Genomic DNA, 57,228 nt, shown 5'->3' on the forward strand with positions numbered 1-57,228 from the left:
AGGCCGTGCAGGCCGCCGGCACCAAGGACACCAAGACCGTGATGGCCAAGATGCGCGAGCTGCCGGTGAAGGATGCCTTCACCGACAACGGCATCCTGCGCGAGGACGGCCGCATGGTGCACAGCATGTTCCTGTTCCAGGTGAAGAAGCCCGAGGAATCCAAGGGCCCGTGGGACTATTACAAGCTGCTCGCCGAAGTGCCGGCCGACCAGGCCTTCCGGCCGCTGAAGGACGGCGGCTGTCCGCTGGTGAAGTAACGCTGACGATGACGGACCTGCATCGCCGCGCGCGGTGCAGGTTCTCTAGCGCCGTCGCAGGTCGGACGGGCTGTGGCCGAACTTCCTGCGGAACACCGTGCTGAAATAGGACGAACTGCTGAAGCCCAGCTGATAGGCGACTTCGGTGATCGACAGCGAGCGCAGCTCGGGACGGGTCAGCACATCGTAGCAACGCTGCAGCCGGCGATCCAAGATCCATTCGGACACCGAGACATCGGTCAGCCGGAAGAGATAATGCAGATGCCTGAGCGAGACGCCATTGCTCTTCGCAATCTTCTCCAGCGACAGATCCGCATCGGTGAGGTGCGCCTCGATCCAGGCCTTGACCGAGCGCAGGCGGGCCTGCTGCGCGCTCGCATCCTCGGAGAATTCGTCCCGCTCGCCCATGTCGAGCGCGAGCGCCAGCACGTCCATCAGCTCGCCGCCCAATCGCGTGCGCGCGGTCTCGTCGAGCGGCGCGCCCTCCGCGGCGAGCGTCGCACAGAACTCGGCGGCGATCCGGCCAAGTCCGCGGCTCGTCGCCATCGTCGTGACGACCGGCAGCCGCCCCTCGCTGAAGCGCGCCGAGAATTCCGCGCGCGGAATCTCGAGATAGAGCGATCGCACCTTGCCGACGCATTCGAGATCATAGGCCTCGGAGGCCGAGAAGATCGCGCTCACGCCGGGATTCGACAGCAGGGTCTGGCCGGCCTGGAGCACGTTGACCCGGCCCTGCTGAACGAATTCGACGTAGTAGCAATCCTTGTCGAGCTTCGCGATGTGCCGCTCGCGGCGCGAGATGCGCTGCTCCGACAGCAGGACGTCGGTCATCGTCACCGCGCCGAACCGTGCCTCGCGAATGAAGCCGTGATAGTCGGACCGCTCCTCGGCGTTCACGTCGACATGGACGTAGACGTCGCAGATCGCGCCTTGCCACGCGGCGTAGCGTTTGGACGGCTCCAGATCGTCTGTCGAAAACACCAGGTTCATCGTCCGCCCATCCGTTGCGCCGCCATGATGAACGTCGTTTGTGCATCGCACAAGCTGGCCACGCATCGAGATTCTAGAGGGCCGCCGCCTACACGCAAGACCGTTTGCGCGGAGAAGCAAAAGCTTTGCGCTCCGGAGCAAGCCGCGCTCCGGCATGTGGCCTATGAAGAACAAAAAGCAGTCCACAAAATAGGCGGGAAACGTTCGCTTGCGTCAGGTCCAGTCAACTGCTGCACAGCTTGCCGTGCCGCCCGAATGGCGATGCCCGTGAGCAGGGCCTTGTCATCGCAAATCACAACGCGGTTCACGCAGCCGGTCAAAACCATCGCCGATATCGAGGCGTTGGAGCAGCGGCCTTACGATTCGCTGGTCCCTTCCCGCAATCTGCTCGATCTCTTCCAAGCCACGGCGCACCTGCATCCCGATCGGCCTGCACTGACGGTGCTGACCAAAGGCTCGCGCGAGCCGGGCGACGCGACGCTGACGCACCGGCAATTGCTTGCGGAGATCATCCGCGCGGCCAATCTGTTCCGGTCGCACGGGATCGGCGAGAACGGCGGGACCGCCGCGTTCCTCTGTCCGATCCTGCCGCCACTATTCCCCGCATTGCTCGGCGCCCAGGTCGCGGGCGTCGCCAGCTCGATCAACTATCTCCTGAACGAAGACGCAATCGCCGACCTGCTCGAGGCGCAGAACGCGATGGTGCTGGTGATCCCGGCCGAAGCGGCCGATCGCGCGATCTGGGCCAAGGCGGCCAACGTCGCGAAACGCGTCACGTCGCTGAAGGCCATTTTTGTGATGGGCGCGACCGGTCCGCTGCCTGGAGGATTTCTAAACTTCAATGAGACGGCCGCGAGCGCGCGCGGCACACTGGACTTCGCACCTTCGACCGATCGCAATGCGATCTGCGCCCTCTTCCACACCGGCGGGACCACCGGACGACCTAAGCTGGTTCGGCTGACACATGGCAACCAGATCCATGCGGCCTGGAGCTTTGCTCAGGTCCACGGACTGGATGAGCTGGATGCCGCCGTGAACGGTTTTCCGCTGTTTCACGTCGGCGGCACCATAACGCTCGGCCTGTCGATTCTCGCTGCCGGCGGTCACGTGATCATTCCCTCGCCGTACAGCCTCAGAAGTCCCGAAGCGATTCGCGACTATTGGCACACGGTGGAGCGGTTTCGCGCGACCATCGTGAGCGGAGTGCCGACTTCGATTGCCGCTCTTGCCGAGGTGCCCATCGGGTCCTCCGATGTCAGCACCGTTCGCATGGCGCTCACCGGCGGGGCCGTGGCTCCCAAGGCTGTCAGCGACAGGTTTCAGGCGCGGACCGGGATTACCTTGTTCGAGACCTACGGGATGACAGAAACCGCGGCCGCGATCGCTTTCAATCCCGGCCGTGGCACTCCCGTGCAAGGCAGCGTCGGCTTCAGGGCGCCGTTCGCAAAGACCAAAATCGTCGCGCTGGCCGATGCCGATTTGCGAGAGGAGTGCCCGCCGCTCTCCAGTGGCCTCGTCCTCGTCAGCGGACCGCAAGTGTTTCCCGGATACGTCGATCCCCAGCACAATAAGGGCGTGCTCACCGACGACCACTGGATCGTCACCGGCGACGTGGGCTATCTCACCCCGGATCAACGCCTCGTGCTGACGGGGCGCGAGAAGGACCTCATCGTACGAAGCGGTCACAACATCGACCCTGCCGCAATCGAGGACGTCGCGAACGCCTTCCCCGGTGTCCAGATGAGCTCGGCCGTCGGCATGCCCGACGCCTACGCGGGAGAGGTTCCAGTTCTCTTCGTGGTGCCCTCCCCCGGACAGACAATCGATCTGGCGCAATTGCGCGAGCATCTCGAACACAACGTCAATGAGCCGCCTGCGAGGCCAAAGCGCGTCGTCCTGCTCGAAGCTCTTCCGGTTACCGCCGTCGGGAAGATCTTCAAGCCCACGCTTCGCGATCTCGCCGTCCGGGAAAAGGTCAGGACCGAGATCGATCGCATCTTCGGCCCCGACACCGCGGCAGATATCCTCGTCGAGAAAGACGAGAAGCTCAACACAGTCGTCAGCATCTCGGTTCATTCCGGTGATCTGGATCGAACAAAGATGCTCGTCGAAAGCCTTGCAACGCTTCCACAAACCTATCGCATCGAGAACCGATCGTCCTGACGGTCGCGCAACAGCCGGGTCGAAGAAAGGCAAGACGGGGATGAAGCGCTTTCGTTTCAATCAGCAAGAGATCGTCTTCGCAGTCTTCGCGCTGCTGTTCCTTGTGTTTTCGATCTTCCTGCGCGGCTTTCTGACGCCGGACAACATGCTGACGCTGCTCCAGAACGTGGCAGTGCTCGGCATCCTCGGCCTTGCCATGGCAATCGTCGTGATCGGACGCGGCATCGACATCTCGCTGATCGCAGCCCTTGCGGTGCCGCCGGGACTGGTGCTCCAGATGGTCCAGAACGGTCATTCGCTACCGGCCTCGCTGCTGACCGCCGTCCTGCTCACGATTGCCTTTGGCCTCGTCAACGGCTGGCTGATCGCCTATGCCGAAGTCCCTTCGCTGTTTGCAACGCTGGCAACGGGCCTGTTGCTGGCCGGGCTCGGGCAGACCGCGCTGTTCCAGCTCGACGTCGTGCAATGGAGCCCGGGCATGGACGGCTTCGAGCGGCTCGGACAGGGCACTATTCTCGGCATTCCGACGTCGATCTGGATGTTCGCAATCGCCTGCATCGTGGTCGCGTTCCTGCTGCGCCAGACGCGCTGGGGCGCCTATATCTATGCGATCGGCGACAACCCCTACGCCGCGCGTGTCACCGGCATTCCCTCACGCCCGATCATCGTCCTGCAATATGTGATCACGGCCCTGATCGGCTGCTTTGCCGGCCTCGTGATGGCGGCATCCGTCAACTCGATGCCGACCCGCATCTTCAACTCGACGCTCATCTATGACGTCATCCTGGTCGTCGTGCTTGGCGGCATCGGGCTATCAGGCGGCCGTGGCGGTGTGCTCAACGTCGTCATCGGCACGCTCGTTATCGGAACGATGCTCAACGGCATGACCATCATGGACATCTCCTACGCCGGGCAGAATCTCATCAAGGGCGTGGTGCTGCTGCTCGCCGTCATCACGGATTCCTTCCTGAATCCGCGCAACGAGGAAACGGCACAACAGGGCGACATCTAAGCGATCCAACAATAACGACAACCACAACCAAGGAGGAAGCAATGAAGCATTTCGGCACCCCGACAAGGGCAATTGTTGCCGCACTGGGTCTTGCGGCAATGACCGCGCCGGCCCTCGCCCAGCAGGGTCTGGACGAGCCGTTCCAGAAGCCTTTCAAGGAAGCACTGGCCGGCAAGACCGTGGCCTATGTGCCGGTCGCCATGAATTTCGACCTCACCGAGGGCTGGTATGCCGGACTAAAGAAGGAGCTCGAGCCGTTCGGCGTCAAGTTCGTGATCCGCGACGCCAACTGGAACACCAATGCCGGCGCGCAGGCCGTCACCTCGCTGATCTCGGAGAAGCCGGCGGTGATGGTGGTTCATAATCCTGATGTGCAGACCTACGCCAAGCTGCTGCAGCGCGCCGAGAACGAAGGCATCTACGTCATCCAGATCAACATGGGCTCCGCCTATCGAAGCTCAGCCTTCGTCGGCGCCAATTGGGTCGAGATCGGCGAACGCCAGACCGAAGGCGTGGTCAAGGCCTGCGAGGGCAAGTCCAACAAGATCGCGATCATCCAGGGTGCGCTGTCAGCCGCCGCGAGCGCCTATACGCTGAAGGGCGTCGAGAACGTGCTCGCCAAGCATCCTGAAATCAAGGTGGTGTCGAGCCAGGCCGCCGATTGGGATGCTGCCAAGGCCAAGGCGATCACCCAGACGGTGCTGAAGCAGAATCCCGATCTCTGCGGCATCGTCGGCTTCTGGGACGGCATGGACATCGGCACGGCAGCGGCCGTCAAGGAGGCCGGCCTCACCGGCAAGGTGTTCGTGGCAACTTCCGGCGGCGGCGAGCGCAAGGGCGCCTGCGAACTGGTGAAGTCGGGCGCGTTCGATCTCAACATGAGCTACGACGTGCCGACCCAGGCCGCGCAGATGGCCGGCACCATCAAGTGGCTGCTGTCGTCGGGTGTCAAGCCCGGCTCCGTCAAGGGATCGGAATACACCACGCTGATTCCGATCACCAAGGAGAACGCCGATAGCCAGATGGCCTGCTGGAATCTCAGCGACCTCAAGAAATAACTGTCGCGACGCAAGACCCTGGCGTCCCGGACGATCTCACGTCCGGGACGTGGTCTCGAAACTTGCAAGGTCCCGGAATTCCGATGCGCGACACTCTGACAAGCCTGCGTTACCGCTACTGGCCCGATCATCTCCTCGGTGAAATCCTGTCCAAGCGATGGACCGAGACAGCTATCCCGGTCATCCTCCTCCTGATCGTCGGCCTCGCGCTCAGCCGGTCCATCGACAATTTTCTGTCGCCAGCGAGCCTTGCCGACACCGCGCGCCAGGCTGGAGAGATCGGCTTCATCGCGCTCGGGCTGGCGCTGGTCGTCATCGTCGGCGGCATCGACCTCTCCGTCGGTTCGATCTTCGCACTGACCGATTTCTGCGCCCTCTATCTTCTCGACGTGCTGGGCTGGCCGGTCCCGGCGGTGGTGGCGGCCACCCTGCTTTGCGGTGCACTGCTCGGCGCCGTCAACGGCATCCTGATCGGATATTTGCGACTGCGGGCCTTCATCACCACGCTGATCACCCTGATCATCTACCGCTCGGCCTACGATCTCCTGATCCAGCGCTACTCCAACGCGATCGCGTCGGCCTTCCCCGACATCCCGTCCTGGGATTTCATCGGCAGCGGCAGCATCTTCGGCATCCCGACCGTGGCGCTCGTCTATATCGTCATCGCCATCTTCGGCCATATCTTCATGACCCGGCTGCGCCCGGGCTGGCACATCACCGCGATCGGCGGCTCGCGTCGTTCAGCTTACAATTCCGGCATTCCCGTCCGCCGCACCATCGCGCTCTGCTACGTCGCAAGCGGTGTGCTGACCAGTATCGGCGCGCTGTTCTTCGCGTCCCGGCTCGGCACCGTCGGTGGCGACATCGGCGTTGGCCTGGAGGTGATCGTGCTGACGGCGACAGTGCTCGGCGGCATCACGCTCGGCGGCGGCAAGGGCTCGGTCGCCAAATCGGCGGTCGGGGTGCTGATCGTGCTCCTGATCACCAATGGCCTGACCACCATGAACGCGCGCGGTGGCGTCAACCGGATGGCGCTTGCCGGCATCCTGCTGGTCGCCGCGATGGTCGATATCCGCTGGCAGAAGAACCGAACCCGCATCATCAGCAAGGTCTACGTGGCCCCCACCTATCACGCGCTGCCGCCACCGCCGCCGACCGAGATCGGGCAAGGCGGCCCGTTCGAGCAGAACGACAAGCTGCGCAACGTCGAGTCGATTGGCCTCGGCCGCATCGAGGCACCGGAGGACGTCATCCTCGATCGCCACGACAATCTCTATGCAGGTTCGCGCCACGGCGACATCATGCGCTTCCTCGCGCCCGACTATCAGAAGATGGAGGTGTTCGCCCATATCGGCGGCCAACCACTCGGCATGGCCTTCGACCGCGAGGACAATCTCTACGTCTGCATCGGCGGCATGGGGCTCTACCGGATCAAGCCTGACGGCACGGTGGAAAAGGCGACCGACGAGACCAATCGCAGCATGCGCTCGGTCAACGATGACAGCCGCCTGCGGCTCGCCGACGATCTCGACATCACCGACGACGGGCTGATCTTCTTCTCCGAGGCAACCGTGCGTTACGAGATGGACGAGTGGCCGATCGACGGCCTCGAGGCGCGCGGCAATGGCCGCATCATCTCCTACGACACCAAGACCGGCGTGACACGCACCGAACTGCGCGGGCTCAAATTCCCCAACGGCATCTGCGTCGCCAGCGACGGCCAATCGATTCTATTCGCCGAAACCTTCGGCTGCTCGATCAAGCGCTACTACTTCGCAGGCCCTAAGAAGGGAAAGGTCGAGGTGGTCATGGACAATCTGCCGGGCTACCCCGATAACATCAACCTCGCCTCCGACGGCAATTACTGGCTGGCGCTGGTCGGCATGCGCAGCCCCGCGCTCGACCTCGCCTGGAAGATGCCCGGCTTCCGCCGCCGCATGGGCAAGCGCGTGCCTGTCGACGAATGGCTGTTCCCCAACATCAACACCGGCTGCGTGGTCAAGTTCAACGAGCAGGGCAAGATCGTCGAATCCTTCTGGGACCTGCGCGGCGAAAACCATCCGATGATCACCTCGATGCGCGAGCATCGCGGCTATCTCTATCTCGGCGGCATCCTCAACAACCGGATCGGCCGCTACAAGCTCGACAATGCCGATCCGAACTTCGTCCAGTACGACAAGCGATGGGGGAAGCAATCGTGATCGCCGCCGTCAGGGAGTTCGCCAACCGCTTTCTCGGGCGCGGCGACGCCACCATCACCGTACCGTCCTTTGACGGCGCATTGAAGCCCAACCAGAAGCTGGAATCGGCGGAGACCTTGCTGACATGCGTGGCGCCGCAGGATCTCGCCACCGATGGCCGCAACCTCTTCATCGCCGACGGCCAGCGGCTGATGTCTCTGAATGACGGCACGGCATCGGAGGTCCGCAACTTCGAGCGGCCGATCTCGGCACTGTGTGCCCTCCCCGGCGGCGGTCTTGCGGTCGCGCTCGGGGGGCGCGAGGTGTGTCTCTACGCAAATCCCTCGGCCGAGCAGCCAAGCGTGACGTTTGCGGATGGCGCGTTCAACGCCGTCAACGCGCTCGCGTTAGCGGACGACGGCACGCTGATCGCGACGGACGGCTCGGCGACATGCGGCGTCGATGACTGGGCACGCGATTTGATGGAGCTCAATCGGAGCGGCCGGGTGTTCAAGCTGGATCCCGGCGGCAGGAGCGTGACGCCCCTCGCGCAAGGGCTGGGCCACGCCTTCGGCGCCTGCGCGCATGGCAATGGCGTGCTGGTCAGCGAGAGCTGGCGCCACCGGCTCGTCCTTGTTGCGCCGGGCGCACCGCCGCGGACCGTGCTCGCTCACTTGCCCGTCTACCCCTCGCGGCTGTCGAAGGCCGCGGGCGGCGGCTACTGGCTCACCGCCTTCACGGCGCGCACCCAGCTCATCGAGTTCGTGCTGCGCGAGCCAGCCTACCGCAAGCGAATGATGGCCGAGATCGATCCGGCTTACTGGGTTGCGCCGCGCCTGCGCTCGGGCTTCTCGTTCAAGGAGCCGATGCAGGGTGCACACATCAAGACCATGGGCGTGATCAAGCCGTGGGCGCCGCCGCGCTCCTATGGCCTCGTCATCCGGCTCGATGCAGATGGCCAGCCGCTCTATTCGCTGCACAGCCGCGTCGACGGGATCAATCACGGCGTCGTCGCGGCGATCGAGATGGGCGGCGATCTCGTCCTGATCGCCAAGGGACCGGGCCGCGTGCTGCGACTGCCGCTGTCCGGTCTTGCCGAGGAGTTCCGCTCATGAGCGACATCGCACTCTCGCTGCGCAAGGCCACAAAACTTTACGCCGGCGTGCCCGCCATCGACGGGGTCGACTTCGACCTCCGCCGCGGCGAGATCCACGCGCTGGTCGGCGAGAACGGCGCCGGCAAATCGACACTGACCAAGGTGATGGCCGGCGTGGTGACACTGACGTCAGGGACCATGACGATCGACGGCGCCGACGTCGCACCACGGACACCGCTGGAGGCGCGCAATCTCGGCATCGCCATGGTGTTCCAGGAAAACAGCCTGGTGCCGACCATGACTGTCGCGCAGAATCTGTTTCTCGGGCAGGAGAAATTCTATAACCGCCTGCGCGGCATCTACATCGCCGCGCAGCAGTTCCTGCAATCGCTCAATTTCGACGTCACGCCGACCGCCACCGTCGGCGGCCTCGGCGCCGCCAAGAAGCAGATGGTGGAGATCGCGCGCGCGGTTTTGCACCGCGCCAAGGTCATCATCTTCGACGAACCGACGGCGTCGCTTACGCCTGAGGAAAAGAAATACTTCTTCGACCTCGTTCGCGATCTCAAGAAGCGCGGCGTCTCGATCGTCTTCATCTCGCACGCCCTGGAAGAAGCTTTGCTGCTCGCCGACCGCATCACGGTTCTGCGCGACGGCAAGCACGTCGTCACCGACGATGCCGCCAACTTCGACCGCGCGGCGATCGTGCAGGCCATGGTCGGGCGCGACCTCTCCAACACGCTCTACGGTGCGCGAAAGAGCAGCGTGCGGCCGCCCGGCGCGCGCGTGCTCACCGTGCAGAATCTGAAGATGGCGCCGATGGTGAAGAATAATTCCCTGTCGGTATTCGCGGGGCAGATCACCGGCGTATTCGGCCTGGTCGGCGCGGGCCGGACCGAAACGTTCAAGATCGTCTCCGGCGTGCTGAAGCGCGACTTCTTCCATGGCGGCGAGATCCTGCTGCACGACAAGCCGGTGCGCTACCGGGTGCCGGCGCCGGCGGTGCAGGCCGGCATCGCCTATGTGACTGAAGACCGCAAGGTCGAAGGCTTCTTCGAGACGTCCTCGATCGCACGCAACATCTATCTCGGCCTTCTGTCGAAATTTCCCAAGGGCCGCATGATGCTGTCGCGGCGAGAGAACGAGGCGATCGGCAGGACCTGGATCGAACGGCTCAAGGTTCGCGCGATCGGCAACGACGGCAAGGTGGTCGAGCTTTCCGGCGGCAATCAGCAGAAGGTCGTGATCGCCAAATCGCTGGTTCAGGAGCCCGACCTGATCATCTTCGACGAACCCACGCGCGGCGTCGACGTCGGCGCCATCGTCGAGATCCACGAGTTGATCAATCAGCTCGCCGACGAGGGCAAGGCGGTCGTGGTCATCTCATCCTACCTGCCCGAGATCATGGCGCTCTCCGACCGCATCCTGGTCTCTCGCCAGGGCAAGGTCGTGGAGGAATTCTCCGCATTGGAGGCGACCGAGGAGAGGATCATGTACGCCGCGATCCACTGAGCATGACGGTCTACGGCTTGTGCGCTTTCTGGCGCAGCGCCTCGATGAGGCGCAGCTTTAGTTCATCTGCGGCTTTCTGGCTGACGTCCTGGCCGATCTGCGCGCTCGCCTGCGCCAGCGCATCGGACTTTTCAATAAACTTCCGGCCAGCAGGTTGGGCATAGAACGCCTCGATCTGGTGCAGCTCGTCGACGGTGAAGTTTTGGGCATAGAGCGCGGCGATCTGGTCGATTATCGAGGCAAAGAACGGCGCGTAGATGTCGGAGCCCGGCGCCGTCATTGCGTCATAATCGCGCTCGATCTCAGGCCGGTCCTGTGCGACCACGGGTCTCAGCTTGAGCAGGAGCTGCGGGAGCGCCGCGCGATACTGATCAGCGATCTTCAGCGTAGCGACGAGTTTTCGCGCGGCATCCATCGCCTCGGGCGACGGCCCTTGCGCCGACGCGTTGCAGACGAGGAGCAGGAGGGCGCCGGCAATCGTCAACAAAAATCTCGACATGCATCTCTCCCGAAAAATCGTCCCGGCGACGCGATGTGCTCTCAGCGGCGAGCCGGAGCCGCGCCGATGATCGTTACCGGCGCGCCTTCGCCGGCGGCCTCCCGCTCGTCGTCGACATCCGTCACCTTGACGAAGAGGCTGGGCACCCGCTCGGCGCGGTCGAGCAGCCACGCCGCCCCGAACATGATGACGAAGCCGGCGAACGAGACGGCGAGTTGCTCCCAGACGCCCCTGGTGAATTGCATCAGGATCCAATGCGCCGAGAACGACAGGAACACGCTGAGGCAAAAGATCGGCAGCGAATGCTGGCCGCAGAGGATGACCGGGTGCACCCATTTCGAATGCAACGCCTTCCAGTGGCGCGGGATAAAATAGATCACCCAGACCGCCAGCGCCAGAAAGTGCGTGAAGCGCAGCATGTCGAGATCGGTCTTGTCGATCGGGTAGATCGCCTTGATCATCCATTTCGGGATCAGCGCCTCGAGCGCAGGGATGTGCCAGGTCATCACGATCAGCAGCGCGAAGGCGAGCCAGGCCGCGGCCAGCGTCATCGCCGCCTTCGACCACACCCATGTTGCGATCTTGTCGATCTGGCCGACGCCACACCAGGCGGCGAACACGAACATCAGCTGCCAGCAGAACGGATTGAAGTACCAGGTCGTGCCCGGCGGATAGGAGGCGATGTTCCAGTCGAACCGGCGCGCCAACACATACAACACCACGGAGGCAGCCAGCGTCAGGTTCGGCCGGCGCACCAGGCCCCACACGATGAAGGGCGCGGCGAGCACCAGCGTGATGTAGAGCGGCAGCACGTCGAGGTTGACCGGCTTGTAGCGCAGCGAGAGCGCCTGACCTATCAGGATGTCCGGATGGTCGAGAAAATTGTGAACGTTGAACTCGTCCGCATACATCGGGTTGTCGAACCTCCTGACCGTGCGCGCGATCTGCGCAGTGAACAGCAGGAACAGCATGATGTGGGCAACGTACATCTCGCCCGCGCGCCGCCACAGCCGCTTCAGCGCGGCGAGAAACCAGCCGCCGGCGACGATCGGCCCGTAGATCCAGCCGACCAGATAGCCGGAGATGAAGACGAAGAACTCGGCGGCGTCGCTGAAGCCGTAATTGCGCAAGGTCAGCCAGGCCACGACGTCGTGCGGGATGTGATCGAGGAAGATCATCCACAACCCGATGCCGCGGAAGAGATCGAGCCGCAAATCGCGCTCGACCGGCGCCAACAAAGCTGACTGGTCCCGTGTGATCATGGCCCCGCCTCGTCCGGATGGGCGTCGCGCCGTCGCGGCGCCGATAGATCGGATGCTAAAAAATGTAAATCAAAAGTCACCTGGCCCTGCGGCTAGTGCCGACGGTAGCCGACCTTGGCGTCCGTGCAAGGGGCTTCGTCATCGGGCGCGCAGACCGCGTCCGGCAAATCATGAGACCTTGAACGGCGCCGGCGGGAGGTGGTGGTCCTCCCTGCAAAATGTCGAAAACAACCCCATGCACAGTAGAGACGGCCTCTTAAGTCCTTGCTTTGCCTGCGAAACTCAAACGACCCGTCGGGCAAAAAATCAGCCCGGCGGTACGATCGCACGCCAGGGAGGGAGCAGGGTCAGGTCAGCTCGCCGCCCCGGGCGAGCATCTCGGTCAGCATCGCCTCGGCCTTGTGCTGGAGCGGCAGCGCGCCGCTCTCGGAGGCGATCGCGATGGCCGCGCGCAGGGCGACTATGATCGCGGCCTTGTTCGCCGCATCCGTCGGCGGCGTCACCACGGCCTCGCCGAACAGGGCCTCGGCCTCGAGGCCGGAAAACCCCTGCTGGCGAGCGGTGTTGCGCGCCTCGCGCAGCATGTTCTGCGCGGCCTGGACGTCGCCGAGGCGGAAGGTTGCGAGCGCAAGGTAGATCGAGCTGCGCAGCACCGCCGAGGTATAGCCGACCGCCTTCGCCTCCTCGCGCGCCTCGGCCAGCATGCCGCGCGCCCGGTCGAACAGCCCCTGCTCCAGATAGGCGATGCCGAGGTGACAGGCGAGCACCGGAACGAACAGCCGGATGCCGTGCTTCTGCGCCAGCACGAAACCGTCTTCGAGAATGGCAGCGGCCGCGGCCGGCTCGTTGCGGCCGAGCATCAACCACCCGCCGCTATAGGCGGCAGCGACGCGGTCGTAGGGGCGGTTGGTCTCTTCCGCGATCGCCGAAGCTTGTTGCTGGAACTGCTCGGCGGCGTCGAGTTCGCCCATGACGGTGTGGGTGAAGCTCTTCATCATGCAGCAGAGGAGGAGTGTGTATTTTGGGGGAGTGGCAAACGGCGCGCTCGCTTCGGGTCCCATGAGATTAGCGCGGCCTTGCGCCAATGTCTGCTCCGCTTCGCGATATCGACCGGCGAGAAAATAGGCCTGTCCCAGATTGTATTGTGCAAGGTTGCGCCAACCCGGGTTGCCTGACTTCTCGGCGAGGCCAACGACCTCCTGGCCGAGCGCAACCGCTTCAGTTGGCGTTCCGTAGAAATTCTGTCCACCCGCCATGACGGTCATGGCGGCGACCTTTCTTCCGATGTCGTCAATTCCACTAGCCCGGCGCTCGGCCTCCTTTCCGAGATCGATCCACTCGGCAACCTGACCGGACCAGATGAATGCCATTCGCGCCTCCATCCGGAGGTCAATTGCATCTGCCTCCCGCGAGAGAGTCATCGGCATCTTGTCGAGCGAACTCATCGCGATCCCGAAATAGTCGACCGCATCGGCATACGCCGAGCGCACAAGACATTTCTGCGCGGCACCTCTCCCGTACCCGAACGCTTTCAGCCAATCCTTCGCGCGCATTGCGTGGTAGCAAAGCGTGTCAGGACCGTCGCTCCATGTCTCGTCGCTTTCGAAGGCCGCAAGTATTCGCCCATGTATATTTTCGCGCACCTTTTCGACCATCGACTCGTAGGTCACTTGGCGGACCATCTCGTGCTGGAACTCGATCGATTCCTCAAGTTCACTATCGATCCTGACGAGGATCTCGGCTCGGTCGAGCGCTCCGAGGCAATCCTGGAGGATGTCTTCGGGCAGCGCGGCGACGTTCCGCAGCATCATCACGCTTGAGCGCGGCCCCAGCGCCGCCGCTATTTGGAGAACCGAGCGCTCCTGCCTTGAGACACGATCGAGCCGCGCCGCAATCACCCCCTGAATGCTGGTAGGGATGCCGAGCTCGTCAATAGGTCGAACGAGCGCAAGGTCACCCCACTGACCGCGAAGCGTGCCACTATCTTTCAGTCCACGGCAGACTTCCTCGAGAAATAGAGGAACGTTGGCAGTATGAGAGATGATCCGGTTCTTCAAATCGGTGTTCATCGCCGACGGTCCGAGCATATCGGCCAACATGGCCAATCCCGAATCGTCATCCAGGGGGCGCATTGCAATCACTTCCGCATGGCAGCGTGCGATCCACTCGGGCATGCCGTTCGGCCTGCTCGTGAGAAAAACTATCAGGTTGGGACTCTGTAACGACGCGATTGCAGCAACAACCGCATCGCTGGCTCGGTCGATCCAGTGCAGGTCCTCGATGAGAAGAACCGTACGCTGTTGAAAGGCCAGGCTTTGCACGATGGCGCAACTTGCATCGGAAATGGCACGCGCGCGCGCGTAAGGCTCCAGCTCACTCCAGCGATGATCCGCGACCGGAATATCCAATATGGAATCGATCGCGAGCTGATGGATTGCCGGCAACTCCTTTCGGATGTCGACCAGACTATCCGAATCTCTGGCGGCAACTTCGAAGATCGAAAGTATGGTGCGCTTGAGCGCGCTGAACGGCACGCCCTGAAGGTTCGGACTACACTCGGCGTCAATCAGCCGCCAGCCATCGGCCTTGAGCTCCTGGGCGAACTCATGCGCGAGCCGCGATTTTCCGATGCCTGCATCGCCGATCAGCAGGACCGTCTGCCGGCTTGCACTGGACCTCTCCGCGGCACGTGCCAAAAGGGCCCGCTCAGTCGTGCGATCGACAAACCGCGAAACGCTCCGCGCTCGTCGCACCCGCCAGCTTGAAAGGTCGCTCGCTCCGACGACACGGTAGACCGGCAGCGGCTCGTTGAAACCGCGCAGCACCTTGCGACCCAAGGCTTCGAATCGGACATGTCCATCCGCGAGTTTCTGGCAGGCCTCCGACACGTAGATCCGATTGGCCTCGGCCGCGGCCTCCAGCCTCGCGGCAAGATGCTGAGCGGCTCCTCCGATCTCGTAGACCTTGGAAAATTCGCTGGCGACCATATAGGCGACGACGTGCCCCGAATGGAGGCCGACCCGAACCTGAAGTCCGGGATCGCCAAGACTGCCGACCCGCCGGACAAGCTCGATGGCCGCATGGCAGGCCAGCGGAGCATGGTTGTCGTCGGCGATCGGGGCACCAAAGACAGCGGCCAAGCCGTCCCCCAACTCCTTGCTGACGATACCGCCAAACTGGCGTACCGCGCCCCTCATGGCCGCCAGCGCTGGCTCCAGGCGTGAGACGGCCTCCTCCGGCTCCAATTCGGCAACAAGCCCTGTGGAGTCGATGACGTCGGCTCGGAGAATTGTCACAAACCGCCGCTCGCTGTCGGGATCAGCACGCCGACGTACCGCCGCCCCACACTTGGAGCACCAGCTATCGTCCGAATCAATCGCCGACTGGCACGCGAAGCAATGCATTCCTGCGCCTTCAAGGATCGCGGCGTCGCTGTCGTCCAGCGCCCGCGAGCAACTCGTGGTAAGAATACCTATCAAGAACCGCTTAGCAATCGGACTTGCCCATCGCCGTTAGCGGAGCACGGTGCGGTTGGCGATCTGGACGAAACACAGTCCTGAGTGGTAGCCTATGCAAATCCCAGCAAAGATGGGGCATATATTCGGTGAAGCCGGGTTGGCAAAACTAACCGGCGTCGCGGAGCTGTATGTATTTTCACAAAGCCAAGGACATATTGAGGGAAAAGACGATGGGGTCGAGAACTTACACCGGGGCTTCTTTCAAAGATTTGATGAACGACAATTATTTCCCGCAGGAAAACATGCAGAGGAGCGTGGACATCCTCAAGGCGTCGCCGGACATCCACGTGCCGACCCTGGAGTACGGCCAGTACCATCTGATCCTGACGCCGGCGGACAAATGGCCGGACGGGAGCGCGGCGTACTGGCACAAGGAGAAGGGACGGGCTCGCGTCGACCTCACCACGCAGTTGAATACGGTCCCGCTGTCCAAGGACGAGCCCGGCGTGATCCCGCTGACGCGATGCGCGCTGCTCGATGCCTGCGTGCGGAAGTGCTTCAATTCCGAGCCGCCGATCCCGATGAAGACCAATATCATCACTCACGCGGCGAGCGACGCCTATGCCGACCGGCACGAGATCCGGCTGGAGTGGGAGTACGACAACGGTGAGGACCAGGCGCCGACGCTGCTCCACCTGACGATGGTCTGTCCGTACCGCCCCTGATTCCGAGCGGGAGCGGCAGCGCGGAGGCTTCCGCACCAATCGAAGATGGTCCGTCGTCGCCACAGCATGCGTTGCACGACGGACCAATCATGCCCCGCCCTCTCCGCTCGAAGGCCGCGTTGCACTGTCTCGCGGCCGCGCCCTGTCATGGACCTGTCGCACGAAAATGATCCGCTTCAGCCGTGCGCGTGCGAGTCGCCTGCTTGAAGCAGTCGCCGCGTTCGTTTGACAGGAGCGCCCGATGCCCGTTGGACTGCTGGAGGTCGAAGGCACCATCGATGTCAGCCAGTTCTGGCCGGAGGGCCGGTCGGACGCCGACACCACCAAGGTCGTGGTGAATGTCGCCCCAGACGCGATCCGCTTCCGCAAGAACGACTCGGTGCCGTTCCAGCCGACCCACGTCTTCGAGGGCGCCAAGGTCAAGGGCCGGACCGCGACGGCGCCGATCAAGAACGGCAAGCTCACCATTCGCCTTCAGGGCATCGACGCGCCGGAGCTGCATTATCAGCCCTCGCCGCTCTCGGCCGCCGAGAAGAAGGGCCTGAGCGACGCCAAGCGGCAGGCCTATCACGAGGTCACACACCCCTACCGGCAGTATCTCGGCGCGACGACGAGCAAGGCGCTGCATGACTTCCTCAGCAGCGCCGGCGGGCCGACGCTCGCCTGTCGGGTGTTCACCCATGTCGATGCGCCGAACGAGGTGTTCGACACCTATGGCCGGCTGGTCGGCGACATCGAGATCACGGTCGCCGGCAAGAAAATCGACATCAATCACTGGCTGGTCGAGCAGGGCTTTGCCTATCCGACCTTCTACTCTTCGATGAACGACGACGAGATCAAGGCCTTCCTCGCGCTCGCGAAGCCCGCACGCGCGCAGAAGCTGCCGGTCTGGAAGCATCTCGCCAAGACGATTCCCGCTTTCGACTTCGACCTGCGCGAACCCAGGAAGAACGAGACTGACGTGCTCGCGACCGACAAGGGCCCGGTGATCCTGCCAAAGCTCTATCGCCGCTACACCAACTGGTCGGCGCGCAAGAAGGCGAAGGTGACGAGCCAGACCTTCCAGAAATTTCTGGGCGAAGGCTCCGGCGGCAAGCCCGACACCTGCTACGAGATCGACGACTTCCTGACCAACGGCGTGCACTCGGCCACGCCGCGCAATTTCGCCGACTTCGTCGAAGGCGGCAAGACGATCAAGTTTCAGCCGGAGGGGCTGGTGTTCGGCGAGGCGCCGTCGAGTCTCGTGGGGGCGGACGGCAAGCCGATCACGACGTTCTGAGGACGCGCGCGGCCGACCGGGATCAACGGCGTTTTGTCGCAGATTGTTGCCGGCCGTGAGCTCGCACGTTCATGCGCCGCTATTCTCCTGTCGTTGCAGGCATTTCCGGCGGCCGAGCCTGGCCGATCAAAGACTGCTCGCGCTAACGGTTAGAATTCGCTACTACACAACCATAGATTTTTCGTCTATTTTCCTGGTCGCGGCGATTGCGGAGCGTCCTCGGCAGAAGTCCGAGTGACCCAAGAGGCCGGCTCTCAAAGCGAGCCGGTGGATGAGAGGAAGATCAATCCGGCGGAGCCGCCTGCCCGTTCTCTCGGCGGGCCGGCGCCGCAGTCAAGCGACAAGGAGAACGGCATGCTGGTTCGACAGAACGTGTGGGAACTTGGCGGCGACTGGGCGGATCCGATTCTCTGGTACGCGCGCGCGGTTGGCGCATTGAGGCCGAAGCCGCTCAACGATCGAACCAGCTGGCGCTTCTGGGCCGGCATGCACGGCTATCATCAGGGCCTGTGGGAGTTCTACGGCTACAAGGCGCCTGCCGAGCAAGTTCCTGCCCAGGCCGACTTCGACGAGTTCTGGCAGCAATGTCAGCACGGCAGCTGGTATTTTCTGCCGTGGCACCGCGGCTATCTGATCGGATTTGAGAAGCTCATTCGTTCGACCGTCGTGACGCTCGGCGGGCCGCCTGACTGGACCTTGCCCTACTGGAACTACTTCAAACCCGGTCAGGATGGCTTGCCGCCGGCATTCGGCAGCCCGGACTGGCCAGACGGCACAGGCAACAATCCCCTCTTCATTGAACAGCGGTGGGGACCCGGCGATCCGTCGCAGCCCGGCAAGGTCTTCGTCCCGCTCGATGCCGTGAACCTGGATGCGATGGACGTTCACGAGTTCACCGGTGTGGCAAGTGGCGGCGACCGCGGCTTCGGTGGCATCGACACCGGCTTCGAGCACGGCGGCACCAAGCATGGCGACATCGAAAGTCAACCGCACGACCAGGTTCACGGCCTTGTCGGCGGCGAGAAGATGTTCCCGGAGGCGAGCACGAGGCCATTGCCGGGACTGATGTCGTCACCGGTGACGGCCGGTCTGGATCCCATCTTCTGGCTGCACCACGCGAATATCGATCGGCTGTGGCAAAGCTGGAGGCAGAGCGATTCCCAGAACACGGATCCGGAAGAAGCCAGTTGGAAGAAGGGACCTGCCAGCCTCGGCCAGCACAAATTTGTCGTTCCTCTCCCCGACGGCTCGCCGTGGGAGTACACGCCGGAACAGATGTCGGACTTTGCCGGGGTGGGCTATACTTACAGCGATTTCTCGCCGGCAGGCGCGCCATTGGCGGCCGTCGCCGGCAGGACAGCGACATCATCCGGAGCGGTCGCGATGGCGAGATCGACTGGAGCAACAGTTGAGGTGCTTGGCGCCAATGCCCAATCGCTTCCCGTCGCAGGGAAAGGCGCCGAGACCTCCGTGCAACTCGATGCGCGTACGCATACGAAAGTTGCCGCCAGGCTGGCTGCGGGCCCCGCGCCCGGGGCGCGCGCGGAGCAGGTCTTTCTCAATCTGGAGAATGTGCGCGGATATTCCGACGCCACCGTGCTCCAGGTGTATCTGCAGTTTGCGGGGAAGGACGGCGCGCCGTCCTTCGAGCGGCAGGTCGGGAGCATCGGGCTCTTCGGCATCACCAAGGCGACGGAGAGCGATACCGGGCACGCGGGAGACGGCTTGTCGTACGCGCTGAACATCACCAAGCCCTATTCGGAGTTCGCCGGTTCGGGCACTGCCGATCTCGCAAAGGTCGGCGTTCGTCTCCAGGCCGTCGCGCCGGTGCAGCAGTCGGCCGACGTGAGTGTCGGCCGCATCAGCATCGTCCGACAGGGCGATTGACGGCCGCTCATGACGCCCGCGGCCTACGAGCGTCTGCAAATCCGTATTCCGCTCACCGTCGCGGCAGCCGCCGCGTGGGCGGCCGTCGTGGCGTTGTCGGACCAGCGCAGGCTCGTCGCCTTCTGCAACAGCGATGTCTGGCCGGCACTGTCGCTCGATCAGCTCGCCCTTGCCATGACGTTCTATTCGCCGACAACACTCGCCGGCGAATGGATGCTGATGGTCGCGGCGATGATGACGCCGATGCTCGCGGGCGCTCTTGGGCACGTGCGTGCGCGAAGCCTGCCGCGTCGACGCATGCGGTCGATGGCGCTCTTCATGATCGGATACTGGTCCATCTGGGCTGCCTGTGGCGTTCCCATCGTACTGGCCGTGCTGGCGCTGCAACTGATGCAACCATCATCGATCGTCACGATCGCATTGGCGGGATCGCTCGTCCTGGTCTGGCAATTCTCCCCCAGGAAACAGATTTGCCTGAACCACTGCCACGACCAGCCGCCGCTGGCGGCGTATGGGATCAGGGCCGATCTGGCTGCTCTCGGATATGGCGTCACCCAGGGTATCTGGTGTTGCGGAGCCTGCTGGGCGCTGATGCTCGTTCCGTTGGTGACGCAAGGCGGGCATTTGGCGGCGATGGCCGCGACCAGTGCATTCCTGATTGCCGAGCGCCTGGACAAACCGCGGCGCCCGGCCTGGGAGGTGCGATGGCCATCGACCTCCGCCAGGCTGCTATGGTTCAGGCTTGGCCTTTGGCGACGCTCGGAGAGCGCCGGAGTGAAGGCAACCTGATCGGTGCCGACGGCACGCGCGACGACGCGATTCCCGCAGGCGACCGGGCAAACTTTGCCGGCGACACCGCCGCACCGGCAATTTTTTCAAGCTGCCGATGAGCGCGAGCCCGGAAACATCGGGAAATCCAACGAATTGATTTGGCACGCACGTTGCTTGCCCTTCGCGATCGTCTCGAGAGGCCGAACATGCAAGTCACGCCAGGAGTATCAATCTTCGGCTACCAGCCTGCAAAAGCCGGCTCAACGACCGGTGCATCGAAGCCGTCGGTGACCGACAATGGTGGGCCCTCGCAAGCAAGCGAAGATGGCGCATCGGGCGACAGCAGCGTCGTGCAGGAGTTCCTGAAATACGCGAAGATGAATCCCTTCGACCGTATGCGGGCTGCCATTCTGAAGAGCATGAATCTCAGCGAGGCCGACCTCGCCAACATGACCCCGGACCAGAAAGCGGCGGTGGAGCAGAAGATCCGGGACGCCATCGAAAAGGAGCTGGAGAAGAAGGGCCAGCAGCCCGGCAGCCTGGTCGACCAGTCCGCGTAACGACCGCGCATCACCAGTGGAATGTCGCGCCTTTTCCAATCTCGCAATCGAATGCCGTATCCTTGAGAACGGCGTCATTGACGGCGTCCAGGATCATCGTGCGCGCTTCGATCCTGCCGTTTGGGTGCACCCTGAACGACAGGAATTCCCTGACCGCCTTGTCCGGTCTCACCGTGAAATGGGTCGTTGCGAAAGCGATCGTCCCGTCAGGCTGGATCATGTATCCGTCAAACCGCATGCTCGCCTTGACCGGAGGGCCCGCCGCGCCCGTGCCGTGAACTTGACAGGCTGAAAGGTCGACGAGCATGCGAAATTCCTTGCCGTCGACGATCGCCTTGTTCAGCGCTGCATAGTCGGCATTTCCGGGTTCGTCCGCGATCGCGGGGTGCGTCCAGAAGCTCGCTACGATCGACAGAGCGGCGGCGCAGTTGCGCAGATCATTCGACAAATGTGGCTCCCAGGGATTGAGGCTCTAGCCGGCTCCCGACTCGAACTTCACCGCCTCATGATTGGTGATGACCTCTCGAACGACCAGGGCATGCAGCTTCCGGGTAAAATCCGGATCGAGCCCGCTCTGTGCGGCGAGGATGCGAAGCCGCTTCAATTGCGCCGCTTCGCGTCTGGGATCCCGGGATTCCAGTCCATGCCTGGACTTGAGCTCTCCGATCGCATCCGTGCAGCGAAAGCGTTCTGCGAGCAGGTGCACCATCGCCGCATCCAGATTGTCGATGCTGCGGCGCAGCCTGGCCAGATCGCCGGCAAACTCCTGGTCATCATCCGTCATCGATCGGCACCTCCAGACAGCGCCGCGGCGGACAACCCGCCCTTCTGCAGAATGAAGCCGGCGATCTCGTCGACACCTTGGCCACTCTTCAGATTGGAGAAGATGAACGGTCGCGCGCCTCGCATCCGCCGCGCGTCCGCTTCCATGATCTCCAGATTCGCGCCCACCATGGGAGCCAGATCGATCTTGTTGATCACCAGCAGATCGGATCGCATGATCCCCGGCCCTCCCTTGCGCGGGATCTTCTCTCCGGCGGCGACGTCGATGACGTAGACGGTCAGGTCCGCAAGCTCCGGGCTGAAGGTGGCGGCGAGATTGTCGCCGCCCGACTCGACGAAGCAAAGCTCCGCGTCCGGAAACTTCAGGTTCATGTCGTGGATTGCCGCCAGGTTCATCGAGGCGTCCTCCCGTATGGCCGTATGCGGACAGCCACCCGTTTCCACCCCCATGATGCGCTCCGCCGCCAAGGCCTGCGCGCGGGTCAGGATGAGCTGATCCTCCTTGGTGTAGATGTCGTTGGTGATGACGTAGATCTCGTAGAAATCGCGCAGGTGCTTGCACAGCGCCTCGACCAGCGCCGTCTTTCCGGAACCGACCGGACCGCCGATGCCGACGCGCAGCGGCCCGTTGGTTGCCGAAACGCCGGGTGTGCGGAGAGACCTGCTCTCGCGTTCAATCGTCTTCATGACCGGAACAACCTCGTGTACTGGAGCTCGTGTGCGATGGACGCGAGCTCAACCATCAGGCCCGCCGAACCGAGATCGTCGACCGTCTCGCGGCTTGCGATTTCACTGCGCGACAGGATCGGCAGCTCGAGCGCCGCGATGGCGAGCTGACCATCGGTCTGGCCGAGAGGCACCAATCGCACGCCCGCGCTCACCAGATTGGCGACATAGCTGTGCAGGAATGCCGGCAGCGCGATTTCGACGGCAATCCGTTCGCGCGCCGCTCGCGCTCCGAGCAGGACAGCCAGCACCGGCGGACATTTCGGGTCGGAGAACATGTCCAGAATTCGATCCGGCCAGACGCTGCGAAGGGTCGTAAGGCACGCCGACGATTGCTGTGCGGATTCGAGCACGAATTCGGATGTGCCGCGGGAAGCGGCTGCGAGTTCGGCCAGATCCGGGAGCTGGTCCTCGGCGCCCTCGGCCACGCATCGGTAGGCTTCGCTGAAGAAGATCGCTTCGTTTCGGCCGGAGCCATAGCAAAGGTCGGCCTCGAGCCAATCGACCAGGCTGCGCCGATCGGAGACATAGCCGGCCTCCACGGCCCACTCCAGTCCGTGCGAGTAGCTGTAGGCCCCGTTCGGGAACGACGGCGAGAGCCAGCTCTGCAGCCTCAGGAACGCCAGCGCCGTATGTCCATAAGTCTGGTCTGTCATCGCACCACCATGCCGGCAACGCGTCAGTACATGAAATAGCGCTGCGCCATCGGGACCACATTCACCGGCGGACACGTGAGCAGCCGTCCGTCGGCCCGCACCTCGTAGGTTTCGGCATCGACCTCCATGCGAGGCAGCGCGTCGTTGAGGATCATGGAATGCTTGCCGATCGATCGCGTGTTCGAGACCGGCAGGAGTTGCTTTGCCAGGCCCAATTGTCTCGTCGTTTCGAGCGAGGCCTGACTGACGAAGGTCACAGAATTTCTACCGGGAGAACGGCCAAAGGCTCCGAACATCGGCCGGTAATATTCCGGCTGAGGCGTCGGTATCGACGCATTGGGGTCGCCCATGATCGCGGCAACGATCATGCCGGATTTCAAGACCATGTCGGGCTTGATCCCGAAGAACGCGGGATCCCAGACGACGATGTCCGCGAGCTTCCCGACCTCGACCGAACCGACATGGCGTGACATTCCCTGTACGATGGCCGGGTTGATCGTGTATTTCGCGACGTAGCGCCGAGCTCTGAAATTGTCGTTCTGCCCGGTCTCCTCCAGCAACCGCCCGAACTGCTTCTTCATCTTGTCGGCGGTCTGCCATGTCCGGGTGATCACCTCGCCGACGCGCCCCATCGCCTGGCTATCCGACGACACGATCGAGAACGCGCCGAGATCGTGCAGGATATCCTCTGCGGCGATCGTCTCCTTTCGGATGCGGCTTTCCGCGAAGGCGACATCCTCCGGAATGCGGCGGTCCAGATGGTGGGTCACCATCAGCATGTCGAGTGCTTCGTCGAGCGTATTCGCGGTGTAGGGACGCGTCGGATTTGTCGAGGCTGGAATGACGTTGCTCTCGCCGCAGACCTTGATGATATCAGGCGCATGCCCGCCGCCGGCCCCTTCCGTATGGGCCGCATGGATCGTCCTGCCCTTGAACGCGGCGATCGTGCGCTCGACGAACCCGCCTTCGTTCAGGGAATCGGTGTGGATCATGACCTGCACGTCCATGTCGTCGGCGACAGAGAGGCAGCAGTCGATCGATGCGGGCGTTGCGCCCCAGTCTTCGTGCAGCTTCAGGCCGCACGCGCCGGCTTCGATCTGCTCGACCAGGCCCGCGGGTACGCTCGCATTGCCTTTGCCGAAAATGCCGAAGTTCATCGGGAACCCATCCAGCGCCTCGAGCATCCGATGGATGTGCCACGGCCCCGGCGTACAGGTCGTCGCCGTCGTCCCTGCGGCAGGCCCGGTGCCGCCACCCATCATGGTCGTGACGCCCGAGAAGAGCGCCTCGTCGATCTGCTGCGGGCAGATGAAATGAATGTGCGTATCCATTCCGCCGGCGGTGATGATCTTGCCCTCGCCCGCGATGATTTCCGTCCCCGGCCCAATGATGATCGAGATGCCCGGCTGGATGTCGGGGTTGCCCGCCTTGCCGATGGCGGCAATGAGCCCGTCCCTGATCGCGATGTCGGCCTTGACGATTCCCCAGTGATCGAGGATCAGCGCGTTGGTAATGACCGTATCGACCGCGCCCTGCGCGCGCGTGAGCTGCGATTGTCCCATGCCGTCGCGAATGACCTTGCCGCCGCCGAACTTGACCTCCTCGCCATAGATCGTGAGGTCCCTCTCGGGCTCGATGAACAGATCAGTGTCCGCCAGGCGCACCTTGTCGCCGACCGTAGGGCCGAACATCTGCGCATAGGCCGCGCGGCTCATCGTGTGGGACATGTCTTCCTCACCTTATTCGTTGGCGCCGGACGCATCGGTCCCCGATTCCAGAGGTCCCATCACGCCGCCGCTGAAGCCGTAGATGCGCCGCGCTCCGGCAAACGGAATCAATGAGACCTCGCGCGACTGACCCGGCTCGAACCGCACGGCCGTCCCGGCCGGGATATCGAGGCGGCAGCCACGGGCAAGGGATCGATCGAACACGAGTGCGGCGTTCACTTCGGCGAAGTGATAATGGCTGCCCACCTGGACCGGCCGGTCGCCGGTGTTGGCGACCGCAATCGATGGTCCGGTCCTGTCCCCGTTCAGGACGATGTCGCCGTCAGCCGGAATGACCTCCCCGGGAATCATGCCACGCCTCCGAGCAGCAGCAGCCCGACGAGCCCGGCGCATACGCCCGCCGCGCGAAGCAAGCTTCGTCTGGCCGCGTTTCCTCCTGAGAATCCGATGACCATGCCGGTCAGGAGAAGAGCGGCGGTCGCCGTCGTGAAGCCGATCACGTAGGGAACAAGCATCGAGGCGGCGTCAGTTCCGTGGGCGTGACCATGGAAGAACGCGAACAGGCCGACGGCCGCCGCGCCCAGCATGACGGGCATCCTGAATTCGAACGCAACGAACGCTCCCAGTGCCACCACCGAGAGGCTGATCGCCACCTCCACAAAGCCCATCTGAAGTCCCGCGCTTGCCGCGGCGAAGCCGCCCAGCATCGCGATCAGAAAGGTCAGCGGCCACACGGCTCTCGCGGATCCGCCCACAAGCGCGCTCCACGTTCCCACCAGGGTGATCGCAATCAGATGATCCGCGCCGCTGAACGGATGGACGAGACCGGCGTCGAACGAACTGCCCGCGCCCGCAATGGGATGAGCGAAGGCCGGCGCGGCAAGCAGGCTCAACGCGGCGACGCAAATCGGGATGATGCGCATCATCAGCTCCTATCGGATCGGGTTGTGCACCGGGACAAGCTTGGTCCCGTCCGGAAACGTTGCCTCCACCTGGATCTCGCGGATCATTTCCGGGATGCCCTCCACGACCTGGTCGCGGCGCAGCAGCCGGCCGCCTTCGGACATCAGGTCCGCGACCGATCGTCCGTCGCGGGCGCCTTCCATGATGGCATCCGAAATCAATGCGATGCTTTCGGGATAATTCAGCTTGACGCCTCGCGCGAGCCGGCCGCGCGCAACGATCGCGGCGAGGGCGATCATCAGCTTGTCTCGTTCCCGTGGCGTCAGATTCAAGATGCTCCTCCCACTTGGCCGCGCTGCTAACAGGACCACATCTTCGGCACTCCGAAGGGACCGGATCCGAGCTCATGGTCGAGTTGATCGAGGAAGCGGCGCAGACCTCGCCTGAGATCCACGCTTGCAATCGCGGCGACCCGGACCACGATGATCGCGCCCACGATCGTGACGCCGCACGCGCATTCCAGGGAAGCACCGATCTCGCGCAATCTCCCGAGCCGGGCCTCGAGATCCGGACCGAAATAGATCATTGTCGCGATCGCCTTCCAGTTCGAGAGCAGCGCCGTCTTCCGAAGCTGCGGGAGCGCCTGGTCTGACGCGAGGAAGCCATCCGCCCACACCAGACGGCCGTCGACCCTGACGCGCCAACTGTCCAGGATATGTCCGGCAAGAACCTCCTCGCCGCTCTCGATGCGGCCAAGAACCAGCCACTCGAGGGCAATCAATTCGGTGCCCGAGCACACATCGATCTCGGTCTGTCGCGCGATGCGCGCCTGGTTGAAGACGATCGTCTCTTGCGGAAGCCACGCAAGCCGGGCATTTCCCTCAGCCCTTAACCGCGTCTGGATTCGCGCAGGCCGATCCAGCGCCCGATAGACCTTCTCCGCGGCCTGCGTGGTCACCGCGACCGACGCATTGCCTCGAGCGACCACCTCGATCCTGATCTCGTCGCCGCCTGCGACACCGCCCGAGGTATTGATGAGGACGGCCTCCTTGCGGCGACGATCGTCGACATTCGGGAAGGCAACGGCCATCGGAAACTTCTGATAGACGTCGATGATCTCCGTGCCGTTTGCGGCGCCGGAGAACACCACGCGAGCTTCCCCGACAGCGCGCTGCAGATCGAATTTTTCCGTGGCGCCCTGCCCTTCTCCCGGTTGGCCGGGATGAGCCGCGGATGTCCCGCGAGAGCGCTCGTGAAGTGCTTCAAACATCCGTCTCGGGGCTCATGATTGACCGTGTGTGTCTCGCATATCGGCGAGGGAGAGGCCGGGCGCGGAACGGCAATGCCGGCCACGCCCGGACCTCATGTCGCGAAACCGGGATCAGAAACCCGCAAGACCCTGGGAGCCGTTGTACGGGATCTTGACGCTGCCGATCTCCTTCAGCGAGCCGTCCGGCTGAGTGCTGTAGCTGACCAGCTTCGAGGCGTTGCCGTAGATCTGATAGAGATAGGCGCCGTCCGGCGAGATCCAGCTATCGCTGGGACCGCTCGTCACGGTCCCGTTCAATCCCCTCGCGGTGCCGTCGCCGGGAACCTTCGGGCACGCCGGATCGCACGCAATCTCCAGGCCGCTACCGTTGATCCGGTAGCTGCTGATGTTGCTGTAGCCGAAGTTCGTTGCGTAGATCGTGCGATCATCGGGCGCGATGGCCAGCCAGCACAGCTCGGACGGCAGGCCCGCGCTGGTGTCGATCTTGACGAGCGGGCCGATCTTGATCGAGCCGTTCTTCTCGATGGTGCAGATGGAGCATCCGTCGCCGACGGCATAGCCGATCACGAACGTATTCGGACGCTGATTCAGGAACGCGATGTAGAACGGAGAACCGCCCTTCGCATCGTAGAACCTGGCCGTGCCGAGCGAGCCGTCCTTTTGCAGGGCGAACACGGCAAGGCCGTCCGGATCCGGTGCATTCGACGCGATCGAGTGCAACGCGCCGCCGGCGCGCTGGACCCAGAGAATCGGCGAGCCGTCGGGATACAAGCCGGTGAGCGCGATCGGCTCATCGAAAGTGGTGCCGACAAGTACAAGCTCCTCGTTGGGCGAGACCACGACCATGGTGGAGACACGGTTCCGCTTGCTGTACGTATTCACCGTGTATCGCTCGGGCCGCGTCTTGAGCATGCCTTCGGCATCGACCGACATCAGCCGAAGATGATCCGGTCCGAACGCGTGCAGCACGAAGAGGGTGCGCGTCGACGGAGCGAAAGCCAGCGATTTGGCCGTGCCGCTCCTACCCTCGACCGGGTTGCCGGTCGACTTCACGTCGAGCAGCGTGAGACGACCGTCGCTCTCCAGGCGGAAGCTCGAAACGGAATTGTCTCCGCCATTGGTCGCAAACAGAAAGCGCCGATCGGATGTAATGATGACGCTTCCCGCACCCTCGTAAGAGTTGGGCGCGCTGTCCTGGCCGCTGATCGGCTTGAATTCACCGGAGCCGGCGCCGCCCGTCTTGATACGCGCGACCTCGGCAAGCTTGCCGTCCGCCTGCCGCGTGTAGTGAATAATGGCGTTGTCGATCTCATTGGTCTGGATATAGAGATGGCCAGTCTGCCCCTTCGACATTCCCATCTCGCTCGCCGTCGCTTCTTTAGCCATCTCTCGCTCCTTTGATGATTGGCTTTGGTAAATCGAATGACTTTCGGTGACCTGCACCATCGCTATGGCTTCAACGGAGGGTATCCATCGATGTAAACCCAGTCGGACGTCCGCACGGGCACATGGCACGCCTGGCATTGGGCCCTGTAATTCGTCGTCGTCGTTTTTGAGCGATCGGCCGCGTCGAACCAGGACCATCCCCAGCCGTCGCCCCACAGCGCGCTCTCCGGGTGACGGTTCGCGGTGTCCTTCACCATGACGAACCATCCCTTCAAAGCATCGGCGCGGCTGACGGTACCGGTCGTCATTTCAGAGGTTGCCGCCTTGAACACTTCCTTGACCAGCACCGCACCGTCCGGGAAGCGCTTGTCCTTCCGATAGGCGTCGATCACTCCAGGCGAGGCGTACACGACGTGTAGCTCCTTCGAGCCGTGAGTGTCGTCTGCCGCAATCGCCCAGCTTCCGAGGATTTGATAGGTCGTACGATAGTCATCGGGCACGTGCAGATGCCCGTCGCGGTCGGCGACACTCGCACCGGTCGAAACGCCATCCGCCGCGTTCGCCCGCAACTGTGACTGCTTGACCGCGGCCGCGATCCCAAGGATCACGACGACGGCGACACAGGCGGCTTTGAAGATTTTCATGCCGATCTTCCGCGGACTACGTGGTCACCGCGCGTCCTTGTTGTCCAGCAGCGGATAGAACTGGGTCCAGACCTCATCCTTCTTGGCGTTGGCGATATGGCAGTAGGCGCACTCGTCCTTCGACTTCACTTTGGCCGTCGGCGCCTTCGGTTCGTGATGATTGAAGTTGAAATAGCCCCACCCATTGGTGTCGGCGAAGCGCTTCGAGTCCTTGACGGTCACGTCGGCGCCGTTCCACTTGCCCGGGAAGTAACCACGCCCCGACGCTTCCGTTCGCGAGCCGTCGGCATTCTCCTGCGGCAACGTCAGCTGCAGCTCCTTGAACAGGATCGTCCCCTCGGGGAATTCGCCGGTCTTCTTGTAGATCGCGTACGAGCCCGGCTCGATATAGACGTTGTGGAATTCCGGGAAGTTCACCTGTCCGCCGTTGAGGGCATTTGGCGTCAGCGGCGAGCCGACATAGACCCACTCGTGGAAATTCTTCGGCAGGAGCAACTGCCCGTCCGCGGTGTATTCCGGCAGATAGCGCGTATTGCTCTGAGCATTGCTATCCCTAAGCGATCCGAAGAACAGGATCGTTGCGACCGCACTGCCTACGATGACCGCCGCTGCTGCCTGGACTCTCACGCGCATTGTCTTCTCCCGCGACTGCGGCCGAACGCGCGAGGCGCCGGCACGATTGACCTGTCGAGAGATGACTTAGCCAGTCGCGGAAGATCCTGCGCGCTGGGGATTGCTTCCGCTTTGGCCATCTTGATGCATTCCGTGCCAAACTTGCGATCGGTAAAGAGGTTCACGCTTCGAAAGCAAGACGCGCGGCCGCGATCGCATGCGGACGGGCCATGGAAACGACCGAGAGGGTGCAAGGTCAGCGGGTGAGGTCTGAAAGCGGGGCTGCTCTCAGGGGTCGCTCGCGGCAGATCCGGTAATTGTCCTGCCAGGGGCGAAGCCGCTCGAAAGCCGCGCTCGCAGCCAGCACGTCGAAGTCGGCGTTTCGCCGACCTATGATCTGCATCCCGACCGGAAGACCGTCGGACAGACCCGCCGGAATCGAGGCTGCCGGATGACCGGTGAAGTTGACGAAGTAGGTCAGGGCCCATCCGATCAGAGGATCTATCTCGACACCATTGATCGACTTCGGTCCAGCCGTGTTGCCGTCGCTGGCGTTGTCGACCGGCGGGCACGCGACGGTCGGCGTGACCAACAGATCGAATCTTTCAAGGACGTTCTGGAAGGCATCGTAAACCTCCGACCGGACGGCCTGGTCGCGGAAGAAATCGAGCCCCGACATGCGATTGGTCTTCTCGACCCAATCCATATATTCAGGTGGAAAGTCGTCGCGATGCTTGCCGAACAGATCGATGCCGTCGCGCTTCATGTTCTCGATCGCCTGCAGGTTCAGAAGCATGTAGAGACGCGACCAGACGTCGCTCAGCTCCCGTTGCGAGCGAACGATGCCGAGCTTCACTTCCTCCACGTGAGCGCCGGCTTCCTCGAACGCCTGTACCGCGCGACGGACCGTCGCCGCGACCTTTCCGTCGACCGGAAAGACGTCCAGATCCGGACTATAGGCAATCTTGAGGCCCCGGATCGAACGACGGGTCGCCGCGGTGAAGTCGACGGGCGGCTCGATCAGGCTGAAGGGATCGCGCGGATCAGGGCCGGCAAGTACGTTCAACGCGATTGCGGCATCTTCGACCGTCCGTGTGATGGGCCCTTCGAACAGGAACGGAGAGTCGGCCACGCCGAACGCGTTGGGACGCACGAGGAACGGCACGCGTCCGAACGACGCCTTGTAGCCATAGACCCCACACCAGGCGGAAGGGATTCGTATCGAGCCGCCGGCATCCGTACCTTCTGCAATGGGTAGCAGTCCATCGGCGACCGCCGCGGCGCTTCCTCCGGATGAGCCGCCCGTGTTCTTGGCAAGATTGAACGGGTTGCGCGTGGGACCAAACAGGTAGTTGTCGCAGGTGCCTCGGAATCCCATGAGGGGGCTGTTGGTCTTGCCGAGGAACACGGCGCCGCCGCGCTTCTCCATGCGTTCGCAGAACACGCAGTAACCGTTCACGACGTGATGCTTGAGCGCGCGGATGCCGCCCAGGCTCGCAGGCCAGCCCGGCTTGAAGTCGAACAGATCCTTGAGCGCCGACGGGATGCCGTGCAGCGGCCCCCACGACTCGCCGGCGACCAATGCGCGCTCGGCCTCTTTCGCTCTCGCGCGGGCGCCGTCGAAATCGAGATAGACCAGCGCATTCAGGCTCGGGTTGCGCGCTTCGATGCGCCGGATGAACGCATCGACCACGTCAACCGGCGACAGCTCACGCCGCCGGATGCGAGCCGCCAGTTCGTGCGCGGTGAGGTAAGCGAGTTCGTCGGAATGCAAGGGCTGGCTCACGCTCGACATCGTCTCCTCCTTCTGAACCACTTCAGGACGAAGCCGCATTTGACATTGAAACAGCTCTTGCCTGCGCAGCCGTGATTGCTTCGTCTTTCGCAATCTTGATGCATTCACCGCGACGGCCATCGACAAGGCATCGATCAGGGTTCATGTGCGCTGACGTGGGCTGCAGGTTACGCCGACGCGCGTTGGGACATCCTGCGCGTCACCGCACAAGGGCACGCTTCCATGGACCGACCTCCCGTTTCTCGTGGCTTCAAATCCAGGCGACAGACACCCGAAGCCGCCCGGCTGCCGCCGGGTCAGTATCTGACGACCGACTTCCCGGTGCTGTCCGCCGGACCCACGCCGGAGGTCCGTGTCGCCGACTGGAAGATTGCGCTTCAACTCGGCGGGTCGTTGCTGGGGAAATGGACCTGGGACGAATTCGAGGCACTGCCCCAGACCACGATCACGGTCGACATTCACTGCGTCACCAAATGGACGAAGCTCAGCACGGCCTGGCGGGGCGTCAGCTTCGACGATCTTCTCAGGGTGGTCGGGCTGAGCGAGCCGCCGGACGCCTATGTCATGGCGCATTGCGACGGCGGATACACCACGAACCTTTCGGTGTCCGACCTGGTCGCGGGAAAGGCGATGATCGCGACCCGCTATGAGGGTCTACCGCTTGCCCCGGCGCACGGCGGCCCCGCGCGACTTCTGGTGCCGCATCTCTACTTCTGGAAGAGCGCAAAGTGGCTGCGAAGGCTCCGCTTCATGCCCAAGGACGAGCCCGGGTTCTGGGAATCGCGCGGTTATCACAACTATGGCGATCCCTGGCGGGAGCAACGTTATGACGGCGACTGATGCGCCTCTGCAGCAGCCCAGGATCGCGTGGCAGACCGGTCGCGTACAGGCCATCGTGGCTGAGACAAGCCGGGTGAAGAGCCTCATCCTGCAGCCGGCCAACTGGTCCGGGCACTGGCCCGGCCAGCACGTCGACATCCGTCTCAGCGCCGATGACGGCTATCAGGCCGAACGAAGCTACTCGATCGCGTCGCCTCCGGAAGAAAAGCTGCTCACTCTCACCGTCGAACGGGTCGAGAACGGTGAGGTGTCCTCCTATCTCCTCGACGAATTGCAGGTTGGCGACGCTCTCGAATTTCGGGGACCCATTGGGCGGCATTTCATCTGGAGCCAAACGCGCGGTGGACCGATTTGCCTGGTCGCGGGCGGCACCGGGATTACGCCTTTGATGGCCATGTTGCGCCACCGCAGGAGGACGCTCGCACCCATACCGGCATCATTGATCTATTCGGCACGCAGCCTTGCCGACGTCGTGTACCGGGATGAACTTGATACGATGGCTCGTGGCGATCGCGACCTGCGCCTGGTCTATGCGCTCACCCGCGAGCATCCGAACGGCTGGAACGGACATCGGGGGCGGGTCAACGAGGCACTGCTCGCAGAGAGCAGCTTTACGCGCGAGCAGAATCCCACGTTCTTCATTTGCGGTCCCACGGGGTTTGTCGAAGGCGTCTCGAGCATGCTCGTGAGGCTCGGCTTCGACCCCCTCGCCATAAGAACCGAGCGTTTCGGGCCAACAGGAGCATGATCGCCATGGCAGACAACATCGCCGACCTCATTCTTGGCGGTGATCCCGGCACACACTTGCTTCAAGAAGCCTTTGCCTTTGACATTACCCTGACGAAGATCCGGTGTGCGGCATGCAACACCGTGTCCTGCCTTGGCGCTCTCGCTGTCGACGGCGGGCCCGTGGAGGCGCTCGTCAAGTGCGCCGATTGCGGAAGCGATCTGATGAGGGCGACGCGCACTCAGAGGGGATGTGTCCTTGAAATGCACGGTGCCCGTCACCTGTACTTCTGAAGACCGCGCCCGATCGCCCGCCAAGCTCCGAGATCAAAGACCCACCATGCACGGTGAAGACATCCACCTCGCTGAAATCGAGCGCCAGATTGCCGCCACGGCGGCGAAGCTTCGCGAGCTGATTGAACAGTCCGCCTCACATTTCGCCGCGATGAGCGAAGAGCTTGTCAGCCAGCGAATTGACGATCAGGCCGCACGGCTCGAGATTCTGATCAGGCGCCGCGACGAGCTCCTCAGAGCCAGATCCGGCGAAGGCTGAAAAGGCCGGCCGGGGCAGATCGGGAAGCGTCAGCCGTGAAATTTCAACCCGTCGACGATCTTGTCGATCACCTTGCGCTCGGCGCGCATCGAAATCCCAACCAGATTCAGGTCTGTGCGGGAAACCGCCTTCACGACTTCGCGGTTGGCGGCGTCGTGAGCGGTCCTGAACATGTCCTCGGTATAGAGCCCCGGCGTCACTCCGCGCGTCAGTGCGCGATCGAGCGCGCGTGATAGCGCCGCGCGGTCGGCGCCATAGATCAGGATGGGCTGGCCGATCAACGGCAGATATTTCGTCCCGGAGCCGTCTTCGTAGGGGTCGCCGATGCAGGCCGGGAAAGCCGCCGCGATCCCGCCGGCGAGGAAAGAGGCCACGTTCAGCTTCTGCCACGGCTCAAGGTCGGTGCGGACCACGACCGCGATCTTGGTGTCAAACTGCATGACGGTTTTGTCGCTATTCCTCAGCGCTCGCGAAGAGCGAAAGAGCCCTTACTCCATGCTTGCGCGCATCGAACGCTTTTGCAAGTGGGCCACTTCCGCGGACGCCCTTCGGGTGCAAACCGATTATATCGATTTCACCTCGCCGCCGTCCATCCGCAATGCCGAGCCGGTCATCCAGCGCGCGCCGGGCGATACGAGGAACGCCATCAACTCGGCAATCTCCTCCGGCTCGCCGTAACGCGCGATCCCGGCGTCCTTGGGAAACTTCGCCGTGGCTTCCTCGACGGTCATGTTGTGCAGGGGCGCCCAGTGCTCGAGGTAGGAGCGGCGGCGGCCCGTCATCACCGGCCCCGGCAGGACGCTGTTGACCTGGACGCCATCGCTGATTCCCTTGTCGGAGAACGCCTTTGCCAGGGCGACGATTGCAGCGTTGATGGTGCCGACCGCTGCATAGGGCGCCTTGGGGAAGGAGGCCGAGTTTCCCGACATCAACACCACCGCCCCCTTCGCGGCCATGAGCGACGGCCAGGCGGCGATCGTGAGCCGCCGGGCGCCATGCAGCTTCAACGCCAGTCCGGCGTCCCACTGTGCCTCCGTCGTCTCGAACAGATCGACCTGAGGTACCGCGCCTGCGATATTGAGCAGGGCATCGATCCGGCCGAACGCCGCCATGGTCTGGTCGACGACAGATTGAGCGGCACGAGGTTCGGCCAGATCGGCATCGATCACGAGCACCCCGGCGCCGGCGGCCCGGACCGCCCTTGCGGTGTCCTCGAGATTGGCGCGGTTTCGCGCGACCAGGGCAAGCGCCGAGAAATCGCGCGCCAGGCGCACCGCGGTCGCCCGGCCGATTCCCTGGCTCGCACCCGTCACGATGGCGACTGATTTCGACATATGAACTCTCCCGAATACCAAGCTTGCAAATATCAGTCGCGAACGACGACCATCTTTCCGACGGCCTCGTTCGCCTCCATGATGCGATGCGCCTCGCGAATCTCGTCGAAGCGAAAGATCCGCGCCGGCTTGACGTCCAGCCGGCCGGCCGCGGCGTCGGCGGCGATTTCCCGCAGCGGCACGTCGGAGAGCGGAAACCCGGGCGTGCCGAACACGAAGCTGCCGAAGAAGGTCAGATAGACGCCGCTCGGCATCTGCAGCAGCGGATTGAAATCCGGAATCGGATCAAGCCCGCCGAGCCAGCCGGCGAGACAGGAGCGGCCGCCGCGCCGAAGCATGGCGAGGGAGTCGAGCACGACGCTGTTGCCGACGAGGTCCAGGACCGCGTCCACCTGCTTCGCCTCGGGCAGATGCTTTGAGAGATCGCGCCGTTCAATTTCGCACCGCGCGGCTCCGAGCTTCTCCAGCATGGCAAAGCGCTCCCGGCTGCGCGTCGTCGCGATGACCCGCGCGCCGGCATTGACCGCGAGCTTGAGTGCCGCCTGACCGAACGAGGACGTCGCTCCGCGGATGACGAGAAGCTGACCCTTCTCGAGATCGAGATTTCGAAAGAGACAGGTCCATGCCGTCGCGAAGGTTTCGGGGATCGCTGCGAGCTCGGCCCAGGGCAAATCCGCATCGATCGATGCGACATTCGAGACCGGCGCACGCGTGTATTCGGCGTAGCTACCGTTGATGGTCCGGCCGAGACCGCCCATCAATGCGGCCACCTTGGCGCCCACCGGAAATTCTCCGCCCGGACACGACTTCACGCGACCGACGCATTCGATGCCGCTGATCGGCGCCGCTTCGGCCCATTCACCCCGGCGCATGTGCATTTCCGCATGATTGATGCCGAATCCCTTGACTTCGATGACGGCATGACCGGGCTGCGGCTCCGGCTCCGGAACGTCCCGATAGACGAGGCTGTCCAGGCCGCCGAATTTTTCAAGAACGATGGCGCGCATGATAGCTCTCCTGACGTTTTTCGCGGCGAGGGAAGCGGCGGTTACCCATTTGAATTCGGCCGGGCAAGAAAATCGCCGATCGCCGCTGCGATCTCCCGCGCATGAGTCTCGAGCGCAAAGTGCCCCGTGTCGAAGAAGCGCACTTCGGCGCCCGGCATGTCGCGCTGAAACGCCTTCGCGCCCGCCGGCAGGAAAAAGGGATCGTTCTTGCCCCAGACCGCCAGGAAGGGCGGCTTGTGCTCGCGGAAATAGGCCTGGAATTCCGGATACATGGCGACGTTGGTCCTGTAGTCGCCGAAAAGATCGAGCTGGATCTCGTCCGCGCCAGGGCGCTCGAGATAATGGTTGTCCAGCGTGTATCCGTCAGGGGAGACCAGGGAGGCGTCAGGCACCCCGTGGGTGTATTGCCAGACCGTCGTCTCCGGCGAAAGGAATGATCGCAACATCGCCCGGTTCGCTTGCGATGCATCTTGCCAGTAAGCCCGGATCGGGCTCCAACCTTCGCTCAATCCCTCCTCATAGGCATTGCCATTCTGCGAGATGATGGAAGCGATGCGTTCGGGATGTCGAAGAGCCATCCGAAAGCCCGTCGGCGCGCCATAGTCGAAGACGTAGAGCGAGAAGCGAGGAAGTCCGATGACTTCCGTGAACCGTTCGATCACCTGCGCCAACGCGGCGAACGTATAGGCAAAGCTTTCGCGAGCCGGCATGTCGGACTGGCCGAACCCGGGCAAATCCGGCGCCACCAATCGGAAGCGATCCGAGAGCGCCGGGATCAACTCGCGGAACATGTGGCCGGCCGTCGGAAAGCCGTGCAGCAGCAGCAAGGCGGGCGCGTCAGCCCGGCCAGCCTCCCGGTAAAATACGTTGAGTCCGTCCACGTCCACCTTGCGGTATCGAATGCTCGTCATCTGTGGTCCCTCCCTCGACACCTGTTGCGCCCGGTGAAATCGATGATCCGATGGCAGCCGATCCGAGGCGGTCTCACCTGGACATTTCGTGGCTCGGGGCGATCCGGTTACAGGTTCCCCGGGGATTTCTGCCCGTACGAGACTGCCTGTCGCCTGCCCTGCCCGATTTATCGTGCCTCGGATCTATTCATTCGAACTCCCTGCGATAGTCCGTAGGAGTCCAACCCGTCGCTTTGCGAAAGGCGGAGCTGAAGGAGCTCGTTTGCGCATAGCCCAGGCTGAGTGCGATGTCCGTAATCGATACCGCGCGATCCGCCAGCCGCAGCTTGGCGAACTCCATGCGTCGCTGCACCTGATACTGGTAGGCCGGGATTCCGAACGACTTCTTGAAAGCGCGGCAGAAGTGGTGAACGCTGAGCCTGACGAGCTCGGCGAGCTTGAGGAGGCAGACCTGTTCTCCCAGATGCCCCTCGACGTACTCGACCACGACACGCTTCTGCCAACCCGCGAGACCTCCACGACTGACCGCTGCCGGTTCGCGAACAACATCGTGATCAGACCTGGACAACTCGTGGGCGAGCACGCCGCAGAGCGCCTCGAGGTAGGGCGCGCAATTCGTCTCGGCGCTCTCGATCGCCTTCTTCAATTTGGAGGCGGTCTCCCAGACCAGCGGATCCTCGAAGTATATTCTCGGCGCGAGCCCGGCCGCGCCGTCGTCGGACTTGTGAAGCGCGGCGGGATCGAAATAGAGGAAGGTCACCTGCGCGGACGAGGCAGTCTCATGCCATTCCCGATAGGCGCGTCCCGCCGGGACAAAGGTCAGCCTGTGCTCGGAACCGCGCAGCTTCGACGAGCAGAGGCCATCGATGGAGGTCTCACCGCTTTTCCGCGCTCCCTCGTTGTACAACGCCAGGAGATGTCTCGATCCCTGAAAGCGAAATTCAATCCTGTTGCCGACCGGGAGGTGAACGCTCTCCGAAAACCACCAACGCCAGCCTATCCCAAGGCGCTTCACCGGCTCGGAAGGCGTTATGCTGACCGTCGGATGAAGCGCCGCGTCGGACGGCCTGGAAGACAGCGTCTCGTCCACCGGCCGGATTGGCGAAGCGGAGACCGCCATCCGTGGCGTGCTCTCACTCGAATTTGATACGTACATCCCCATCGTCGTCGCCCTGTTCTGTGCTCCGGATGGCCGCGTCCAATCGTCAACGAATTTCTGCACGGAGGAGATGCCCTGATCGCCTGGATACGGGCGTTGAAGCCGCAAGCTGCACGTGGCGTTACCTCTCCGGTCAAGGCGCGCTGCCAACGCCGGATGGCAGCACCGCACAGGGGCAACATGCTTTTCATCGCGCTGGCGGACAATCTCACGCTTGTGCTGTTCCGGCCCATACTTAGGTATGGGTCGCGTGCAGTGACGGCGCCGAGATGATTCAGCACGAGATGCCAGTCCCGAAGCTTCAGCCCTGGAGTTGGAGCGCTTCTGCCATTCGGACGAGCATTGCCGCGGTTTTTGCCCCGAGCTTCCGCATCACGCTGCCACGATGCATCTTGACTGTCGCTTCGCTGATCGAGAGCTCGCTGGCGACCTGCTTGTTCATCAGACCGGATGCCACCAGCGTCATCACTTGCCGCTCGCGCGTGGTCAGGAGTGCAAACTTCTCCTGCAACTGCGCCAGGTGCGCGCTGTCGTCACGCCGATCGATGTCCTTTCGGATCGCGGCCGTGATCGCATCGAGAAGATCCTGATCCCGTATCGGCTTGGTGAGAAAATCGACCGCCCCCAGCTTCATGCCTCTGACCGACATGGGAATGTCGCCAAAGGCGGTCATCAGGATCACCGGGATTCCGACATTGATTTTCGTCAGGTACTCCTGCAGCTCCAAGCCACTCGTGCCGGGCAATCTGACATCGAGCACCAGACACGCAGGGGCATCCGACAGCTCGACCTTGAGGAAATCCGAAGCAGATCCGTACAGGGCGACCTTGTAGTGCAGGGACTCGAGCAGGTCGCCAAGGGACTCGCGAACCGCGCGGTCATCGTCGACGATATGAACAACGCCGGAAGGAGGCATGTCTACCGGCTTTCCGACGTCTGAACCGCCTGGCGAAGCGGGAGAGCGAAGGTGAACTTCGCTCCGCACCTCCCGTTTTCTTCCACCCATAGCTGTCCTCCGTGGAGTTTCACTATCTTGCGGCAGATCGACAGTCCCAGACCGAGTCCCGCTCCCTTCGTCGTATAGAGCGTCTCGAAGACCCGCTCTCTATCAGCCGGGCTGATGCCGCCCCCCGTATCCGCGATTGCCACGGAAATCATACCATCGGCGACCCCCGAAGAGAGGGCCAAAATGCGGTTCCCGTCCTCGACCGCGGTCATGGCCTCGATCGCGTTGCGCACGAGGTTGAGGGCGACCTGCTGGACCTGAACACGGTCTGCTTCGACACGGGGCGATGATCGATCGAAGTCGGTACGGACGATGACCCCGGCACGCTCGATTTCCCTGTTCGACAGAAGCAGAACCTCCGCAACCGCATCGTTGATATCGAACTCGGCAAAATGGACCTGCGTGCCCCGCACGAGGGAGCGGACCCCGGTCACAACCTCCGCGGCTCGACGTGCCTGTCTGATGATGCGCGCGACCGATTTCCGGGCCTCCGCGGCCTGAACGGGATCCCTGGCGAGCCACCGGAGGCAAGCTTCCGCACTCATGATCATCCCCGTCAGCGGCTGATCGATCTCGTGAATGATCGAGCCGGCGAGCTCGCCAAGGGACGTCAGACCCGTCGCGCGCGCAAGCTCGTTTCGCGCGTCGGCGAGAGCCTGCTCCGCCGCCTTCCGTTGCGACACGTCCGTGATGATGCCTTCCAGCTCGAGGTCTCCCGTGGGCCCCTCATCGAATTGCCCGACGGCGACGACATGCAACATCTTGCCGTCCCGGTGGACCACGCGGTACTCGTGGGTGAAGGGCGACTTCGTGCTGATCGCCTCGGTGAGGTCCTGCTCCAGCGCGGGATAATCCTCGGGGTGGACCCGGCTCCTGAACACCTCGAAGGGCACGGGGTTCACGTCCAGATCGATATCCAGAATGCGATAACATTCGCGCGATCCGCGGGAGAGCAGGGTCCGCGTGTTCCAGCGATAGCTGCCCATCCCGCCGATCTGCTGACCTCTGACCATCCACATATTGGTCTCGCGCAGCGCCTCGAACAGGCGGACGGATTCGAATGAGACGGCGGCCTGATTGGCCAGCATGGATGTCACCCAGACGCATCGCGGCGTGAAGATCTCCGCACCTCCATCCGCTTCGAGATAGAGAACGCCGATCGCCCAGTGCTGGTGAATCAACGGCAGGCACAGCTGCGCTATCTTTCCAGACGGCGGGTTTGCGGGATCGATCAGTGCCGAGCTCTCCGCGCCGGCTTGCCTCACGACCGTTTGCTTTCGATCGAGCACCTGTTCGGCAAGGTCGCTCGGCAGGCGGAATTCGGCGTGCGGCGGGAAGGAGGCAAGGAAGTTCGCCCTCTCGCGCGGGAAGCTCGCATCGGCCTTGGCAAGCAGCTCTCGTTGCCCGCTGAGCAGGATCGCCCCTCGACTAGCCCCGGAATAACTCAGCGCCTCCATGAGAAGAGCCTTGGCCAATCCCTGATAGCTGATTTCTCTCGAGATAATCTGAAACGCCTTTGCGACCAGATCGAGTTCGTGCGTCTCGTTATCAAGCCTCATACCGAGATGTCTCGTCGTGAAAATCATTTCCAGACGTCTCGACGCATCACCCCGCCGCTTGCGTATCGAGGGGTGGGACGAGAGCGCGTCAGTACGCCGCAACATGTAACGGGACTTGCGAACGTTGCCAAGTTTGGTTGCGGAGAGCCACGGTTCACGAGCCCGCGCCATGCACGTCGTTGCGCATTGCCCCGATTTTTTTCGAAGCAGCTGTAACCGATGCGACGGTTGCTCCGAATGTCTACGAAAGTGCGGAGCAGCGGTATTGCGCCCCGCTGGCCGTCGGCATGACCCGCCTGCTGTTCAGGCCTAATCGGGGCGCCGAGACACTGCCGCGCAGGCCTGCATCGGCAAGGAAACAGGAATGATGACCGCGGACTCTCCGAAGACGGAACGCCTGAATGCCCTCTCGGACGCGGTTTTTGCAGTCGTTATTACAATTCTCGCCCTGGACCTGCGCCCGCCGCACGCTCCGAGCCTCAATGCTCTGTTCGAACTCTGGCCGACCGTCATCGGCTACGCAGTCAGCTATCTCTTCATCGCCATCGTCTGGGTGAACCATCACCATCTTCTGCACTATGCCAGCGCGGCGACGCCCCGATTGATCTGGGGAAACTTCGCTCATCTGTTTTCCGTATCGCTGCTGCCGTTCTCGACAGCCTGGATCGCGAGCTCAAGGCTGGCGCCGCTGCCCGTCACCGTCTATGCCGGCGTATTCGCCCTGGTGAACGCGACCTATCTGTTGCTGTGCTGGGAAGCCGTCGACCGGCCGGCGATCGAGGCGATCCCGGGCCAGGCGCGCATGATGATGCGCATGCGATCCTTGACCACCCTGCTCGGCTTCCTCGCCGCGGCGGCCGTCTCGTTGCACTATCCCATGCTCGCGCTGGTCATGATCTGTATCTGCCTTGCAGTGTATCTCAAGCCTCAGGTCGCAGGACACGCGCCGCGTCCTGCTTCAGAAGATACAACGATACTGCAAGCAGCACGACATCCTTCATCAGGAACGGAACGTTGCCCGTCATCGCCGGAAAGCCGCCCGCAGCAGCGTCCCAACCGTCCGGCATAAACGGAATGATCGTGACTGTTGCGATGAAGGTACCGGTAGATCCAAGTGCGCCCAGAATGCCGAGCCGCTTGCTCCAGAAGCCCGCGAATATCAAAGCACCAAAGGTCCATTCGGCGACGCCGAGGAACCAACTGGCACCTTGATGGCCGAAAGCGGGATAGAGCCACCAGATCAGCGGACCGTTGCTGATGAAGGGGTCCAGGCGATCCGCCTCGTACGCCCACCATTTCTGGTAGCCGAAGAAGAAGAACAGGATCACCATCGACGCCCGGACGATGTGGTAATCCAGGTCTCCCGCAAGCAGCCCCGATATCGGCAGCCTGCTTGCGAATGATTTGCGCTGGGCTCTCGCCAATGTACTCATGGTGCCGATCCTCCTGATCCTAACTGACAGGCCCTTGCGCGGTCAGCGCCTGACCGAGATCGATCAGAAGCCGGCAGACAAGGCCGTCGGGTGCGAAGTCGAGATCGACCTGCGCGCCCGGCAGGGCCCTTGCGATCAATTGCGTGCCAAAGCCCTTGCGTACTGGCTTGGTCACAATCGGTCCGCCGCGCTCACGCCACTGGATCGCAAGACCTTGTCCGCCGAGATAGGGCGGGCTTTCCCAGATCACCTCGACGGCTCCTGCCGTCGATGTCAGCGCGCCGTACTTGCTCGCGTTGGTAGCCAGCTCGTGAATGATGACGTGCAGCGCCAAGGCGATGTGCGGCTCCAGCGTGAGGGCCGGCCCCGCGAGCAGAATGCGGCCTCTGTGAAACATCGCGTGCGGCTTGAGCGTTCGCTCCAGCATCGCCGCGAGAGACACGCGCTGCTCTCCCGCGGATTCGATCATCCTGTAGGCATCGGACAGGGTCGCGATCCGTGCCGAGAGCGCCTCGCGAAAATCGGCGGTCGTATTCGCATCGGTGTTGTTCACGAAGCACCGAACGATGCTCAGGATATTGCGCATGCGATGCTGCAATTCCCTGACCACAAGCTCGATCTCGTCATCCCGGATCGGGGCGATCCGCTCAAAGTGCGCGCACCCGCTTCCGCCGTCGTGGAACGAACCGGTGACAGTGTGCCTCATGTGCAGACCTATCGCTGTTTGCTGAACCGGATTTCGATCAACACCCGCGGCAGATTTTCAGCTTCTTGTCGAGATCTGCGTCCAGACCTTCCAGTTTCCGGTTGAAGTCGGTAATGCGCTTCTGCAACGCATCCTCGGCGACTGAATTCGGCATGAATTCATTGCCGCGCGGCTGCACCTGGACGGTCTCAGCCGGGCTCGGCGCTTTCGGCGACGGCGCCGGGAGCGGATCTGCCAGGGCGGTTAGAGGAATGGCGGCGAAGCTCAGGATGAGGGATGAACGGAGTTGCATGGTCGCGCCTCAACGCAGTTGATTGCCGTGATGACGCGCACATTATGCAGCATGTGTACGGGCCTCGCTGTTCGTGGATTGCGCCGATTGAGGCGATATTGTTGGAATGATTCCGTCTACACCCCGATTCCTCCTAGGGTGCCGCCGGCGCGGGCCTTTGCTCCGCGAGAATGACCGAGAAGAGCCCGCTGTCGTCAGTCCAATCGGCGACGGGATTCCATCCGCCGGCCTGCAGCAGGACGAAGGCATCCCTCCGCCCGTATTTGAGGCTGTTCTCCGTGTGGATGGTCTCGCCGTTCGACAACGAGAAGACGCGACCATCGACCTCGAAGCGGACGTCGCGCGTGGCTTCCAGATGCATCTCGATACGCGCCTCCGCATCATTCCAGCGTGCCAAATGGCGAAAGGCGCCCAGGGGAATCGAACCGCCCAGCTCGCGGTTGATCCGATGCAAGAGGTTGAGATTGAATGCGGCCGTCAGCCCTTGCGGATCGTCATATGCCGGCAGCAGAACATCCTGATGCTTGATACGATCGATGCCGATCAGCAGCATCGATCCGGCACCCAGGGTCGCCGCCATGGCCCGCAACAGGTCGACCGCCGCAGGCACGGTGAGGTTTCCGATCGTCGACCCCGGAAAGAAACCGAGGCGCGCAGTCGAGGCAATCTCTTCCGGCAGCGCAAATAGATAGGTGAAATCGGCCTCGGTTGGATAGATCGGCAGTCCCGGGAATGCATGCGACAAGCCTGCCGCAACCTCCCAGAGGAACTCGCCCGAGATGTCGATCGGCACATAGGCGGAAGGCTCCGTCTCTGCCAGCAACAGTCGCGTCTTTGCCGACGAGCCTGAGCCGAATTCTATGACTGCGCGGCCCGGCCCCGCGAGCGCGGCGATTTCCGATACCGCGGAGGCAAGGATCGATCGCTCGGTTCGTGTCGGGTAGTATTCGGGCAGCAGCGTGATGGCTTCAAACAGAGCCGATCCGCGGCGGTCATAAAGCCATCTCGCCGGAATGGCCTTTGGCGCGAGGCTCAGCCCTTCCATGATGTCATAGCGGAACGCCGCCGCCAGGTCGGCCACCGTAGATCGCATTTCGTTCTGGAGTTGAAGCAATTTCGGCTTTCCTTCGCACGACGTCTCGATCGGCCCGGCCGGCGGCCGCAATGATGTCAGGAGACCAATGTCGACAATTTTTTCAGGCCGCGATGGATATTGATCTTGACCAGGGCCGCCGACTGTCCGGTCGCACCGGCCGCTCGCGCGATGCTCAGACCGTTGAGCTTCACGAGGCGGATCACGCTCTCCTGCGCAGGCTTCAACCGGCCAAGCAGTTGGTCCAGCGCAGCAGCGCTGATCGCGGCACCTTCGTGATCCTCGATTGCGATGTCTTCGTCGAGCGCGAGCGCGCTGTAGCGAGACGCATCGCGAACGCGATCGACCCATTTGTAGCGGGCAATCGCCGTGACCCAGGCGCCGAAGGGCTTCGAGGGCGTAAACGTGTGGCGCTTCGCGTGAACGGCAAGGAGCACCTCCTGCCTCGCATCGTCGGCGGCAGGATAAGGAAGCCGGCGCGCGTAGTAGGCCCGAAGCCACAGATCCAGCTCCCGCAGCAAGCGCTCATATGCGTCTCCATCCCCTGCTCGCGCGGCAAGCAAGAGCCGGCCCCATCGCTCCGAACAATCGTTCCATCTCTCCCAACGGGCCGCCTTTCGGCGATCATGTCGCGGCGAATCCGTATCCCCCCGGGGTCGTGCACGCGCGGGCTCGTCGCCGCCGGACGATGGCGTCGCCATAGAGGACGTGATGTCGTCACCCGAGAGCGCTTTCATCTTCGAAGGCTCCTGTCGAGACACTCAAGCAGCGCGCTCGTTTCAAACGGCTTTCTGAGAAGGCAGAATGCGCCGATCGAGGCCGCTTCGGCGTCCAGCTGCTTGTGAGGAAGTGCGGTAATGAGAATCACCGGCGCTCCGACCTTCTGCTGCTGGAGCTCGCGAACGAGGTTCAGCCCGCCCATTCCAGGCATGTGAACGTCGGCAATGATGCAGTCGAAGCTGAATCGGCCGGCGTAGCTCAGCAGCGCTTCGGCCCTGTCAAACGGCTCCGAGCGGTAGCCGATCGATCGCATCAGATCCACCAAAGACAGGCACAGGGCCTCGTCGTCATCGACGACACCTACGTAAGGGACCTTCACCTGACTTACCCTCGCAAGACGCGATCATCATCGAAACGCGATCGCAACACGGGCGATTGAAGCGCAAGCCGCTCTCCAGTTGACCAGGCGGCTGCTGTCGTGACGTTCGATGCTTGTTCGCGAGAGGCACATGTTCGGTCTCCCCAACTGAGGAAAATCCAGTAGCTGCGCCAGGATCGGTTGCGCATGTCGGCCTCGAGCATGCGTTCGGCGGGTGCCTCCGACAATCTCGCGATTGTGATGCACAGACCCATACTTTGGTATGGGTTTGCGGCGCCAAGGGCGAGCCACCAGGGGCGACGCGATGTCAGGCCGCGCCGATCGCCTGCAGCCGAACAGCGCAAGTTTGAGAAATGCACGATAACCCGCGCACAGCGCGTCCTTCGAAGCTTGGCTACCGTTCAGATGATGACAGACGTCGACGCCGCCCTTGGCGCCAATCCGCGACCTCGAGAATGAGACGACTTCAGATGGACCATCTCATAAAGAAGCTGTCCGAGCTCGATCTGGTCAGAGGCGATTTTGACTACCATGTCACGCGTGTGGCGATGATCGTCGTGTTCTTCGTCTTCAGCTGCCAGAAATGGTTCGACTACGAAGCGCACGCGTTGATTCCGTTCATCAGCAATGGTCCGCTGATCTTCTGGCTGTATCCGGCGCTTGGCGTGCGCGGCGCGGCCTACTTCCTGGGTTCAGCGGAATTGCTGTTTGGACTGCTTCTGCTGCTCGGATTCTGGAGCAGAAGACTGGCGGTCCTGGGGTCGCTGGGTTCATGCGCGACCTATGTCGCCACCGTGACGATCATTCCGTTCTTCCCCGATGCCTGGGCCGCGCCGGCCGGCGGCTTTCCTGCGGCCACGTTGCCGTTCCTCTTCCTCATGAAGGATGTCGTACTGCTTGCGGCTTCCGTCTATCTGCTCAAGCGGGACCTCCTCCGGGCAGCAGCCGACGTGTCGCCGGCTGAGAACGGGATTGTTCGACAGGAAGCGATGCAATAGCGCCGGTTGGCACTGGAAGAGCAGGATCAGGGTCGTCCCCCGTGACGGGCGATGAACTGCTCGGCTACATCGGCGAGGTCGTTGCCGATGATCTGCGTGAGCGTAGGTTTGCGACGACAGCTTATCGACCTTGACGCTGTCCACGCTGAGCGACCTTTCGAAGACTCCCGCTTTTCTCCCGCGCTCAAGCTCGATGCTTCATCCACGGTTGAGCGGAATTGCCGATCTGAGCGCATCGGAACAACTCCTGTCGGTGACGCTGGGTCCGAACGGAATGTGGCTCATGCCATGGCTCCGATCCCGGCTATTGTTGGGGATTGGCGTTGGGAGTACGTTCCCGAACGGGACAGGTGAACACCTTTCCCTCCTTTTCAATCGACTGGCCGGCTAGTTCCGGAGTCCGGCAGATGCACGTATCCTCGCGGGTATCCACGAATGGCAATGCCGGTCTCAAGGCGTCATGGGACGACGGCGAGCGCGTCTTTTGCCGCGAATGGCGCCCGGGCGCCGATGGCGAGGTCAACAGCGTCCTGACCGTAAGGGCGGCGACGGAACATCCGCCGGCCGCGGTCCTCGACCGGCTCGCCCATGAATACGCCTTGCGCGACGAGCTCGATGGGACCTGGGCCGTACGGCCGCTGGAGCTGATCCGCGACGGTGGTCGAACCTTGCTGATATTGGAAGATCCCGGCAGCGAGCCGCTCGAGCAGTTACTCGGCGCGCCGATGAAGCTGGACCATTTCTTGCGATTGGCTCTCGGCATCACCACAGCCGTCGACCAGCTGCATCGGCAGGGCCTGGTCCACAAGGATTTGAAGCCGGCGAATCTTCTGGTGAGCGGAGCAGACGAGGTCAGGATCACCGGATTTGGCCTCGCCTCTCGCCTGCCGCGCGAGCGACAGCAGCTCGAACCACCGGAGACCATGGCGGGCACGCTGGCCTACATGGCGCCCGAGCAGACCGGCCGCATGAACCGGTCCGTGGATTCCCGCAGCGATCTGTACGCACTCGGCGTGACGTTCTACCGGATGCTGACTGGCGTACTGCCGTTCACCGCGGCCAGTCCGATGGAATGGGTGCACAGCCACATCGCGAGACGTGCCGTTCCGCCCGCCGAACGAGTCAATGGCGTGCCTTACGCCGTGTCGGCGATCATCATGAAGCTCCTCGCCAAGACGGCCGAGGACCGCTACCAGACCGCCGCCGGTCTCAAGAGCGACCTCGAACGGTCACTCGCCGAATGGGAAGCGCAGGGACGGATCGATGATTTCGTCCTGGCCCAAGCCGATATACCGGACCGCCTGCTGATTCCCGAACGGCTCTACGGCAGGGAGCACGAGATCGAGGCGTTGCTCACCTCGTTCGATCGCGTCACCCGGAGCGGCACGCCCGAGTTGATCCTCGTGTCCGGCCCCTCCGGTATCGGCAAGTCCGCTTTCGTCGACGAAATGCAGAAGGCCTTGGTCCCGTTGGGAGGATTCTTCGCCTCCGGCAAGTTCGATCAGCACAAGCGCGATATGCCTTACGCGACGCTCGCGCATGCGCTTCAAGGCCTTATCCGAGGCCTCCTCGCCAAGAGCGATGCCGATCTGGCACCCTGGCGTAACGCACTGCACGGCGCGCTGGGCCAGCTCGGTCAGCTGATGGTGGATCTCGTACCGGAGCTGCGGCTGGTGATCGGGGATCAACCACTTGTCCCGGAGGCCCCCCCGCAAGACGCACAGCGACGCTTCCAACTCGTCGTTCGACGCTTCATTGGCATCTTCGCCAAGCCTCACCATCCGCTCGTGCTTTTCTTCGACGACCTGCAGTGGCTCGACGTGGCCACACTGGATCTGATCGCGTTTCTTCTGAACAGATCCGACCTGCAAAATCTGCTTCTCATCGCCGCCTATCGACGCAAGGATGTCGACGTCAAACATCCGCTGGCACAACGGCTCGTCGAAATTCGCGCCTCCCGTAAACGGGTGCGGGAAATCGACCTGGCACCCCTTACCCGCGCTGCCGTCGAGGAATTCACCGCGGATGCACTTCACTGCGAGCCGGCATACGCCATGCCCCTGGCGCAGCTGATATACGAGAAGACGAACGGGAATCCGTTCTTTCTCACGCAGTTTCTGCGGGCACTGGCCGAGGAAGAACTACTGGCCTTCGATCATGACAAGCGACAGTGGCGCTGGGATCTCGAACGCATCAAGGAAAAAAGCTACGCCGAAAACGTCGCGCGTCTCATGGTCGGCAAGCTGAGCGGTTTGCGCGACGAGACACGTCGGGCCCTGCTGGAGCTGGCCTGCCTGGGCAACAGCGCCGAGATCGCAATGCTCTGCCTCGTGCACGGAGCATCGGAGCAGACGCTGCACGCGGATCTGCGAGACGCGACGCGTCTCGAACTGGTCCGACGCCTCAAGAGCTCTTACGCGTTCGTCCACGATCGCGTGCAAGAGGCCGCTTATGCGCTTCAACCGGACCAGGACAGGCGAACGGCCCTGCACATTCGGATCGGTCTGGTCCTGGCAGCGCAGCTGACGCCTGACGAAACCAACGAGCGCGTCTATATCGTCGCCAACCAGCTGAACCGCGGCATCGCCGCTTTGACGAACGGCGCTGAACGCGAACAGGTCATTGCCGTCAATCTCGCCGCGGGCCGGCGCGCCCGAAATGCAACGGCTTACCACGCGGCGGCAACCTACCTTGAAATCGCCCGCGAACTGCTCGGAGAGGAAGGGCATCCGCGGTGCAGCCGGGACGCCTTCGCGATCGGCCTGCTCCACGCCGAATGCAAATTCCTACTCGGCGAGCTGAACACGGCAGAAGCGGAACTGACGGTCCTGTCGCAGAGCTGTTCGGACATTCAGGCGAGCGCCGAGGTCGCCAGACTCCAGGCGCAGCTATACACCACCGCGGGACAGCTCGAGCGAGCGGTCGACGTTTGCCTCGCATTCTTGCGCAGGACCGGGATTGACTGGTCTCCTCATCCCAGCCGCAGCGAGGTGGACGAGGATCGGCGGCGCCTGAGGAGTTTGACCGAAAAGCTGTCGGACGAGCAGCTTCATGCGCTACCGCCGATGACCGATCCGGATCATCGTGCGACCATGGGCGTCCTGGCCGATCTCCTCACGCCTGCGTTTCTCACCGATCGCAACCTCTCCGACACCATGCTCATGGCGGCCACTCGACTGACGCTCGAGCACGGGACCAGCCCTGAAGCGTGCTACCCGCTGACCGCCATATTCGGCGTGCTCGCGAGCAGTTCAACCGATGCGGAACTTGGATTCCGACTATCACAATTTGGCGCAGCCCTTGCTGACAGGCAGCCGCAGACAGGGCTGAGCGGCCGGGCGCTTCTGGTATTCGGCCTCCACGTGACCCCATGGATTCTCCCGATCCGATCGGGACGGCCGTTCATTCGGCGCGCTCTTGCGATCTGCTTGACGACCGGAGATCTGGCATTCGCGGCGTATTCGCATCGCGGACTGATATCGGTGGATCTCTTCTGCGGCGATCCGCTCATGGACGTCTGCTCGCGCGCCGAGCGGTCCCTGGCATTCGCCGAGGGTCTGGGCGTCCGATTGGCTGCGGAGGGCCTCATCAGGCAACGAGATCTGGCGCAGAGCCTTATGGGGCGCAATGGCCGGAATGACTTCGAGAGCCCCGCGGCGCTTCAGCCCTCGGATGCGAGCGAACCGATAAGCGCCTTCTTCTACTACGCGACGCAAATTCAGATCGAAGTCATTGCCGGACGTGACGATGTCGCGATTGCCCTCGCCGCACGCGCAGAAGCGCTCTCATGGTGCGCCCGCTCTTATTCGGATTTCACCGAATACCGGTTCTACACGGCGCTTGCTCATGCCGGGGCTTATCACGCATCACGCCCCGAGGATCGCGAGCGACGCCTCAACGACCTCCGCGAACACCACCGCAAGCTGACAGTCTGGTCCAACCGTTGCCCCGCGAATTACGCTGCCCGGCAGAAGCTCGTCGCGGCGGAACTTGCGCGCATCGAAGGCCGCGAACTCGAGGCGGAACAGCTGTACGAGGAATCGATCCGATTGGCGCAAGAAGCCGGCTTCGCCCAGATCGAAGCGATCGCTGCGGAGCGTGCAGCAGGGTTCTACGAGGCGCGCGGCATTCGAACGGTCGTCCTGTCCTACCTGACAAAAGCGCGCGATTGCTACGCGCGCTGGGGCGCCGAGGCGAAGGTGGGCCAGCTCGAGAAACTCCATCCGAACCTGCGGGAGCGAGGATCCGCGCTCAGCGCCGCGGGGACGATCGGAGCACCTGTCGAGCAGCTGGACCTTGCGACGGTTCTCAAGGTGTCGGAGGCTGTTTCAGGCGAGATCGTGCTGGAGAAGCTCACGGAGACCCTGCTTCGTTCGGCCATCGAGCACGCGGGTGCGGAACGCGGCGTGCTGATTTTGCCGAGGGGTTCCGAGCTGAGAATTCGGGCGGACGCCGTGACTGGCGGCGGTTCGATCGCTCTCGATCTCGCCGATTCGCCGATCTCCGCAACTGAAGTCCCGATGTCGATCGTGCTTTACACGGCTCGCACCCAGGAAAGCGTCGTGCTCGACGATGCCTCGACGAGCAGCGCGTTCGGCGGCGATGAATACATCCAGAAGAAGCACGTCCGATCAGCCTTGTGCGTGCCGCTCGTCAAGCAAGGCAGGGCGGTGGCATTTCTGTATCTCGAGAACAATCTCGCCTCGCGCGTCTTCACACCCGCCCGGATCGCGATCCTCAAATTTCTCGCATCCGAGGCTGCGACCTCGCTCGACAATGCCCGTCTGTACCGGGAGCTTCAGGAGCGGGAGTCGCGGATTCGCCGGCTGGTCGAGGCCAACATCATCGGGATCTTCATCTTCGATCACACCCCCGACATCCTCGATGCCAACGACGCGTTCCTGAAGACCATGGGATATGATCGCGAGGATCTCGCCGCGGGCCGGTTGCGCTGGGCAGATCTGACGCCGCCCGAATGGCAGGAGCGCACCGACCGCGCGCGGGCCGAATTGAAGGCGACGCGGGTTGTCCACCCGTTCGAAAAGGCGTTCTTCCGCAAGGACGGCAGCCGGGTGCCGGTGCTGACCGGCGGCGCCTTGTTCGACGACGAGCAGGAGCAAGGCGTTGCCTTCGTGCTGGATCTCAGCGAGCGCAAGCGCGCCGAAACCGAGGCACGCGAGAACGAGCAGCGTTACCGCGAGGCCCAGATGGAGCTGGCCCACGCCAACCGCGTGGCGGTGATGGGACAGCTGACGGCGTCGATCGCCCACGAGGTCAATCAGCCGAACACCGCCGTCATCGCCAGCGCACAAGCGGCCTTGAGCTGGCTCGATCACCAACCGCCGGCGCTGGAGCAGACGCGCAGGGCGCTGACACGCGCCATCGAGAACGGCATCCGCTCCAGCGAGGTCATCGAGCGAATCCGGGATCTCGTCAAAAAATCACCGCCCAAACGCGATTCCCTGGCGATCAACAACGTCATCGGCCAAGTCATCGAACTCACGCAGGCCGAAGCGGCGCGGCACGATGTGTCGATCCAGACGATATTCGCCGATCGTCTGCCCAAGGTCATCGGCGATCGCGTCGAGCTGCAGCAGGTCACGCTCAACCTGATCCTGAACGCCATCGAGGCGATGAGCGAGACAACGGGGGGCAAGCGCGAGCTGTTGATCCAGACCGCAAGAGCAGATGCCGAGAGCATACGCGTATCGATCACGGATTCGGGACCAGGCTTGTCGGCGGAGGGCCTCGCGCGGCTGTTCGAACCCTTCTACACGACCAAGTCGGGCGGCCTCGGTGTCGGACTGTCGATATGCCGCTCGATCATCATTGCGCATGGCGGCAGGCTCTGGGCGACTGCAAACGAACCGCGCGGAGCCGTCTTCCAGTTCACTGTTCCGATCGATGACGGCTTTACGGTTGGTTGAATCATCTCGGCTGGCGTCATCACACCGCAAAATTGGTGCGATGACCTGTAACCAAGGCCGGGCCGCGAACGAAATATAGCCATCGGATCGCGCCGGCGAAGCCAAGCACGGGCCGGAACAGGTCCGCCACCGACTGACGGTGCGCTGCAGGGAGAGATCAGTTGGGACTGTCCTGGCAACAAGGCCCGCTTTCAACGGGAGCAATCGGGCGCTTTCTCGTCCCCGAGCCGCTGCCCAAGCGACTCCTGTACGTCGAACCGTTACGCCGCCGCCTCCGCGTGCGCTTTGGAGGAAGCTGGATCGCCGATAGCGAACGCGTGCTCCTGCTTTTCGAACCGGGCCGTTATCCCGTGGCCTATTTCCCGGAGGCCGATGTTTCCCCACATGTGCTGGAACCCACCGAGCACATCACTCAACACGCCGATCTTGGGCCGACGTCTTGGTACAGCGTTCGGGTCGACGAGCAACACATCGCGGCGCGCGGAGCATGGCGGCACACCGACCTGCCCGCCCATGCAGGCGATTTGCAGGGTCTGATCGCTTTTGCCTGGCGGGCCATGGATGCCTTCTACGAGGAAGACGAACGCATCGTGGGCCATGCCGCCGATCCCTATCACCGCATCGACATCCGCCAGACCTCTCGTAACCTGGTGGTCAACCACCAGGGCCGGGTCATCGCCGATACAAAGCGGCCGCTGGTCCTTTACGAGTCCGGCTTTGCACCGCGTTGGTATGTTCCACGTGCCGACATCGATGAGTCTGCCCTCACGCCGGTCAAGCTCCAAACCTTCTGCCCGTACAAGGGCCTCTGCAGCTATTACTCCATCGGAGACGCGCGCCAGGCGGCATGGTCGTATCCCGACGCCTATCCCGAAGTCCGCCGCATCTCCAATTTTGTATCGTTCGAGCCGGACATCGTGACGGTCCATCTCGATGGCACGCAGCTGCGTCTCGACCCCGGCCAATTGGTGGTTCCACACGGCCCCGATCGTAATCTTGACATCGCCGAGGTGGTCGCCGAGCCAACGCCTGGTGGCCGGCCCGCTGAAGCTGCAACCAGTCCCCTCCATCGACGCTCGTGAGACGAACGAGCATATCTTCGAGATCGCGCGGCATTCGGCCTTTCGCGTCCAAGATTATCGTGGCCCTCAACGGAGCCGCTCATCCCGAGCCTCCACTACGGGAGCGCCACAATGTCCCATCGTTCGAACCAGACACGCTCGATCCGCTCCGCTTTTGCGGGCCTTCTCCTGATCGGCTTGCTGTCGCCCGCACATGCCTCCGACCGGAACAGCTCTCTCGACGTCCTCCCCGATCTGCCGTCGCGGCCGCCGCGCGTCTCGCCTCGGCCGAGCCGACGTCGCGCCTGCCCTGGCTCGCTCCGGTCGGCCACCGTCAGCCGAGCCGGGCCGATGCGCCTCAATCAGATGCTCTGTCGGCCTGGGAGCGTGAGCAGCAGCAGCGCGATCAGATGCTGGATCGCAAGCTCATCATCTGCCGCGGATGCTGAGCTAGCCCGGCCACCTCACGCTCGCCTGCCTAGGCATTCTCGCCAGCCGACGCCGTCTCTGCGCTCTTCGCCAGCTCCAGCTCGTCAATCGTCGCAGGCGACTGCGCAGCCTTTCGCCATTGCGCGGGAGTGATGCCCATGTGGCTCTTGAAAGCCCGCTGGAATGCCGCCTCGGACAGATATCCGACCGCTTCAGCCACCGCTCCGGTCGAGAGCGAGGATTTCCTCAGTTCGTTCGTTGCCAGCGTCATGCGGATGTCGGTCAGCAGCTCGCTGGGTGAACGTCCGACCTTCTCCTGGAATTGACGGGCGAGTGTCGCACGCGACATGTTGGCGAGCTGCGCGAGCTCGGGCAGCGTCCATGCGCGCGCGGGCGCATTGAACATGGCCGCTACGACCGGCGCGAGGCGTGGGTGACCTGCGAGCGCAAGCAGCCCGCGTGGCGCGTCCCCGGTCTCGCTGGCGAGGCGCAGCACCAGCGCGAACATCGCCGTCGACAACGCGTTCAGCATCGCGCGGCCACCCAGCTGATCGTCTGCGGTCTCGCCGCGCATCAAGGCAACGAGACCTGCGAGCTGCCCCGCCGTGTCCCGCTCTCCGGCCTGCGCGCCCGCCCTCACGATCAGCACCGGCGGCAGATAGTTGCGCAGCAGCCGGTCGTGCGGCGGGGCGATCGAAAAATGTCCGCACAACAGATCGAGCCGGGCGTCCGAGCCGGGATTCTCGCTGATCGTGAAGTTGAGTGACGCGCGGTTGCGGGCCTTCAGCGGCGCGGCTCCGCTGCCGTCGTGCATGACGTGCCGGGGGTTGCGCGGCAGCAGCAGAATGTCGCCGGCCGCCAGTAGCAGCGGCCGGCCTCCCGCCGGATCGTCCAGCATCGCCGAGCCAGCGAGCACCGCATGGTAGGGGATTTCGTTGGCCCCGCCCGGCCCCTGCTCGATCCGCCAGGGCGCGCCGTAGGAGCAGCGCAGGTCCAGACGGCCGCGCACCGGCATCATCTCGAACAGCCGGCTCAGCCAATCCATCGTATTCACCTCTCAGTGCTCTACTTGAGACGATTGAGCATATATGCTGGCCAATCAAGCATTCAACATCTCATGTCGCGACCCTACTGTCACTCCGCAATCGTTCACCCCCCCAACACGGAGTGCCATCATGTCCCGTCTTTCTGTCCCGAACCTCGAAACTGACGCCGGCCCCTCCGGCCAGGTCTATGCCCAGATCAAGAAGGCCATCGGCAGCGTGCCGAACACCTTTGCGGCCATCGCCGCCCATGGCCCCGCTGCGCTCAAGGCCGTGCTCGCTGCCGACACTGTGCTCGCCTCCGGCGGACTGACCAAGTCCGACAAGGAGATCATCAAGCTCGTCATCAGCGAAGCCGCCGGCTGTGACTATTGTGTCGCCGCCCACAGCCATCTCGCAAAGCTCGTCGGGCTGGCGCCGGAGATCCTGAAGCAGATCCGCGATGGCCGGCCCACCGGTGATGCCCAGCGCGATGCGCTGGTCGCTTTCGTCGACAAGCTTGCGCGCACCAGCGGCACCGTCAGCCACAAGGATTTCGTCGCGATCAAGGCGGCCGGCTACAGCGACGCGCAGCTCGTCGACATCAGCCTCGCCTTTGCCACCACCGTGTTCACCAACGTCTTCAACCGCATCAACGATACCGAGATCGACTTCCCGGCGGTCGCCTAACGCGACGGCCGCCACGTCGCTCATCTCACATCAGGGATCACGACCATGACCATGCTTGCCAACACCCACACCGCCCAAAATCCTCTCGTCCGCGCCCTGCAGGGATCCGGCCTGCTCGCGGAAGATCTCGACTACCATGTCGTCCGCGCCTCGATGGTGATCATGTTCTTCTTCTTCGGCTACCAGAAGTGGTTTCCGTACGAATTCGAACGGCTGGTCCCGTTCATCAGCAACGGCCCATTGATCTGGTGGCTCTATCCCGTGTTCGGCCATGCCGGCGCCAGCTATTTCCTCGGCGTCTCCGAATGGACCTTCGGCGCGCTGCTGCTCGCGGGCTTCTGGAGCCACCGGCTTGGTGTGCTTGGCGCCCTCGGCTCGACCGGCACCTTCATCGCGACCGTCACCATCATTCCCTTCATGCCGGAGGGCTGGGACCTCGCCGCGGGAGGCTTCCCCGCGATGACGGGCAACGTGCCCTTCCTGATGAAGGACGTCGTGCTGCTCGCGGTCTCCTTCTATCTGCTAAGGCAGGATCTGGTTCGCCTGACGCGGTAACAGGTTGCATTCTGCCCGGGGCGACGCGTCGCCGGCGAGCTTTCCCGCTCGCCGGCGATGGCACGTCGCGACGATCATGGCAGTGTGCCCGCAAGCAGCCGTTTTCGCAGAGCATCAATGAACGCTCTTACCCGGACGGGCATTTGCGCGCGAGTCAGGAAAACCGCCCATATCCCAAGCTCAACCGGCGCGGCATCCGCCAGAACGATCCGCTTCAACTCTCCGCGTTCAATCTGCTCGTACACATCCCAATAGGTCATCATGGCGACCCCCACGCCCGCAAGACAAGCCGCTCGAACAGCGTCGACCGTGCTGGCTGACAGCGGGCCGGCGATCCGGATCTGCTCCAATTCGCCTCCACGTATGAACGGCCAGGTCTCCATCGCATGCAGCTTGATGCAGGGGTGGCTCACCAGATCGCCCAGCGTTGCCGGTTCGCCGAAGCGAGCGATATAGGCTGGCGATGCGCAGAGGATGTAGGGATTGTCGGCGAGCCTTGTCGCGATCATGTCGGAAGGCTTCATCGGCGCCACGCGGATCGCAACGTCGAGACCCGTCGAAGCGATGTCGACGCGATCGTCGCTCAGGACAAGATTGACCCGAAGCGCCGGATTGTCCGCGATCAGCTTGGCCACGACGGGTACGATGACGGCATGGCCGATGACGTTCGGCGCGGTGACCTTGAGCACACCTGAGAGCCCCGAGCCGGCGGACGACACGGACTCGAATGCTGAATCGCGGGCGGCTATCAGGGCGGCGGCGTGAGGCAAGAAGGCCTCGCCCTCAGGGGTGAGCGACAGTGAGCGCGTGGTCCGATGAAACAGGCGCGCGCCGAGCTCAGCTTCGAGCGCTGCGAGCCTTCGACTGACCAACATCGGCGTGGTGCCCATCTCTCGCGCAGCAGCGGACAGGCTGCCGGCGGTCACGATGCTGCGAAATAAGGCCACATCCGCGAAATCCATTTTATAACGATAATCGATAAAGTGCTTAGCTTCCAGCCGGACTTCTGTCGGCTCACGGCGAGCTTTAAGTCGATCTCCAGCAAGGGAGGCCACTCCCGAAGGTAAAGGCTCTGGAGATTCAAAAATGATGGACAGCGAAGCGAAGGCGCTCTTCACGCCGATCGATATAAACGGCCGTACCGCGAAGAACCGTCTTGCTGTTGCGCCAATGACGCGCATCACGGCGACCCAGGACGGCCGGGCTACCGAAACCATGACGCGATACTACGAGCGGTTCGCGCGAGGCGGGTTTGGAACGGTCATCACCGAAGGCATCTATACAGACCAAGCGTTCTCGCAGGGCTACGTCCATCAGCCCGGCATGACCGACGACGTGCAGGCCATGGCCTGGAAGCCGGTCGTCAACGGCATCAAGGCGCACGGAGCGGTGGCCATTGCCCAGATGATGCATGCCGGAGCGATCAGCCAAGGCAATCGCTTTCGCGACAGCACGGTGGGGCCGTCTGCCATTCAGCCCAAGGGCGAGCAGATGACATTCTATCACGGAAAGGACCGCTACGTACTGCCGGCAGCCATCACGGAAGAGCAGATCGCCGACGCCATCGCCGGCTTCGCGGGATCGGCCGCGCGAGCGATCCACGTCGCCGGGTTCGAC

At 63.0% G+C, this 57,228-nt stretch carries 54 protein-coding genes and 1 pseudogene (2 of these 55 running past the window's edge); 23 read left to right on the top strand and 32 right to left on the bottom strand.

Going from position 1 to position 57,228, the window contains the following annotated elements; all coding sequences use genetic code 11:
- A protein-coding gene (locus IVB46_RS42900) for an ABC transporter substrate-binding protein (protein WP_085403529.1) crosses the window boundary here: on the top strand, window positions 1-257 show its 3' end. It extends 949 nt beyond the left edge of the window; 257 of the gene's 1,206 nt are visible here — the last part of the coding sequence; the start codon falls outside the window, past its left edge; the stop codon is at window positions 255-257.
- A gap of 45 nt (window positions 258-302) precedes the next feature.
- Here the strand turns inward: IVB46_RS42900 and IVB46_RS42905 are convergent, their stop codons facing one another.
- Window positions 303-1,247, bottom strand: a complete 945-nt coding sequence (locus IVB46_RS42905; protein WP_028157324.1) for a helix-turn-helix domain-containing protein — start codon at window positions 1,245-1,247, stop codon at window positions 303-305.
- A 261-nt stretch (window positions 1,248-1,508) separates the two neighbouring features.
- Here IVB46_RS42905 and IVB46_RS42910 point away from each other — a divergent pair, with 261 nt between their 5' ends.
- The 6 genes from IVB46_RS42910 to IVB46_RS42935 all read left to right on the top strand — a co-directional run bounded on the left by IVB46_RS42910 (window position 1,509) and on the right by IVB46_RS42935 (window position 10,268).
- Window positions 1,509-3,410: an AMP-binding protein gene (locus IVB46_RS42910; RefSeq protein ID WP_247316133.1), complete on the top strand. Its 1,902-nt coding sequence runs from the start codon at window positions 1,509-1,511 to the stop codon at window positions 3,408-3,410.
- A gap of 40 nt (window positions 3,411-3,450) precedes the next feature.
- Window positions 3,451-4,422: an ABC transporter permease gene (locus tag IVB46_RS42915; protein ID WP_014498319.1), complete on the top strand. Its 972-nt coding sequence runs from the start codon at window positions 3,451-3,453 to the stop codon at window positions 4,420-4,422.
- A gap of 41 nt (window positions 4,423-4,463) precedes the next feature.
- A complete protein-coding gene (locus IVB46_RS42920) occupies window positions 4,464-5,480 on the top strand; it encodes a sugar ABC transporter substrate-binding protein (protein ID WP_247316136.1) in 1,017 nt (338 codons plus the stop codon).
- An 83-nt stretch (window positions 5,481-5,563) separates the two neighbouring features.
- A complete protein-coding gene (locus IVB46_RS42925) occupies window positions 5,564-7,681 on the top strand; it encodes an SMP-30/gluconolactonase/LRE family protein (RefSeq protein ID WP_247345999.1) in 2,118 nt (705 codons plus the stop codon).
- Window positions 7,678-8,775 carry a strictosidine synthase family protein gene (locus IVB46_RS42930; protein WP_247316488.1) on the top strand — a complete coding sequence of 366 codons (1,098 nt, stop codon included), beginning with the start codon at window positions 7,678-7,680 and terminating at the stop codon, window positions 8,773-8,775. Before IVB46_RS42925 ends, IVB46_RS42930 begins: the two co-directional genes overlap by 4 nt.
- Window positions 8,772-10,268: a sugar ABC transporter ATP-binding protein gene (locus tag IVB46_RS42935; RefSeq protein WP_247316138.1), complete on the top strand. Its 1,497-nt coding sequence runs from the start codon at window positions 8,772-8,774 to the stop codon at window positions 10,266-10,268. Before IVB46_RS42930 ends, IVB46_RS42935 begins: the two co-directional genes overlap by 4 nt.
- 10 nt (window positions 10,269-10,278) lie before the next feature.
- Here IVB46_RS42935 and IVB46_RS42940 read toward each other — a convergent pair whose 3' ends face one another.
- The 3 genes from IVB46_RS42940 to IVB46_RS42950 all read right to left on the bottom strand — a co-directional run bounded on the left by IVB46_RS42940 (window position 10,279) and on the right by IVB46_RS42950 (window position 15,433).
- A complete protein-coding gene (locus tag IVB46_RS42940; protein ID WP_247316139.1) occupies window positions 10,279-10,767 on the bottom strand; it encodes a DUF2059 domain-containing protein in 489 nt (162 codons plus the stop codon).
- A 41-nt stretch (window positions 10,768-10,808) separates the two neighbouring features.
- Window positions 10,809-12,029, bottom strand: coding sequence for an OpgC domain-containing protein (locus IVB46_RS42945; RefSeq protein WP_247316140.1), 1,221 nt, complete (start codon window positions 12,027-12,029; stop codon window positions 10,809-10,811).
- Between the two features lie 347 nt (window positions 12,030-12,376).
- Entirely contained in the window at window positions 12,377-15,433 is a 3,057-nt protein-coding gene (locus IVB46_RS42950; RefSeq protein ID WP_247316489.1) for an AAA family ATPase, read from the bottom strand.
- 242 nt (window positions 15,434-15,675) lie between these two features.
- Here IVB46_RS42950 and IVB46_RS42955 point away from each other — a divergent pair, with 242 nt between their 5' ends.
- The 5 genes from IVB46_RS42955 to IVB46_RS42975 all read left to right on the top strand — a co-directional run bounded on the left by IVB46_RS42955 (window position 15,676) and on the right by IVB46_RS42975 (window position 20,709).
- Window positions 15,676-16,212, top strand: a complete 537-nt coding sequence (locus IVB46_RS42955; protein ID WP_155795485.1) for a hypothetical protein — start codon at window positions 15,676-15,678, stop codon at window positions 16,210-16,212.
- Window positions 16,213-16,453: 241 nt separating this feature from the next.
- Entirely contained in the window at window positions 16,454-17,491 is a 1,038-nt protein-coding gene (locus IVB46_RS42960) for a thermonuclease family protein (RefSeq protein ID WP_247316141.1), read from the top strand.
- A 354-nt stretch (window positions 17,492-17,845) separates the two neighbouring features.
- Entirely contained in the window at window positions 17,846-19,378 is a 1,533-nt protein-coding gene (locus IVB46_RS42965; RefSeq protein ID WP_247316142.1) for a tyrosinase family protein, read from the top strand.
- A gap of 9 nt (window positions 19,379-19,387) precedes the next feature.
- Window positions 19,388-20,167 (top strand): DUF2182 domain-containing protein, encoded by a 780-nt coding sequence (locus IVB46_RS42970; RefSeq protein ID WP_247346003.1) that lies wholly within the window; start codon window positions 19,388-19,390, stop codon window positions 20,165-20,167.
- 188 nt (window positions 20,168-20,355) lie between these two features.
- Window positions 20,356-20,709: a hypothetical protein gene (locus IVB46_RS42975; RefSeq protein WP_247316144.1), complete on the top strand. Its 354-nt coding sequence runs from the start codon at window positions 20,356-20,358 to the stop codon at window positions 20,707-20,709.
- Between the two features lie 10 nt (window positions 20,710-20,719).
- Here the strand turns inward: IVB46_RS42975 and IVB46_RS42980 are convergent, their stop codons facing one another.
- The 13 genes from IVB46_RS42980 to IVB46_RS43040 all read right to left on the bottom strand — a co-directional run bounded on the left by IVB46_RS42980 (window position 20,720) and on the right by IVB46_RS43040 (window position 31,211).
- On the bottom strand, window positions 20,720-21,157 hold the full coding sequence (locus IVB46_RS42980) for a VirK family protein (RefSeq protein WP_247316145.1): 438 nt from the start codon (window positions 21,155-21,157) through the stop codon (window positions 20,720-20,722).
- 24 nt (window positions 21,158-21,181) lie between these two features.
- The gene (locus IVB46_RS42985) at window positions 21,182-21,493 is read right to left on the bottom strand and encodes a chorismate mutase (protein WP_247316146.1); all 312 of its coding nucleotides are present in this window, start codon (window positions 21,491-21,493) and stop codon (window positions 21,182-21,184) included.
- Entirely contained in the window at window positions 21,490-22,179 is a 690-nt protein-coding gene (ureG, locus tag IVB46_RS42990) for an urease accessory protein UreG (protein WP_247316147.1), read from the bottom strand. Before ureG ends, IVB46_RS42985 begins: the two co-directional genes overlap by 4 nt.
- Window positions 22,176-22,874 (bottom strand): urease accessory protein UreF, encoded by a 699-nt coding sequence (locus tag IVB46_RS42995; RefSeq protein WP_247316149.1) that lies wholly within the window; start codon window positions 22,872-22,874, stop codon window positions 22,176-22,178. The genes ureG and IVB46_RS42995 overlap by 4 nt, the downstream gene beginning before the upstream one ends.
- A 23-nt stretch (window positions 22,875-22,897) precedes the next feature.
- On the bottom strand, window positions 22,898-24,601 hold the full coding sequence (gene ureC / locus IVB46_RS43000; protein ID WP_247316151.1) for an urease subunit alpha: 1,704 nt from the start codon (window positions 24,599-24,601) through the stop codon (window positions 22,898-22,900).
- 12 nt (window positions 24,602-24,613) lie between these two features.
- Window positions 24,614-24,952, bottom strand: coding sequence for an urease subunit beta (locus tag IVB46_RS43005; protein WP_247316153.1), 339 nt, complete (start codon window positions 24,950-24,952; stop codon window positions 24,614-24,616).
- A complete protein-coding gene (locus IVB46_RS43010; protein ID WP_247316155.1) occupies window positions 24,949-25,527 on the bottom strand; it encodes a HupE/UreJ family protein in 579 nt (192 codons plus the stop codon). Before IVB46_RS43010 ends, IVB46_RS43005 begins: the two co-directional genes overlap by 4 nt.
- 6 nt (window positions 25,528-25,533) lie before the next feature.
- Window positions 25,534-25,836, bottom strand: a complete 303-nt coding sequence (locus IVB46_RS43015; RefSeq protein WP_247346007.1) for an urease subunit gamma — start codon at window positions 25,834-25,836, stop codon at window positions 25,534-25,536.
- A 26-nt stretch (window positions 25,837-25,862) separates the two neighbouring features.
- Window positions 25,863-26,774 (bottom strand): urease accessory protein UreD, encoded by a 912-nt coding sequence (locus tag IVB46_RS43020; RefSeq protein ID WP_247316157.1) that lies wholly within the window; start codon window positions 26,772-26,774, stop codon window positions 25,863-25,865.
- Window positions 26,775-26,885: 111 nt separating this feature from the next.
- Entirely contained in the window at window positions 26,886-28,160 is a 1,275-nt protein-coding gene (locus IVB46_RS43025) for a beta-propeller fold lactonase family protein (protein ID WP_247346010.1), read from the bottom strand.
- A gap of 62 nt (window positions 28,161-28,222) precedes the next feature.
- Window positions 28,223-28,804: a cytochrome P460 family protein gene (locus tag IVB46_RS43030; protein ID WP_247316159.1), complete on the bottom strand. Its 582-nt coding sequence runs from the start codon at window positions 28,802-28,804 to the stop codon at window positions 28,223-28,225.
- Between the two features lie 24 nt (window positions 28,805-28,828).
- Entirely contained in the window at window positions 28,829-29,437 is a 609-nt protein-coding gene (locus IVB46_RS43035) for a cytochrome P460 family protein (protein WP_247316160.1), read from the bottom strand.
- 235 nt (window positions 29,438-29,672) lie between these two features.
- Window positions 29,673-31,211, bottom strand: coding sequence for an amidase (locus tag IVB46_RS43040; protein ID WP_247316161.1), 1,539 nt, complete (start codon window positions 31,209-31,211; stop codon window positions 29,673-29,675).
- 222 nt (window positions 31,212-31,433) lie between these two features.
- Here IVB46_RS43040 and IVB46_RS43045 point away from each other — a divergent pair, with 222 nt between their 5' ends.
- From IVB46_RS43045 to IVB46_RS43060, 4 genes are read left to right on the top strand one after another with little or no spacing between them, the layout of a single operon-like run.
- Window positions 31,434-32,051 (top strand): sulfite oxidase-like oxidoreductase, encoded by a 618-nt coding sequence (locus tag IVB46_RS43045; protein ID WP_247316162.1) that lies wholly within the window; start codon window positions 31,434-31,436, stop codon window positions 32,049-32,051.
- Window positions 32,038-32,799 carry a ferredoxin reductase gene (locus IVB46_RS43050; protein ID WP_247316163.1) on the top strand — a complete coding sequence of 254 codons (762 nt, stop codon included), beginning with the start codon at window positions 32,038-32,040 and terminating at the stop codon, window positions 32,797-32,799. Before IVB46_RS43045 ends, IVB46_RS43050 begins: the two co-directional genes overlap by 14 nt.
- Window positions 32,800-32,804: 5 nt before the next feature.
- Window positions 32,805-33,071 (top strand): DUF6510 family protein, encoded by a 267-nt coding sequence (locus IVB46_RS43055; protein ID WP_224580600.1) that lies wholly within the window; start codon window positions 32,805-32,807, stop codon window positions 33,069-33,071.
- On the top strand, window positions 33,037-33,330 hold the full coding sequence (locus IVB46_RS43060) for a hypothetical protein (protein WP_247316164.1): 294 nt from the start codon (window positions 33,037-33,039) through the stop codon (window positions 33,328-33,330). Before IVB46_RS43055 ends, IVB46_RS43060 begins: the two co-directional genes overlap by 35 nt.
- A 29-nt stretch (window positions 33,331-33,359) precedes the next feature.
- Here IVB46_RS43060 and IVB46_RS43065 read toward each other — a convergent pair whose 3' ends face one another.
- From IVB46_RS43065 to IVB46_RS43095, 7 genes are all read right to left on the bottom strand, one after another.
- Complete coding sequence (locus tag IVB46_RS43065; protein WP_247316165.1) at window positions 33,360-33,770, bottom strand: DUF2000 family protein; 411 nt, start codon at window positions 33,768-33,770, stop codon at window positions 33,360-33,362.
- Window positions 33,771-33,893: 123 nt separating this feature from the next.
- The gene (locus IVB46_RS43070) at window positions 33,894-34,664 is read right to left on the bottom strand and encodes an SDR family oxidoreductase (protein WP_208068721.1); all 771 of its coding nucleotides are present in this window, start codon (window positions 34,662-34,664) and stop codon (window positions 33,894-33,896) included.
- Between the two features lie 32 nt (window positions 34,665-34,696).
- A complete protein-coding gene (locus IVB46_RS43075) occupies window positions 34,697-35,671 on the bottom strand; it encodes a zinc-binding alcohol dehydrogenase family protein (RefSeq protein ID WP_247316166.1) in 975 nt (324 codons plus the stop codon).
- A gap of 41 nt (window positions 35,672-35,712) precedes the next feature.
- Window positions 35,713-36,582, bottom strand: a complete 870-nt coding sequence (locus IVB46_RS43080; RefSeq protein ID WP_247316168.1) for an alpha/beta hydrolase — start codon at window positions 36,580-36,582, stop codon at window positions 35,713-35,715.
- A 187-nt stretch (window positions 36,583-36,769) separates the two neighbouring features.
- Window positions 36,770-37,672 carry an AraC family transcriptional regulator gene (locus IVB46_RS43085; protein ID WP_247316169.1) on the bottom strand — a complete coding sequence of 301 codons (903 nt, stop codon included), beginning with the start codon at window positions 37,670-37,672 and terminating at the stop codon, window positions 36,770-36,772.
- Window positions 37,673-38,042: 370 nt separating this feature from the next.
- Window positions 38,043-38,657, bottom strand: a complete 615-nt coding sequence (locus IVB46_RS43090; RefSeq protein ID WP_166078228.1) for a response regulator — start codon at window positions 38,655-38,657, stop codon at window positions 38,043-38,045.
- Window positions 38,658-38,659: 2 nt separating this feature from the next.
- Entirely contained in the window at window positions 38,660-40,333 is a 1,674-nt protein-coding gene (locus IVB46_RS43095) for an ATP-binding protein (protein WP_247316170.1), read from the bottom strand.
- Window positions 40,334-40,673: 340 nt separating this feature from the next.
- On the opposite strand from IVB46_RS43095, the pseudogene IVB46_RS43100 reads away from it, so the two are divergent.
- Window positions 40,674-40,943: pseudogene (locus IVB46_RS43100) on the top strand (TMEM175 family protein); the annotation flags it as partial.
- A 283-nt stretch (window positions 40,944-41,226) separates the two neighbouring features.
- Here the strand turns inward: IVB46_RS43100 and IVB46_RS43105 are convergent.
- The 6 genes from IVB46_RS43105 to IVB46_RS43130 form a co-directional block, all read right to left on the bottom strand.
- A complete protein-coding gene (locus tag IVB46_RS43105; protein WP_084794953.1) occupies window positions 41,227-41,739 on the bottom strand; it encodes a DUF417 family protein in 513 nt (170 codons plus the stop codon).
- 19 nt (window positions 41,740-41,758) lie between these two features.
- Window positions 41,759-42,445: a sensor histidine kinase gene (locus tag IVB46_RS43110; protein WP_247346013.1), complete on the bottom strand. Its 687-nt coding sequence runs from the start codon at window positions 42,443-42,445 to the stop codon at window positions 41,759-41,761.
- Between the two features lie 37 nt (window positions 42,446-42,482).
- Complete coding sequence (locus tag IVB46_RS43115) at window positions 42,483-42,737, bottom strand: hypothetical protein (protein WP_063980878.1); 255 nt, start codon at window positions 42,735-42,737, stop codon at window positions 42,483-42,485.
- A 133-nt stretch (window positions 42,738-42,870) separates the two neighbouring features.
- Window positions 42,871-43,851: an L-histidine N(alpha)-methyltransferase gene (gene egtD, locus IVB46_RS43120; protein WP_247316172.1), complete on the bottom strand. Its 981-nt coding sequence runs from the start codon at window positions 43,849-43,851 to the stop codon at window positions 42,871-42,873.
- 56 nt (window positions 43,852-43,907) lie between these two features.
- Window positions 43,908-44,351 carry a sigma-70 family RNA polymerase sigma factor gene (locus IVB46_RS43125; RefSeq protein WP_247316173.1) on the bottom strand — a complete coding sequence of 148 codons (444 nt, stop codon included), beginning with the start codon at window positions 44,349-44,351 and terminating at the stop codon, window positions 43,908-43,910.
- A gap of 212 nt (window positions 44,352-44,563) precedes the next feature.
- Complete coding sequence (locus IVB46_RS43130; protein WP_063980875.1) at window positions 44,564-44,929, bottom strand: response regulator; 366 nt, start codon at window positions 44,927-44,929, stop codon at window positions 44,564-44,566.
- Between the two features lie 470 nt (window positions 44,930-45,399).
- On the opposite strand from IVB46_RS43130, the gene IVB46_RS43135 reads away from it, so the two are divergent.
- From IVB46_RS43135 to IVB46_RS43145, 3 genes are all read left to right on the top strand, one after another.
- Window positions 45,400-45,927 (top strand): DUF417 family protein, encoded by a 528-nt coding sequence (locus IVB46_RS43135; protein WP_256468725.1) that lies wholly within the window; start codon window positions 45,400-45,402, stop codon window positions 45,925-45,927.
- 407 nt (window positions 45,928-46,334) lie between these two features.
- Entirely contained in the window at window positions 46,335-51,854 is a 5,520-nt protein-coding gene (locus IVB46_RS43140) for an AAA family ATPase (RefSeq protein ID WP_247346018.1), read from the top strand.
- A 161-nt stretch (window positions 51,855-52,015) separates the two neighbouring features.
- Window positions 52,016-52,936, top strand: a complete 921-nt coding sequence (locus IVB46_RS43145; RefSeq protein ID WP_247316176.1) for a DUF427 domain-containing protein — start codon at window positions 52,016-52,018, stop codon at window positions 52,934-52,936.
- 457 nt (window positions 52,937-53,393) lie between these two features.
- On the opposite strand, the gene IVB46_RS43150 is transcribed toward IVB46_RS43145, so the two are convergent.
- Window positions 53,394-54,389, bottom strand: coding sequence for an AraC family transcriptional regulator (locus tag IVB46_RS43150; protein WP_247316180.1), 996 nt, complete (start codon window positions 54,387-54,389; stop codon window positions 53,394-53,396).
- A gap of 130 nt (window positions 54,390-54,519) precedes the next feature.
- Between IVB46_RS43150 and IVB46_RS43155 the strand changes: the two genes are divergently transcribed.
- Window positions 54,520-55,056 carry a peroxidase-related enzyme gene (locus tag IVB46_RS43155; protein ID WP_247316182.1) on the top strand — a complete coding sequence of 179 codons (537 nt, stop codon included), beginning with the start codon at window positions 54,520-54,522 and terminating at the stop codon, window positions 55,054-55,056.
- Window positions 55,057-55,101: 45 nt separating this feature from the next.
- Window positions 55,102-55,611, top strand: coding sequence for a DUF417 family protein (locus IVB46_RS43160; protein ID WP_014498377.1), 510 nt, complete (start codon window positions 55,102-55,104; stop codon window positions 55,609-55,611).
- A gap of 74 nt (window positions 55,612-55,685) precedes the next feature.
- On the opposite strand, the gene IVB46_RS43165 is transcribed toward IVB46_RS43160, so the two are convergent.
- Window positions 55,686-56,792, bottom strand: a complete 1,107-nt coding sequence (locus IVB46_RS43165) for a LysR family transcriptional regulator (RefSeq protein ID WP_247346021.1) — start codon at window positions 56,790-56,792, stop codon at window positions 55,686-55,688.
- Between IVB46_RS43165 and IVB46_RS43170 the strand changes: the two genes are divergently transcribed.
- Window positions 56,782-57,228, top strand: the start of a protein-coding gene (locus tag IVB46_RS43170) for an NADH:flavin oxidoreductase (RefSeq protein WP_247316185.1). The gene runs 576 nt beyond the window's last position; only the first 447 of its 1,023 coding nucleotides appear in the window; it begins with the start codon at window positions 56,782-56,784; its stop codon lies beyond the right edge, outside the window. The genes IVB46_RS43165 and IVB46_RS43170 overlap by 11 nt on opposite strands.

The organism is Bradyrhizobium sp. 61 (assembly GCF_023073075.1).
Taxonomy (GTDB): domain Bacteria; phylum Pseudomonadota; class Alphaproteobacteria; order Rhizobiales; family Xanthobacteraceae; genus Bradyrhizobium; species Bradyrhizobium barranii.

Excerpts from the sequence above, each read along its gene's own strand:
- IVB46_RS43050 (WP_247316163.1), top strand. The coding sequence starts at position 32,038 with ATGACGGCGACTGATGCGCCTCTGCAGCAGCCCAGGATCGCGTGGCAG.
- IVB46_RS43165 (WP_247346021.1), bottom strand. The coding sequence starts at position 56,792 with ATGCGCGTCATTGGCGCAACAGCAAGACGGTTCTTCGCGGTACGGCCG.
- IVB46_RS42905 (WP_028157324.1), bottom strand. The coding sequence starts at position 1,247 with ATGAACCTGGTGTTTTCGACAGACGATCTGGAGCCGTCCAAACGCTAC.
- IVB46_RS43110 (WP_247346013.1), bottom strand. The coding sequence starts at position 42,445 with ATGAGGCACACTGTCACCGGTTCGTTCCACGACGGCGGAAGCGGGTGC.
- IVB46_RS42965 (WP_247316142.1), top strand. The coding sequence starts at position 17,846 with ATGCTGGTTCGACAGAACGTGTGGGAACTTGGCGGCGACTGGGCGGAT.
- IVB46_RS43105 (WP_084794953.1), bottom strand. The coding sequence starts at position 41,739 with ATGAGTACATTGGCGAGAGCCCAGCGCAAATCATTCGCAAGCAGGCTG.
- IVB46_RS43115 (WP_063980878.1), bottom strand. The coding sequence starts at position 42,737 with ATGCAACTCCGTTCATCCCTCATCCTGAGCTTCGCCGCCATTCCTCTA.
- IVB46_RS43135 (WP_256468725.1), top strand. The coding sequence starts at position 45,400 with ATGGACCATCTCATAAAGAAGCTGTCCGAGCTCGATCTGGTCAGAGGC.
- IVB46_RS43005 (WP_247316153.1), bottom strand. The coding sequence starts at position 24,952 with ATGATTCCCGGGGAGGTCATTCCGGCTGACGGCGACATCGTCCTGAAC.
- IVB46_RS42960 (WP_247316141.1), top strand. The coding sequence starts at position 16,454 with ATGCCCGTTGGACTGCTGGAGGTCGAAGGCACCATCGATGTCAGCCAG.
- IVB46_RS43065 (WP_247316165.1), bottom strand. The coding sequence starts at position 33,770 with ATGCAGTTTGACACCAAGATCGCGGTCGTGGTCCGCACCGACCTTGAG.
- IVB46_RS42955 (WP_155795485.1), top strand. The coding sequence starts at position 15,676 with ATGTATTTTCACAAAGCCAAGGACATATTGAGGGAAAAGACGATGGGG.
- IVB46_RS43155 (WP_247316182.1), top strand. The coding sequence starts at position 54,520 with ATGTCCCGTCTTTCTGTCCCGAACCTCGAAACTGACGCCGGCCCCTCC.
- IVB46_RS42975 (WP_247316144.1), top strand. The coding sequence starts at position 20,356 with ATGCAAGTCACGCCAGGAGTATCAATCTTCGGCTACCAGCCTGCAAAA.
- IVB46_RS43075 (WP_247316166.1), bottom strand. The coding sequence starts at position 35,671 with ATGCGCGCCATCGTTCTTGAAAAATTCGGCGGCCTGGACAGCCTCGTC.
- IVB46_RS42945 (WP_247316140.1), bottom strand. The coding sequence starts at position 12,029 with ATGATCACACGGGACCAGTCAGCTTTGTTGGCGCCGGTCGAGCGCGAT.
- IVB46_RS43070 (WP_208068721.1), bottom strand. The coding sequence starts at position 34,664 with ATGTCGAAATCAGTCGCCATCGTGACGGGTGCGAGCCAGGGAATCGGC.
- IVB46_RS43090 (WP_166078228.1), bottom strand. The coding sequence starts at position 38,657 with ATGCCTCCTTCCGGCGTTGTTCATATCGTCGACGATGACCGCGCGGTT.
- IVB46_RS43095 (WP_247316170.1), bottom strand. The coding sequence starts at position 40,333 with ATGATTTTCACGACGAGACATCTCGGTATGAGGCTTGATAACGAGACG.
- IVB46_RS43035 (WP_247316160.1), bottom strand. The coding sequence starts at position 29,437 with ATGCGCGTGAGAGTCCAGGCAGCAGCGGCGGTCATCGTAGGCAGTGCG.
- IVB46_RS42985 (WP_247316146.1), bottom strand. The coding sequence starts at position 21,493 with ATGACGGATGATGACCAGGAGTTTGCCGGCGATCTGGCCAGGCTGCGC.
- ureG (WP_247316147.1), bottom strand. The coding sequence starts at position 22,179 with ATGAAGACGATTGAACGCGAGAGCAGGTCTCTCCGCACACCCGGCGTT.
- IVB46_RS43030 (WP_247316159.1), bottom strand. The coding sequence starts at position 28,804 with ATGAAAATCTTCAAAGCCGCCTGTGTCGCCGTCGTCGTGATCCTTGGG.
- IVB46_RS42940 (WP_247316139.1), bottom strand. The coding sequence starts at position 10,767 with ATGTCGAGATTTTTGTTGACGATTGCCGGCGCCCTCCTGCTCCTCGTC.
- IVB46_RS42910 (WP_247316133.1), top strand. The coding sequence starts at position 1,509 with ATGCCCGTGAGCAGGGCCTTGTCATCGCAAATCACAACGCGGTTCACG.
- IVB46_RS42915 (WP_014498319.1), top strand. The coding sequence starts at position 3,451 with ATGAAGCGCTTTCGTTTCAATCAGCAAGAGATCGTCTTCGCAGTCTTC.
- IVB46_RS43080 (WP_247316168.1), bottom strand. The coding sequence starts at position 36,582 with ATGACGAGCATTCGATACCGCAAGGTGGACGTGGACGGACTCAACGTA.
- IVB46_RS42950 (WP_247316489.1), bottom strand. The coding sequence starts at position 15,433 with ATGCATTGCTTCGCGTGCCAGTCGGCGATTGATTCGGACGATAGCTGG.
- IVB46_RS43040 (WP_247316161.1), bottom strand. The coding sequence starts at position 31,211 with ATGTCGAGCGTGAGCCAGCCCTTGCATTCCGACGAACTCGCTTACCTC.
- IVB46_RS43140 (WP_247346018.1), top strand. The coding sequence starts at position 46,335 with ATGCACGTATCCTCGCGGGTATCCACGAATGGCAATGCCGGTCTCAAG.
- IVB46_RS43150 (WP_247316180.1), bottom strand. The coding sequence starts at position 54,389 with ATGGATTGGCTGAGCCGGCTGTTCGAGATGATGCCGGTGCGCGGCCGT.
- IVB46_RS42925 (WP_247345999.1), top strand. The coding sequence starts at position 5,564 with ATGCGCGACACTCTGACAAGCCTGCGTTACCGCTACTGGCCCGATCAT.
- IVB46_RS42920 (WP_247316136.1), top strand. The coding sequence starts at position 4,464 with ATGAAGCATTTCGGCACCCCGACAAGGGCAATTGTTGCCGCACTGGGT.
- IVB46_RS43010 (WP_247316155.1), bottom strand. The coding sequence starts at position 25,527 with ATGATGCGCATCATCCCGATTTGCGTCGCCGCGTTGAGCCTGCTTGCC.
- IVB46_RS43020 (WP_247316157.1), bottom strand. The coding sequence starts at position 26,774 with ATGTTTGAAGCACTTCACGAGCGCTCTCGCGGGACATCCGCGGCTCAT.
- IVB46_RS43160 (WP_014498377.1), top strand. The coding sequence starts at position 55,102 with ATGACCATGCTTGCCAACACCCACACCGCCCAAAATCCTCTCGTCCGC.
- IVB46_RS43045 (WP_247316162.1), top strand. The coding sequence starts at position 31,434 with ATGGACCGACCTCCCGTTTCTCGTGGCTTCAAATCCAGGCGACAGACA.
- IVB46_RS42935 (WP_247316138.1), top strand. The coding sequence starts at position 8,772 with ATGAGCGACATCGCACTCTCGCTGCGCAAGGCCACAAAACTTTACGCC.
- ureC (WP_247316151.1), bottom strand. The coding sequence starts at position 24,601 with ATGTCCCACACGATGAGCCGCGCGGCCTATGCGCAGATGTTCGGCCCT.
- IVB46_RS43055 (WP_224580600.1), top strand. The coding sequence starts at position 32,805 with ATGGCAGACAACATCGCCGACCTCATTCTTGGCGGTGATCCCGGCACA.
- IVB46_RS42995 (WP_247316149.1), bottom strand. The coding sequence starts at position 22,874 with ATGACAGACCAGACTTATGGACATACGGCGCTGGCGTTCCTGAGGCTG.
- IVB46_RS43025 (WP_247346010.1), bottom strand. The coding sequence starts at position 28,160 with ATGGCTAAAGAAGCGACGGCGAGCGAGATGGGAATGTCGAAGGGGCAG.
- IVB46_RS42970 (WP_247346003.1), top strand. The coding sequence starts at position 19,388 with ATGACGCCCGCGGCCTACGAGCGTCTGCAAATCCGTATTCCGCTCACC.